Consider the following 57671-nt stretch of genomic DNA (forward strand, 5'->3'; position numbering starts at 1 on the left):
TTTTGGTTTTAAGCTGCATCTGGTCGTCAATGAGTTTGGTCAACTCTTAAATGTATCTCTGACTCCTGGTAATGTCGATGACCGTCAACCAGTACCCGATTTACTGAGTGGTCTGTTTGGCAAAATATTTGCCGATAGAGGTTATGTTTCACAAAAACTTGCTTCTCAACTTTTACAAGACTTCGGAATTGAATTTTTTGCCAAACCCCGTCGCAATATGAAGAATAAGCTAATGCGTCTTCATGACAAGCTTTTGTCCCGTAAACGCTCAATTATTGAGACGATTAATGACCAACTCAAAAATATTTCTCAAATTGAGCATTCCAGACATCGATAGCGAAGCGGTAGCCGGTACCCCGGCGTCAGCCCTGTTAATTTTTGCGTTAACGTTCTTTGCGGATTAATCGCTTATTGTCATCAACCTAAGAAACCTAGCCTTCAACTGGAGTGGCTTTTACCTCCTTATCTTTAACCCGAACTCAGGTTAATTTATCCCTTGCGTCAACTCAGCCAGCATCCTAAATTGTGTCCTCTCGTAGTAAAATCCCTGAAGCTACCCAAAAGCAGGTACGTCAACGAGCCAAGTACCTATGTGAGTATTGCCATGCCTCTGAACAATGGCAGTATGTACAGTTCACCGTAGATCATGTTATACCCTTGTCATTAGGTGGAACAGATAATTTGGAAAATCTGGCGTTGGCTTGCTTTCACTGCAATCGCAGAAAGACAAATCGGCTGACAGCAACTGACCCTCTATCTGGAGAAGAAGTTTCATTATTTAATCCACGACAGTGTAACTGGAGTGAGCATTTTATTTGGTCTGCCGATGGACTATTAATTGTGGGTTTGACAGCTACAGGACGAGCGACAGTCACCGCATTAACTTTGAACCGGGAACGGGTGATCAATATTCGTGAAGCTGATAAAGAAATAGGTCGGCATCCACCAATGGATGATCCTATGCAAACAACATTTGAGCAAGGCGGATAGGAAATAGCTTCACAGATGCTTTCGTTTCTGCTTGTTATACTACAGATGAGGGTAATGTGCATCACATTGTAGGTAAAATTACCTTGCAATCTGGCTGGTGGATCGCCATCCATGTATTAAGTTCAATCTCAATTTATTGTTGGTGAACTCGATGTTCACGAAGGTGTAACCTCATAAATGTGATGCTCAACCCTCTTTTAATTTTGATTAAAACTTAATTTGTTTATTACTTTATTTGAACAAAAGTAGTAAATGAAATTGAAAAAAGGTAAATAAATGTCAGTTAATCAAGGTGAGTCTTCTGACGACAGCTATGAAATTGATGAAGACATAGAGCAACAACTAAATAGGTGGTGGCGGGAAGCAAACGATTTAGAGAATGATTATTGGTATAGGCAAAAACAATTACAAGGTAAAAATACAAGAAATAAACAAGGAAAGGAGAAATTATTAGAGAAATACTATTTACCTCAATGTAACTCTTTCAGAGAAATATCAAAGTTAATAAATATTGATTTAGCAGATTTACGATTATTAGTTTTTTCGCCTAAGCAAGATGCAGCCACAAAGCACCATTATATTCTTTTTTATATTCCGAAAAAAACAGGTGGAGAAAGAATAATTTCTGCTCCAAGTCAGAATTTAAAGAATGTACAGTATTGGATTCTAAAAAATATTTTAAAAAAGCTTGAGCCTTCTCTTCATGATGCTGCTCACGGTTTTCGTAACAGCGAAATAATAAAAGAAAAACATACAATAAATATAAAATTCTTCATAACACAAATTTTAAAGGCAAAATATATCAGTATCTTCTATAAATTTAGGTTGATATTGAAATTGATAATCTATGCAATTGCTTTGCCTGAACTAATTCAGTATCCAAAATTTGGTAAACGCCGCTCAATTGTAACGAATGCAGAGCCTCATGTAGGGGCAGATGTAATTATTAATGTAGATATTAAAGACTTTTTCCATTCTATCTCTTATAAACGTGTAAAAGGTCTTTTTAGGTCTTTTGGATATTCAGAATCAGCATCAACAATCTTTGCTTTACTGTGTACTGTCACTTTTGTGAACCATCGTAGTTATCTACCGCAGGGTGCGCCAACTAGCCCTATGATTACGAATCTAATATGTCGCCGTCTCGATCGAAGATTGACTCACATGGCTGAAAGTTTTGGATTTCGTTATACGCGCTATGCTGATGACTTAACCTTTTCTTCTTCTGATGAGAGTGTATGCAATATAGGAAAAGTTTTAAGGCATACAGAGGGGATTGTAAAGCATGAAGGGTTTGAAATTAATAGAGATAAAACCCAAATTATGCGTAAATCTAATAGATTAGAGGTTACTGGGATTGTAGTCAACAGCAAACCTAGTATTTCGAGAGAGAAGTTGAAACGTTTTCGTGCAACTCTTTATCAAATTGAGAAAGATGGTTTAGAAGGTAAGTTCTGGGGTAACTCAACAGATGTTATGTCTTCAATTCAAGGTTTTGCAAATTTTGTTTACATGGTTGACCCCCAAAAAGGAGCTAAATTTCGAGACCAGATACGTATTATAAAAGAAAAATATAAATGTTGATTACTAAAGTTAAATAAAAATTTAAAAAATTTTTATTATGCTATGGTGTATCAATGAATTTGTCTTTTCGTGGGTAAAGTGGAATTAATTTATCATGCTCTTGGGTCATACTAACTCTAACGGCTAGTATTCTTGCCAACGTGTAAATATCAGGATCATCAAGGTCTATTGTGAAAGACTGCACAAGACTTTTTAGAACCTTTGAAGTACCAATATGTTTGAGTGCTGCTATAGCTTCTTGTTGGACTGCTGCATCTGGATGGCTTAGAGCTTGAATTAAAGCTGTAATCGATTTAGAACATCGAATTTTTCCCAAAGCTGCTGCTGCTCGTCCTCTAACATCACTATTTGGATCAACAAGCGATCTAATTAAGAATTTAACCGCTTCAGGACTACCTATTTCTCCCAATGCTGTTGCTGCCCTACATCTTATGCTGTTGTCTAAAGGATCTAGCTTGCTGATTATGTCTGAAAATAATAGTACAGGGTCAGATTTTTTTAAATTAGAAAAATAAATTTTTTTAAAAATTAGCCTAATGATATGTATGTTCCACTGTATTTTTCCGAGAATTGCAGCAGCAAACATTTTGAAATAGTTATCTGGAGACGTTAAGGCTGAAATTAAGGCTTTTGTAGCTTTCGGATCGCCAATTCTTTCTAAAGCTAATACTGCTTGTTCTCTAACTGAAATATCTTTATCTTGGATTTTACTCGCCAATGCCATGACTGCTGTAGGATGAGATATTCGACCTAATGCGATCGCCACATATTTTCTAACTGTAACATCCGGATCATCTAAAGCAAGAATTAATGCTTTAACTGCATGAGGATGGCGAATTTTACCCAAGGCAACAGCAATCCATCGTCTAACATAACTGTCAGAATCATTAAGACTATCAATTAAGCTCTCAACTACTTCTATATTTTTATAGTGCTTCAATTCTTGAACAGACCATTTAATTTTTCCAAGTGCTGCTGCAACCCACTTTTTATCTTCATGCTTTTTTTGTTTAAGAGCATGAATTAAACACTCAATCACCTCTGGAGTGCTGATTTCTGCTAAAGCTGCAAAAGCTTCTCTTCTGACATCATTATCTGAATGATTGAGATAGCCAATTAAAATTTTTACACATTGAGAATTGCCAATTTCTCCAAGAGCAGTGACAGCACGCCATCGGATATCCCTATCCTGGTCTTCGATAAATTGAGTAAGTAACTCAATTGCCTGGGGTATATCCGTCTTACCCAGAGCCATTATCACTTCTCTTTTAATACTAAACGAATTATTGACAACTTGTTTTAATGTTTCAACCGCTTGTAAACTGTTGATTTTTATTAAAGATATAGCAGCTTCCACTCTGACTTCATCATCTAAATCATGAATGGCTTTATTCAATATATTTATTGCTTTTGCATTACCAATCTGCCCTAAAGAAATAATGGCTTTTTTCCTGACTTTAAGACACCGTAAATCAATTTCTTCAATTGCCTGGTTAATTATTTCCTGAGTATCAGTTTTCCTTAACTCTTGAATTATTTTTTGAGTTAATACATTGTATATTTCATCATCATAATAATGTTGATTATCTAGAAAAATTCCTAGTGAATCATTTCTGATTTCTAATATTGTTGATAACCATTGTTTAAATTTATCTTCTAGTGGTTCTAATACTTGCGTTAAGCAATCAACTACATCATTATCACCAATCTCTCCAAATAAAACTATAGTTTCTTTCATAAAAATACTATGTAAAAAACTAGAGCATTCTAGTAACAAATTAATAATGTTAAAATTATGGATTCTATAGAAATCATTTATATAATATTCTCTATATTCGTAATTAATACAACATTGTATAACATAATCTTGAAATTTTGATATAAATATTTGAAAACTTAATTTATTTATATATTTGAGGTGTTTTTTAAGTATTTTTATGATTAATTTGGGACTTTGATTCATTTTAAAAGATGTAAAAATTGCTTTTATTACATTATGATTATTTTCATTTATTGCTTGTATAACACAAGCTTTAATTACTGTTTCTTCTTCAAGACATCCTAAACTTAAAGCAGTCCAAACCCTGACATAAATATCCTTATCATTAATGGTTTTCATAAAAGCTTCTACAACTTGTGAACTAGCTGTTTTTCCTAAGATTTTTACTGCTTCACATCTGATCTCTGAAGAACTGTGCTTTAATGTTATATTTAATAATTTATCTTGCATTATGTTGTTCGTATAAGCAATTCTTTCGACAACTACAGTAATAAAGACTATATATGGACGAGATTGCCATAATTCATAAATTTCTTCAATAATTTTTTGCATGAAGGGATAAGATTGCTCCTTGCATTCGGCAATACATTCACCTGATAGCAGTAGAAGACTATGAAAAATATCGTCTTTTTCTAGAGAGATAGCTTTGAGTAGAGGAATTGGATTATCTAATAATCCTGCTAATAGGCTTAATGTCTCATGCCATTCATATTTATACAAGTTTGTTTTTACTAGAGAAATACCTCTATTAATGTCTGTTTCCATTAAATGCTTTAAGTGCAAAGCTGTGAAATATTCTTGGAATGTTCGATGCAAAAACAAATATTTTTTGTTATCCCCGCTCAAATTTTGCAATATGCCATCTTGTTGAGATAGTTCTGCTATGAGTTGAGAAGTATTTTTATTTATAAAATCTGTTGATATAGAGGGATTTTTGAGATATTTTTCAATTTTGCTGCGAAGGTCTTGTATAGTAAATATATCTTTCCTCTCACAGCTAAATTGATAGGCAATTTCTCCTAATAAATCTTGTTTGGCTGCTATCCAACTACTATCAGGTATTTGCCTACTGTTATCACTACACCAATTTCCCAGCATATAATCCACTACCATTTCATATACTTGGCAACGTCGTGTAGGAAGCTTGACACTTTTTTCTTGGTACAAACTACAGATCAACGATAACAGCAGTGGATTTTGGGCTAAACTGCGAATTTGAGGTTTTTTGTACAACTCCCGCATCAGTTCTGACACAGTATTGCTATTGTTAAACCATTTTTTGAGATACTGCCCCGTCTTTTGCAGGTCAAACGGAACAATTTCCACTTCTTTGACCCCATTTATAAACGTCCCACTGTGGTAGCCTACTATTCGGGAAGTGCCAATAATTTGACAAGGATAATTGTTAGCAAAACGATTTAGTTTCTGTGACAGATAAATATGCTGTTCTACTAAAACTTCATCTAGTCCATCTAATAGCAAGAGACATTGCCCCAGTTTCAACTTTTGCTGCAATAGCACCAAGTTCATTGGTGCTGTATTGGGATAATCGCGCTGTATAATTCGAGAAATACTGTCAAAAACTTCTTCATCTTTAGGAGTATCGGCTAAATCTACAAGCCTTAAATATAGTGGAAATACAATATTTTCTATATTCTGCCCATTTTCTATTTCCTGACGTGCTTGCTCGGCATTAGATATTGTTTCCATCCGCAATAGTGTAGACTTACCCATCCCTGGATTAGCCAACACCATGATAGTTTTATGCTGCTCTTTAAAAACCTGCCAGTCTACTTGTTCTTGCTGGGCTTCTTTGCTTTTGTTTTTGGGCTTATAAAAAGATTGAAGATTATGGTCTAATTCTGCATATATATAAGTGCCTTCCACTTCATTTTGATAGTGGCGTTCCAAGGTTACTTCGACAGGAATATATTGGTCTTTGATAGAAATGGGTTGTTGTTTGTGAGATAGAGTAATGAATTTGAGGGAATTTTCTATCTCCTCTAGAAACTGCCGGACATTTTGCCTTTGAACTTCTGGGCTAGGTGTCTGATTCTGATTTGCAAACCATTCATTATCAAGATTAAGGGTGTTGGCTATTCTGAGTGCTTTTAACGTTTTTTGGAAAAATTGTTTAATAGCCTCAGTATCAGTACCTTGGGAAGTGACATCGCAAAAATAGCTATCCTGTGCATGATTAATATAGTTGATGTACTTAGCTATGTGTAAATTTATTTTGTCGTTTCCTTCACAGGCTTTGCGAATGGCTTCAATTTCATCATCGCTTAAATTCTTTCCTGCAATTTCTTGAATAATAAATTTTAATTCATCTGGGTTAGGCATTAATAATTCCTTATTGCTATTCCACTATTATTGGTTATAAGTAATTGATTATAAAAAATTCTTGAGATTAAATTCGTTAAATTTATAGAGACGTTTATGTAATAGCAATGTTACTGCTGTACAAACGTCTCCACAAGAATCAAATATTATTTAATTAACGTTGAATAACATCCCCAATATGAATACCCTCAGCTTTTTGTATATTAGTAATAAATTTACCGTGTTGATGTATTACATCAGCAATTTTGTAAATAGTCTGTGTCGCTTCAGGCTTCACTTCTTCCCATCCTTTATCGGGTAAACCTTTACCACCGCGAAGCTTGGCAATTACGAAATCTCCTCCAGTCATATCATTTTGAGGGACTTGCTCCTTGTTATATAACTGACGCGCAGTTTCAGGTACTGCTTTGCCAAGATGATTCATGATGTTAGAAACTCTTACTTCTGTATCACCTGGTTTGTTTCCCGCACCTTGTAAAGCTTCCAGAAAATGATAGGTGTAAATACTAATTGTTTCATCTTTTACCCAGTAAGATTTTTGCTCACCTTCAGAGGAAGTGAAAACTACTCTGCCTTTACCTTGTTTCAACTCATCAATTAAACCTTTGGATGGTGCAACTCGGATAAAATCATCAAACTCTTCTTCAAGTTCTAAATCTGCATCTTTAGAAGTTGCCATTCCTGCTGCGTGACAACTATCAATTACAACTAATAAACGTTCAGATTGAATTTGGCGTAATGCGGATGTAAAATCTTCTGCTGATAATGCTGAACTGGCGATTTTAGTGGGTTTAATGTCATGCTGCAATAAATAATATTGTTTTGTGGTTTTATCTACCCAGCCATGTCCTGAATAATAAACAAATACCGTAGCACCAGGGTCAGATTCTGCTTTTTCTTTTAACCACTTTAATCCATCCAAAATACCTGCCTTGGTTGCATCTTTGTTATTCAGTACCCGAATATGAGCCTGTTCATGGTCATCAGGATAACCACATAGATCAGGATCAATTAAGGCAGCATAGATTGCCTGGGTATCTTTGACAGTCACAGGTAAAGATAATTTACTATAAGCAGACTCACCAACACCAATTAATAACGCATAACCGTGAGTGAATTTCTCAGTCATTTCTATCTTGTCCTATCAATAAAGTGGCTAATACAAAATAATCTGGTTATTCTTCGTACCGACTAATACGGAATATTACGTAGTTGTAAGGTAGTTGAGAATTGTCTGCTTTATGGACAATGGCTCCTACCTCTGGTTTGTAAATCCATTTGTTCCAGTCAATGACTGTTTCATCAGCAACTTGCACAGCAATATAATTACCTTCAGCTAAACGACAACCCATTGCGGAATCTTCAAAATCTAGTCCCAGGTAAAATTTTTGTACAGCGACATTTTCATTGCGTTGAGCGAGTAATTTTACAACTCCTAAAGTAATTTCTGTAAAAGGTGCGATCGCTGGTTGAGTAGTGGTTAAAAGTTTGAGTCCACTTTGAAAAGGTGAAGATTCTAATGCTGCTAATATTGTCTTGTCTTCCTCATTTTTCACGTTTACTGTTGAGCATTCAAAGGCTATTCCCTGTGAACCCACATTTAAACCAATAAATACGGGGTAGCCAGCAATACCAGCAGATTGTCCCTCTTGCACCCGATAGGTTTGACTGAAGCTGACTGATTCTTGGGTATTAGCGAGTTGATTTCTCACAGCAAAAGTAATTAAGACATTATGTGTCCCTCCACCGGGATACTTTTCAATGTGGAGGCGGTCTAAGCGAATATTGATGCGGTTGTTTTTAAGGCTATTGTCGGGTTGGATTGCACTAGGATGTTGGATGGCTTGGGGTTGTATTGAACCTGAGTTATAAGGCGCGATGTAACCAAACTTGTGTGTTGCATACATCCAGGGTTGGTCTTGCACTAAGTTTAAAAACTCTAAAATCCCTTTATCAAAACTTTCTAAATTAGAATCCCCCACAACAATGCTTTGCACATCAGGGTCTTTCATTTGTTGCAGTTTTGCAGCTATCCATTCAGGATCTTCAGATTCACTAATAGCCTTAATGTCCTCAAATACACTACTCAGCATCTTGCTTTCCCATTAAGAAATATAAACTTTGATAGCATAAGTTTTGTAGCAGCGTATTTCTACGGTTAGCTAACTGCTTAATTTTAGACCCTAAAATGATGAATACGGTAAAATAGCTCAATTTTTTTGATTTTTTTCAGATTTTGTTTTAGCTAGATAATTAAACATCAGGTGGTTTAAGATTAGACACTGGGTGTGTGAAAAGCATGATTTTCATAAATCTTTTTATATACAATCCATCACAACTACTTATAATCATTTATCCAACTGCAACAAAGTATTGACTAAATCAGTAGCAGTGACCACATAAATATCACCAGCATTATTACCAGGAATATCGACATCACCCTTTGTAAAGCAAAGCAGTCCAGTCACTTGCTGAGTACCTTTTAAATACCGGACTTCTGTAGCTTGACCTTTTACCTTGCTGATTAAATCACCTTCCTCAAAATCATAGGTATTTCTGCCATAACGCTTTCGTAGATAACCTCTTTCATAAACTTTAGTACCACCATGTGACTTGACATCAATCACGTACCAATTGCCTTTGGGAGAGTGCAATACTACATCTGCATCTCCCCATCTCCTAATTCGTAGGTTGTATTCTACTTGCCATCCTTGACGTTGCAACGGGAACAATAATGCAGCTACTTGGGTTTCAGCTTTAGCACCGTTTTGAGCATCACCAGCACGTTTCATGAGGTGTTGCCCATTGCAGTATAGGTAGTAAGAAGTTGTGAATCCCCCTAAAAACAAGACTATTCCCACGGAAGAATTACTGAAGATACTTACTAAAAATAGTGTGCCAACAAAAACACCCCCTGCCAGAGCATAGCGCAAGATGGCAGACTGCTGTCTGTGCTTACCCAATTTACGGATATATTCTCCGGGCTGTCTTTTTTTTGGTGGCAACATCTAGAAGATTGCTTTCAGTATTTATTCCTATTTTTTGCTACCATGCCATAATAATCAACAATAAAAGAACCTAAGAGGGTCATAGTTGGGGTAATCGCGTTAGCTACTAGGATATTGACGAATAGGGGAAGAAATTTTAAAAATCCTCTTAATTGTTTATAGTACAAATATATTGGGATGTTTTCAATGAATTCTAACTTCCATTTCTATCGAAATAACCCAGAAATTAAAGCTATTATTAAAGATTTTCTTAACAGAATTGCTAATAACCAACATGGGGAAAAGGATATTAAATTCTTAGAACAACTACTTAATCTTAATCCCCAAGTTGAAATTGCATGGCAAATGAGGGAGAATATTGTCAATATTCAGGAAGGGAAGGACATACACATAGGTAATCGCATTTATAGCGAGTGGAATCAGGAAATGATAGAAGCCTTAGTTAAAGCCATTCAAACAGTAAATCATCAAAATAATTTAGATTTTAATAGTAGTGACATATCAGAAAATATTTTTATTGATATATCAGTAATTACACAAAATAATGAGAAAAACTATAATACAAATAAAGAGCCAAGAGTGAATTATAAAGTTACAAAAATAAATGATGTTATTAAAATCAAAGGCTCTATAGAGCCAATTGAAGATGATTATGTTCTATCCAGTTCATTTAGTTGGGATTATCCCGACCTTGATGTTAAGATACTAAATAACAGCAAAAATACCATATTTATTACAGCAGCACTTTTAGAAATAGAAGAAAATAGATTAGATCCTTATCCTGTTTTGATAACTAAACCTTATCAAGCTCGTTATGAAGCATTCCAGTTATATCTGAAAAATCTAGGATGGGGCGATGTACAAAATTTAAAAGCTCGTTTTCATTTAATCCCACTCTCACTTGAAAATGGGAAAGATAGAATAGAACCAAACTTTACTGAACCGTATCCTCATGAAGTTGTAGTAGAAAGTTTTCGGCAGCGTGATCGTTCCATTGATATTAGTACAGCATTTTGGGATGCTGGAGTTGATATACATAAACTAAAATCACTTAACTACCATAGAGATTTAGATAAAAAAGCTCCTTTATACTTTGGTTCTTTTAAAGCAGGATCAGCTTATGTTTGTGGAGATTGTTTATACTTTGGTCATTTCAAAACAGGAGTAGCTTATGTTTGCGGAGAGCTTAATTTTCAAGCATATAATATTGAAGGTCTGTTAGAAGAAAAGACTCTCAAATTCTCAACTATAGTCAAGTTGTTTGATGATCTTGTTTACTGCTTGTCCCCTGCGCTACCAACTGTTAGATATGGAACAGAGTTTCAAGTTGAAGGTGAGAAATACGAACGGAGAGTGGAAATTTCTCATACTTTAAAACCAGGTGAAGCTGATCGTTTTACCATCACAATAGGTATGGATAGGTCTTCCCGTCACAGATTTAAAGTGAAATTAATTTGTATCAATGGTGCAGAAGTTTTATCACCCATGATAGAAATGCTTACTGTGATACCTAACGATCCTTACTATTCTTCTAAAACATTTCAAGAGAAAGAACGCCTAACTTCCCAATACATTTAGAGCAAAATTTTGCGGACTGTGAAAAGAACGAATGCGACAAGCATCTTCAGCAAAAGTACAATCAAGTGTCCAATGAGCCTCGTTTTCAATGCCCCAGTGTTTTCGGATAGCCCGACCGATAAGTTGAGCATCACTATGTAAAGAGGTGAGATAAAACTGAACTTCGCGGGTAGTTTTATTCCAAAGATGACGCACGCGGACGACCATAACCGGCGTTTGCAATCCTGCCCAGCATTTGGGTTGATAAAGCGTACCAATTGCCGTCACGGGTACAGTCCAAACTTCACGAATTTCTCGGCGATGATGTCCTTTCTCAATGCGTTTGTCATAACTTCCGGTTCGCCCATTTTTTCGGGAGATAGAAAAAAGCCTACTCAGGAGTAAAAGATTGACCAGCAAGTTGAGTGTAAATAGTAGTCGGGAACCCAAGCGAAACAAGAATACGGTTCTGTAATGGTGAAAGAGCAGTTAAATGGGCATAAACTTCATTTTTCACCTCAATCAACAGCAGCGTAATTTCTTTAAATGCCGCAAGAACAAGTTCAGCAGTGGGACGTGCAGTTTCTCGTTTAGGATTGCCAACATAAAGTCCAGCAAGCTTTTCTTGATTTTTCTCCAGATGGCGACGAACCTGAAATTCTAAAAGGGTCAACACTCGCAAACCAATTGAAAGTAATCGAATCAAACCAGTAACATGGTCTTCACGTTGTAAATAAATCGGAGTTAAAGAGAGAGGAAAGCCTTTAAGGCGAGAAAATCCTCGTTCTGTTAAGTACTCATCTCTATAAGCCCGAACTGCTTGCTTCAAGGTCAGTTGAGCTTCAGTTTTATTAGTGACATAGACACGCCAGCCTAACAGTTGAACTTGTTGTCGTAGTTTAAAAACAAAATTTTAAAAATTTATCGCCATAGCAATCCTATTTGATTTAAAAAAATAGGCAAGCTTAGATACCCAACTTATTTGAGAGGTTGGGTATCATGCTACTCATTAATGATTGAGTAATTCTGTATCCCATAGCGTATAAAAAATTAAAACTGGTATTGCCTACTATTTTTATTTAAAAATGACATTCATGTGTTTTACAGACACATGGATGTCATTAATTATTAGCAATATTAATTTTTATAAAGATAGTATTTTCAAATAAAATAACTATGTATTCTTGAGATCAAAGATAAGATTTCACCTAAAGAAAATAATCCACAGAAAATCTTACAAACTGAAAAATGTTAATAGCTTTATTTAAAAAACATTTATCTTTCTTGTCATTCAAAATAAATTACAAACTCTAATTAGCATTTTTGTGATGATGTATTTCTAAGAAAAAGGAGCTTTAATGCTGACTTATACTGACTTAAAGTTACGATTGCTAGAATTAAATATACCAGACAATACTCAAAAGATAGTGGAGCAAATCCGCTCATCAGAACCATTGAGAAGAGTAAGTAGTGCAGGCAGAAACGTCATCGGTTTCCATTCTAGCCAGAAGATGTGCAGAACTATACAATTTGAGTCTCATACAGTTGAACTTGTAGCTATCGAGCTTTTCTATGAGTACGACAACGACGTTCTTGAATATTGGGATCAGGCATTTCAATTTACATTGAAATACGAATCTAAGAATGGAAAGAATAATACCTCTGCACATATACCAGATTTTTTTGTTATCCGTCAGAATTCGCTTGGTTTTGAAGAGTGGAAACCAGAAAAAACTTTGGAGAAGTTAGCTGTAAATCAGCCAAACCGTTATCTTCAGGGAGAAGATGGTCTCTGGCATAGTCCTCCTGCTGAAGAGTATGCAAAGAAATTAGGATTTTACTATCGCCTTCGTTCAGATGCTGAGATTAACTGGATTAAGTACCGTAACATTAAATATCTCAAAGGATATCTTGATAAGAACTATACGGTAAGTCCAGAAATTGCTGCTAATTTAGTTTCAATTGTCACTTCCAATCCAGGCATCAGCTTGGCTCAAGTACGTGAGGAAGCAAAAGAAGCGACTATTGATGATATTAATGCCCTCATTGCAGCTAATCAACTATACATTGACCTAAGTGCTGCACCTTTAATGGAGCAAAAAAGAGTAAATATTTTTCGTGATCAATTAACAGCAGAAGCTTACACTGTTGTAGTTAAATCTTATACTCCGACAGTAGCAGATCAACTAAAAATTGTTGATGTTGATGTTGGATCATCCCTTCTTTGGGATGGTAAAGCCTTAACAATTACAGCAATAGGAGATACCAAAATTTGGTTGAGTGGAGAAGATGATCCTATAGGACTAACCCATACTGGATTCCATAAGCTAGTGGAACTTGGGGAGATAACTGCTGTGCAAACCCAAGAAGCATCAAGTATTAAGTCACAGGGATGGGAACAGTTTCTAAAAGCTAGTCCCGAAGTCTTAGAAGTTGCCAATCATCGCTACCAAGCGATCGCACCTTACCTGCATGGAAAACCTACACAATCATCAGACCAGGTTTATTCTGAGCGTACCATTCGATACTGGAAAGCTAAATTCCGAGATACTCAACAAAAATACGGCAGTGGCTTCATTGGTCTGATAGATAATAGACAAGCTAAAGGAAATCGTACTGCTAGATATTCAGAGCAAGCAAGAGAATTCATCTACAAGATAATCGAAGAACACTACGAAACGTTTACACAAAAGAATGTGTGGTCAGTTTACCAAACACTGATTGACGAGTGGGAAGAAGCAGGGATGATTGAACCTATTCCCAGCCATACAACTTTTTATGAAATGGTGAAACATCGTTCGGGTTATGTACAAACAAAGAAACGACAAGGTTCTCGTGCTGCTAACCAAAAAACACCACCCTTGCAGTTAAATCTCCAGACACCTCGACATGGCGATCGCCCTTTGGAAATTGTACATATTGACCATACCTTACTCGATATCGAAATGGTATGTGCATCAACAGGTATGAATCTTGGCAGACCTTGGGTAACAGCGATGATTGATGCCTTTAGTAGAAGAATTATTGGAGTTTATACCACTTTCGATGCGCCTAGTTACCGCTCTTGTATGATGGTACTGCGAATATGTGTACAACGTCTTGGACGCTTTCCTGAGACTATTGTAGTTGATAACGGTAAAGAATTTAAAAGCATTTATTTTGATACACTTTTAGCTCGGTTTGAAACCAATAAGAAGCACCGACCAGCAGATATGCCGAAATTTAGCTCTATTATTGAGCGTTGGTTCGGTACAAACAATACACAATTCATCAACAACTTAAAAGGTAATACTCAGATTACAAAACACGTTCGTCTAGTTAAGAAAGCAAATAATCCAAAAAATTTGGCTGTTTGGACACTTGATGAATTTTATGACTACTTTGCTAACGGATATTGTTACGGAGTATATGAGCAAAGGAAACATCCTGCTCTAGAAGGACTTTCTCCAGGTGAAGCCTTTGCTCTTGGACTTGCTCATAGTGGCTCTCGTCCCCATCAAAAGATTCTTTATGATGAGCAGTTCAGAATTTTGACTTTACCTTCAACATCTAAAGGGACAGCAAAAGTTCAAGCTAGCACGGGAGTAAGGATTAATGGTCAAGATTACTGGTCTATAGATGATTCATTTATTCGTCCAGATATTGAAGGCAAACAAGTACCAATACGCTATGACCCATTCGATTATGGCACTGCTTATGCCTATGTTCAGAGACAGTGGATACGCTGTCTTTCCAAGCACTACAACAAATTTCAAGGTCACTCAGAGCGAGAGGTAATGATTGCTAATACAATTGCCGCACGGAAAAGACAGCTTCACAAAAAAGGTATTGCATCTGGGGTAGAGAGTATTGCGACACTGCTGAAAAATGCAGAATCACATGAGGAATTGCTGCTTCAGCGTCAGCGCGATTTAGCAGTAAAAGATGTCCGTGACTTAATCGAAAGTAGATCAGTTTTACCCAATACTTCTCAAAAAACTAATATCTCACAGGCTATACATAGCTTGCCAGATGCAGATTCTACTGACAGCGAAGTGAAAACAACAGACGATGATGTTGTTGATTTGAATGAGATTAAACCCTATGACGATGAGGAATTGTGGTAATGAGCAACCAAAGAGCATTTCCTTTAGAACTTTTACAACAACCATCCTCAGAAAAATTGACATACTTCAAAGGGATTACCGTACCTCACAAAAATTTGAAGGAAGTGTTGAATGTACTAAAAACTAATATCCTTGAACCTGCTGACACCTCATTGTTTCTTGTATTTGGTTCAACGGGTATTGGTAAAACAACTCTCCGTTTGCGTTTGGAGAAACTCATTCTTGAAGAATTTCTGGAGGAGTTACGCCAAAATCCTGGACTAATTGCTGTAGCTGGTGTAGAAGTTAATTCTCCAGCACAAGGTAAATTTAATCAATCAGATTACTACATCCGAGTTTTAGAAAGCTTAAATGAAGTCTTAATTAGCTACAAAGTTGATTATGCGATTTCTGATGACCCGTCTGGTGACTTAAAGCCCGTTCCTAAGACTAAACAGAACAATGCCGCAGCATTACGTCGCTCAATGGAAAAGGCGTTTACTCATCGGCAGTTAAAAGCTTTTATGGTGGATGAGGCTCAACACCTCTTTGCTATGGCTGGTGGACATCAGTTACTGAACCAGATGAATTGGATTAAGTCTATTGCCAATCTCACAAAGACAGTACACGTTTTGTTTGGTACTTATGAGTTACTTAACTGTTTTACAGTAAATGGACAAGTTGGTAGGCGTAGTCAGGACATTCATCTTGCCCGCTATCACAGGGAGTTTCCACAGGATTTAGCTGAGTACAGCAGAGTAATCCAGACTTTTCAGCGTTACTGTCCCCTTCCAAAAGAACCACAGCTTGAAAATCATTGTGAATATTTTATTGATTACTCTGTTGGTTGCATCGGAATTCTTAAGAACTGGTTTGTTCGTGCGCTACGTATTTCTCTAGAAGAAGATGCCAAGACTTTAATACTTCAGCATTTCCAAAAGACAGAACTATCTCCAGCCCGACGTAAGCAAATCCGTCAGGAGGCAGAATCAGGGGAAAAACGTTTGGAAGAACTTCTCAAAGATGATGAAGAAATTTATAACTCTAATTCCAACAAAAAGAGATCCACTCAATCTCGTAACCAACGCTTAGGTGAACGCAAACCGCAAAGAGATCCAGTAGGAATAGATTCGTATGAAAATTAACTTGAATTTGCTTGATGAATTGTTGGATTTAGAAAAACCAATTATCCCTCCTCGTAGCCGTTTGTTTTCCTTAGAACCAATAGGTTTAGGAACACCTTATGTAGAAAGCTTGACGAGTTATGTGGTTAGACTAGCGGAAACTCATTCCATTACCACAAGCAAGTTGGTTACAAGTGAGATTGTTCCCATACTTAGGCAAGAGGATAGTTCCTACACCTCCAAAAAGAATTCTTATATTTTCAGCAGTATTGGAAGCTCTCAAGCAAGAGGTGCGTTGAACGGAACGGGTGTAATGTCAAGTAATTTAGTTCAAGCACTGACAACCCTAACGTTACGTAGTGACTTATGTTTCCTGACAATGCTTCCTTGGGCTGAAGTTATTGCTTCACAAAAGGCCTTATCTAGACACATAAAAGCTTGGTGTCATATTTGTTATAATGAGTGGCAAGAACAAGAGCAGGTAGTATACGAGCCTTTAATCTGGACATTGGATGTCATTAAAGTTTGTCCACGTCATCATCAACGCCTACAGACTCAGTGTCCTCATTGCCATAAACAATTGCTCGCATTAGAAGAAAAAACCCGCTTGGGCTACTGCTCAAAATGCCAGGGCTGGCTTGGTGTTGTTTCAAGAATAGATTCCGACATTCAATGTTTATCAGAAAATGAGTTGTCTTGGCAAATATGGGTAGCAGAAAACATTGGAAAGATAATTGCAACTGCACCTCATTTAGAATCTTTTCCAAGTAGAGAAGTAATTGGAAAAATAATTTATGAATATGTTAACCAAGCCACCAAAGGCAACTACGCAGACTTTGCAAGCTTTATCGGTAAGTCTAGAACTAATGTGAGTGAATGGTGTTCAGGTAGGAAGATTCCTAAACTTATTACAACTCTACAAATTTGCGAATTTTTGGGTATACCTCTACTAGATTTTTTTAGAGGAATAATCCATCCTATTAATCACCCTACCATAAACAAACAATATCAAAAACAGAAACTACAAAAATTAGATTTAGCTCAACAATTAGGATGTGACGACGGCAAAATATACAGGCATTTTCCAGATTTCTATCATATTATTTCAGCACGATATTTACGTTATCGTCAGGCGCATCGTCAGGAATTGGCTCAAAAAATAAGAGAAGATGTTCGACAAGCAGCACTTAAACTCCATGCAGAAGGCAAAAACCCTCATGGTAAAAGTGTTGGAAAACTCCTCAGTAAGCCAGGAATCATGTTGAATAAAGAAGCTCAAGTTGCCTTACGTCAAATTCGCCTTGAATTGGGCTATGAAAAATAGGCAAATAAAATGCTCAAAATCCACAAATTTTGAGAAAAAGTCTTCTTAAATAAGAAATTCAACAGATTTTGTCCAATTTAAATATGTTGCATCAAAGAACCAATGATTTATGGGATTTAGAAAAACCCATTATTACGGAACGTAGTCACCTCAATCACCTGAAACCAATTTGTGTTGGAACAACAATGGTGGAAAGCTTAACAGGATACATTGCTAGATTGGCAGATTCCCACAACGTATTTCCAGGAATTCTCATATCAAGAGAAATTGCCCCATTTCTCAAGGAAATTTTTCTTAAAGACAGCAGCAGCAGAGGTTTACGCGCCTTATTCCATCGTGCCACAGCTTTAAATGGTACAGGAGTTATGGCACTAGATTTTGTAAATTCACTTGAAAAACTAACATCTCAAAGCAATTTGTGCTTTCTTACCTTGCTTTCTTGGGCTGAAATAATTCCCCCTAGAGGCTTGTTTAATTCCTACAAGACATGGTGTTCTGCTTGTTATGAAGACTGGTACTTATCAGGGGAAGTTATATACGAGCCTTTAATTTGGAACATCAGTAATTTTAGGGTGTGTCCCTACCATCATCAACGTCTTCAGAATATATGTCCTCATTGCCAAGAAGTAATACCCCTGCTCACTTGGAGATCACGACCAGGGTACTGCTCAAATTGTGGTGGATGGTTAGGTAGAAATGACAGTAAAACCTCTACAGATGAATTTTATCGGCAAGGATTTTTATCCAAAGAAGAGTTGGAGTGGCAAACGTGGGTAGCAGAGGTGCTTGGAGAATTAATTGCTGCTATCCCATATCTAAAAACTCCACTACCAAAAGAAAACATTGCAAAATCCCTTGGTATAGCGATAGATATGGTTTCTGAGGGAAATTTAGCGGCTTTTGCCAGTCTACTTGGACTACCAAAAAATACAGTATGGATGTGGAAAAATGGTAAAGCTGTACCCCAAATTGATTTACTGCTAAGAATCTGCTACTTTCTAAGAGTCACTTTATTAAATTTCCTCACATCAGAAGATATTGCCAGTTGTATCAAGATAACAATAAAGCCACCTTACCAGCGATCGCGTAAACCAAGAATATCCCCAAAGTCGTTCGCCCTGGAGCAGGTACAGGATGCTTTACTAGCCGTAGTTAGAAGTGGCGAAATACCGCCACCAGCAATGAGAGAAGTAGCTTTGCAGCTTGGATATGATAGGAGGACAATCCTACAACATTTTCCAGATTTGTGTCATACTATTTCTGCTAAATACATTAGTTACCGCAAATCATTACGTCTGGAAAATATAGAACTGTCTTGCAAGGAAGTGCAACAGATTGTTGTTAGGCTGTGTAATGAAGGAATCTATCCGACAGAAAACCTTGTATCTCAGTCTATGACCAAGCCTGGATATTTGAGATATAAGGAAGTCCGTGCTACATTGCAGCAAGCACAGACAAATTTCTCTGGGTAGGCAGATTCATCACTCAGAATGGTCAAGACCAGGTTTAATTGAATGTCAAATTTTTAAACCATAACTTTGCCGGGGAAGTTTTAAACCATAAGGTTGCCGTTGCGGCAATATTATGCTTTAAATCACATGAACAGCGACATTCAATTTGTGAATGTACAATGGACGTAACTGGATTCGAACCAGTGACCTCTACGATGTCAACGTAGCGCTCTAACCAACTGAGCTATACGTCCTTACCACACGATTTATGAGTATAGCATATTCTTCTTATAAAGCCAATATTCTTTCAAAAAATCTCTACTGCTGAAGTCTGTTCTTGGCTTGTGATATTAGCGTTTGTGCTTCTGCGTAGGCTGTTGTCCCAGACTTCACTGTACTTAGCTGGTTGATAATTCCCTGAATTTGCGCTTGAAACTGCTGTTGGTCGGAAGGAGGAGCAGCAATTAACCTCTGAATTTCCTCATTCGCCTGTTTCAGTAATAATTGTGACTCTATCTCAGCTTGTAGTCGAGTCTCGATAATGCCTAAATTAGTTTGATAAGTCGCTAGCAACTTCTGAGCTTCTAAATAACCGGGTTCTTCTACCCGAATGGTTTGCAATTGCTCAATAGCGGTTGACCATAATTTAGCAATTTGCTTCCATTGCATATCTGTATGGGGTGGATTTTGGGCTGATTTAGCGGCTGCAAGGGCAAATTGTTTTGCACCCTCAATTAATTTGCTACTGCGGGGGTCAACAATACCCTGAATTTTGCTTTGGTAGCTGACTAATAACTTTTGGGCTTCTACATAACGGGGATTTTCTAAAGGAACTTGATTAATGCGGTTAATAGCCTGTTGCCATAATTCCGATGCAACTTTTGGCTGAGTTGGCTTGGCTTGTTCGGCTGCTAGGTCAAATTCTTGGGCGGCTGTGATGAAGTTACCAATACGGGCGTTTTCAAAATCTCGTTTGAAAGCGTTAAGTTTAGTTCGTGCTGTTTTTGCTGCTAGGGTTTGTTGAGGAATTTGTTCTAATTGGTCTATTCCTTCTTGCCAAATTGCGATCGCTTTTTCTCTATCTTTAGTATTATTAGCCTGTTCATATTGCTGCTTGGCCGCTTTTAGGGTTTCTTCGGCTTGGGAGAGTGGGACTAAAGCGTTTTTGTCTTGAAACACAATCGCTTCTATCCTTCCTACCCGTTGACGCGCTGTTTCAAACTCATCTACAGTAAACCGCCAGGTACAGCCAAATAAATTACAGTACGCCTGGGGATAATACCCTAAAAACCAAACTGGTAAATTATCTAAATTTTGTTTTGCAGCTTTGACTTTTTCACCACCGCGTTCAATATCTGCTGGGCTAGTAGCTTTATTAATTAATTGGTCTGCTTGTTCCAGGTTGTGAATTGCTCCCCGATAGTGATAATCCATGTTGATATAACTAGGCAATAGCAGGATGGGTACAGTTTTCGCTACAGGCCAGCGAATCATCGGATAAGGCAAATTCACTACCCAAAGTACCCCAGCCGAAGCACTCACAAAAATTGCTACCCACTTGATTTTGCTAAAAATACCAGGTGGTTGATTAACTTGTACAGCTTGTTTGAGAATTTTCTCGCTGAATTGTGGATATATGTCCACAACTGTTTCACGCAGTTCATCTAAACCAACTGGAGAGCCTTTTTCTGTCCGCAGTTGTTCTAACCGGTTAATAACTATTTCTTGTTCGATTTTACTCACTTGGTCATTACCAGTGCATTTCTGTATTTCCGCTAGCAGTAGTTTCCAGGCTTTTTTGTTAAGGCGATACATAGATTAAAGCTGTAACTTATAAATCTAGTATTCCCATAGCTCATCAGAAAAATTACCAAAATTTACCACAGTCAAACAATCAGACTCATCAATAAAGATAATTAAATCTCTAAAAACAATTGCTAAAATCTATAAGTCTGATAAGAAAAACTTGATAATACAAATGTCAACTGCTTTAATTACCGGTGCATCAGGTGGTATTGGTAAAGCCTTTGCCCAAGAATTAGCTGCACGTCAAACTAATCTAGTTCTTGTAGCTCGTTCAGAAGCAAAGCTACACCAGCTTGCTCAAGAACTACAAGAGAAATATAAAATCCAAGTAGATGTAATAGTTAAAGACCTCACAGAAGCAGATGCTGCGGCGGCGGTATTTAATATTACTAAATCTAAGGGATTAACTATTGATTTGTTAATCAACAATGCTGGTTTTGGAGATTACGGTGATTTTGCGGAAAGGGATGGGGAACGCCAAGTTAAGATGGTACAGTTAAATGTTTTAGCTTTGGTAGATTTAACCCATAAATTTCTACCATTGATGCGACAACGCCGTTCAGGAAGCATTATTAATGTATCTTCAATAGCCGCATTCCAACCGATACCATACCTTTCTGTATATGCTGCAAGTAAGGCTTTTGTGTTGAGTTTTAGTGAAGCGTTGTGGGCAGAAAATCGTGACTATGGCATTCGTGTCTTAGTTGTTTGTCCTGGACCAACGGAAACCAGCTTTTTTACTGAGGCTAGATTCCCTATGGCTTTTACTAGTAAAACCAATAAAATTTCTACCCCTGAAGAGGTAGTAAACGATGCTTTAAATGCTTTGGGAAAGGGAGTTTCAACGGTAATTAGTGGCAATCTACTAAGTAAAATAATTACGAATATGCCGCGATTTTTACCGAGAGAAACCCTTGTACATATTTTAGAAAAACAGTTTAAAGCTTAAGTGACGAACAGTGGATATCTTTCCAAGAGATGTTGGTAAAATATCCACTGTCAACGCTGTAGAAAGTATTCACAATGTTAAATAGTTATACAGTCAACGTTGTGTAAATTGTGATATAGATAAAACAAAGTAAGATGGGGTAGTTCATTTGACTGTTGGTTCTGGTTGGGGTGAGTTGTCTACTTGAGTTGGGTCTTGGGTTAAAGGTGTCCAGTAACTGGCAATTAGGGCAACCATCAGCCACCAGAGGGTATTGACTTCAGGACGAAACCAGATGGTGTCTACTGTACCGTGAGCCAGCATCCCTAATAGAGTTGCAAATGCCCCAATTAACCAAAAGCCTTCTAAATTACCGGATTGTCGCAATCTGCGTAACTGTAAAAGTGCAGTATTGGAAATGACAATTATTAACCAGAGAAAACAGCCAAGACCAACAAAACCCGTTTCTACAGCCACCTCTAGGAAAATGGAATAGGCACTCAACGCACTATAACGAGGACGCTGGTAAAGAGGATAGATTTTATTAAAAGAGTTGTGACCTGGGCCAATACCGATAATTGGCCGATCGCGAATCATCTCAAATACAGCATCCCAAACATTGCGGCGAAAATTATTACTGCTATCTTGGCGATCGGCAAAGATGCTAAAAACCCGTAATCGGACTGGTTCAACAAATATCACTGCTACAATCAATAACCCAATCACGCCTCCTAAGAGTATGGGTAGTGACCAAGTGCGCCAAAAATCTGGTAGTTGTACACTCCACCAGTAAACTAACAAAACGATCGCCGCGAATACTGCTACCAATAGCCCAATCCAACCACCACGACTAAAAGTTAAAATTAGGCAAGTAGTATTAACAATCAACATTGTTAATGCTAAAGATTTTTTAACCCAACCTTGCCAAGCAAAAATAGCTACCAGGCTAAAAACTACAGCCGGGACTAGATAACCAGCTAACAAGTTAGGATTACCCAAATAACTATAAACCCTAGTAGTCTTAGATAAAGAAGATGTTGGGTCAACCCAAGTAGCTAGTTGTACTGCACCAAAACGCCATTGCCTTAAACCATATACACTGACAATCAATGACACGTGTAAGTAGATGGTGATGATCCAAGACCGCAAACGAGGCGATCGCAGTACCCTAGCACACAAGGCAAATAGCAATAAATACAGCGTTAATGTGATTAAATCATTTAAAGCTGCTCTTGGTACGGGTGATAATGCCGTTGCGACTATGGCAACCCCCCAATAAAGCAACACCAGCAAATGAATAGGAGTAGCAAGGGAAGTTCTGATTGAGGCTGGTTCATCAGTTAAGGTCAACAATAGCCAAAATCCCACACAAGCTAAGAGCAATACTCCTATCAGGGTACTAGAGACAAAAGGGGCAAGAGCATATATTAAACTCAGTAAAGCCGTAGCAATTACATCTCCCCACTGAAGTAAAACACTAGTTTGCCGCCAAGAAAACAACAATCCCACTAGAAACTTATGTAAATAACTAGAAGAAAGATATTGTTTAAGCGGTAAATACGATAAAGTAAACCGTTGCCAGACTAAATTCATAAAACCCACTTTGATCAATTAGCAAGCCCTTTTAGCACGTGGACTTGATCATATAGCGGCTCATTATAAAGTAATAATCCAGATAGCAAATTGGTAATTGGTAATTCGGTTGTTAATAATAGCTACCATAACAGTCCTCTCTAGGGCAGGGAGCATCAAGAAATATTACTCGTTTTTGGGGAATTATTTAATTGCAGTGGTAGAGTCAGTACATAACGATGCCCTGATTGTGCTGAACCTTGAATAGCAATTTGTCCACCATGTAATTCTGCCAATTGACAGCTAAGTAACAGACCTAAGCTTTCTCGTGACAAATTACCTTCTCCTGGAGTTAAGTCTTCTTCAGGATCTACAGCCGAAATATTTGGGCGATCGCCATTTAGATTTTGCAACTTTTCTAGTGTGATTGGCAAACTCCCTGTTTCCTCATGACTATCGAGATGGATACTATAAGGGGCGGTTTCGCCAGCCAACTCCATCAGAGTCAATGAATTGAGGCGGAAGTAAGGGTCAACCTCAGTAATCCCATCTCCTAACCAGGGATGGGAAGCCCATACCGTGATATTGAGTACATTTTCTTTGTAAGAAACGTGAATACGAATAATGCTACCGGTCGCAGAAAGTTGAATCACGCTAAAAATTAGGTGATATAGTATTTGCCGAGCTTTATCTTTGTCCAAAGGCCAAATTCGGCCACGTCCTGGTTCTATTGACAAGCGAATATCTTGCTCACGGCGATTAGCTGCTTCTTCCAAAGTATTAATCGCCTGCTGACAAAGCATTTCCACATCTACAGGCACTACATTGATGCTAGTAGCATTCTTATCTATTGCTGCTAGTTCGGTAATTTCATTAACTAAAGAAAGTAAGTACCGACCACTATGTTGGATGATATCTAGATATTCTCTTTGTTTAGTGGTTAAAGGCCCGTAAATCTCCCTTCCTAAAACACTGGTCATCCCTAATACGGATGTCAGAGGTGTGCGTAGTTCCTGAGTCAGTTGTGCTAGAAGTTCTAGTTTAATTTGCTTAGTTTCCTGAGCTTCTTTGTCTAAATTAGGTGAAGTGACTTTGGTGACTTTGTGAACTTCCTCATTGAGTAACAAAGGAGTAGAGTTATTCAAACTCAATTTGTCGGCTTTTTCTAACATCAGGAGACGATTTCGCTCAAATTCGCTCATACTCCAACGAGCTATAATTTGTAAAAATTCAATGTCTCGATTCGTAAAATTACGTGGTACTAGATCCATGACCGCCAACGCGCCTAAGCAGTTACCTGTAGCATCAATTAGCGGCGCACCTAAGTAAGCACGGATGCCATAATCTTGTACTAACTTGCTCCCGACTAGTGAGGTATCTGTCAGTTTTTGCGTATCGTTAATTACCAGAGTTTGAAGACTTTCTACAACCTGAGTACAAAAAGACTCGCCCCGCAACAACTGGCGACTTTGTGCCAAATGATTCATTAAGCCTAGCCTAGATAAGCCCACAGCCGATTTGAACCAATGGGATTCTTGATCTATGAATCCTAAAACAGAAATTGGTGCTTCCAAAAAGTGAGCAGCTGTTTGAGTCGCCTCTTCAAAAACGGGGATTGTTTCTGGGTGACGCAAACCTAATTCTGACAATACTGTGAGACGTTGCTGTTCTCTTGTTTCTTGAGAAGCCCAACCATCTTTAAGGACAAATAATTTCTTATCCGGCTCTACCATTGCCATCTCTACCTTAATAATTGCTCGATACTGTAATTTATATAACCACTGTGACTGGGTTATGATTTACTATTCTTAAGCATTCCCCAATTTGGCTGCTGACAAACAAGCTGTAAACAAAAATTTTGTACATTTTCTGTAAATAGGGTACGTAATTGTATAGCGTTAGTTTATTGTTCGTCCAGGGTATCCTAACTTTAGGAATACAGATGTCAGCAGCATCAGTAATCTAGTCAGTATTTTCATAATCAATATTGCGATAATAGCAAACTCGGTTGCATTATCCTGTATCTAAGGCAAACTGAAATAAATGCCGCCTAATTCCTGAACTATGGCTCATAAGTATAACTCTGTAATCAGCAAAATTCCTGATTTTTATTTTTCTGAAAATAATTAGCCCAGCGACCAAAATTTATTATATGAATACATGGCAAACTTAAAAATATTGATAATTATTTTTGAATTAAAATAAACTATGATTTGCATCTAAACTAGCTATTTAAGTCATTATTTAAATCAATCAAAAATGGGTATAGAAATAATATTGCTGAAGTTATTGGGGCTTTCAGAACTTTTGATTAGCGGCAGTAACAACTTATAATTTTATTTGGATACATTATTTTAAATTTTTTAATAAAAAATAATTGGGGTTGATATATAATTTCGATCAAGTTTCCGTTACATTTATATATGTAAATAAAGTCTAGCAAATTAAATCAGAGGATAAGTAACAATGACCAATATAAAAATTCCTTTTGTAGACCTGAAGTTACAACACGAGCTAATACAAAATGATATCAAACAGGCAATTGAGACTGTATTGGAGCGAGGGGATTTTATTTTAGGAAAAGCATTAGCAGAATTTGAAATAGCATTTGCTCAAGCTTCAGGCGCAGAATATGGAGTAGGTGTAGCATCGGGAACTGATGCGATCGCGTTAGGTTTGCAAGCGTGTAATATTGGGGCTGGGGACGAGGTAATTTTACCAGTCAATACCTTTGTAGCTACCCTGATTGGAGTTTTACAGGCGGGAGCAAAACCCATTTTTGTAGATTGCGATCGCCAAACTGCTTTAATTGATTTAGAAGCCGCAGCCAAAGCTATTACACCACGGACTAAAGCCATTATCCCAGTTCATTTATATGGGCAAATGGTATCACCCAGGCAGCTATTAGATTTTGCTGATACCTACAAAGTTTTAATCTTTGAAGATGCAGCCCAAGCACATCTAGCACACAGAGAAGGATATCAAGCTGGTAGTGTGGGGACAGCAGCAGCTTTTAGTTTTTATCCCAGCAAGAATTTAGGTGCTATGGGAGACGGAGGAATGATAGTCACCCACGATGCAGAAATAGCCCAAAAAGCTGGCCGGTTAAGAAATTATGGCTCATCCCAAAAGTATGTTCACATTGAAATGGGTACAAATAGCCGTTTGGATACATTGCAAGCAGCTATTTTATTAAAAAAATTACCACACTTGTCTCAATGGAACAGCGATCGCCTCAGCATAGCCCAACAATATGATCTAGAACTAGCACCCTTAGCCTCTGCTGGTATTATTCCCATGCAAAACCAAAGTGGTGACGGTCATATTTATCACCTTTATGTGATTAAAATTGATGATAATTGCCCCATAGACCGTCAGCAACTCCAAACAGAACTAACAAAAGCAGGCATTCAAACTGGTATTCACTACCCAATTCCTTGTCATCTCCAACCAGCTTTTACCAACCTCGGCTATAAAAACGGAGACTTTCCCCAAGCGGAAAAACTAGCCCAGCAAATACTATCCTTACCGATGTACCCTGGTTTGAGCCATAGCCAAGCCAGAGAGGTTGTAGCTGCTATCACCAGTGTAATTAGTGAAGTAGCAACCAAGCCTGCACCTACTACTGAAGTAGTGTAGTATATTAAAAGTTACAATATTTTTCTTTACGCCTCCGTGCCTCTGTGGTAAAAGAAGCAATCCTTAACCACAGAGACACTGAGAAACTATTAACTGAATTGCTGAAAATTATGGCACTTCAACAACAAATAAAAAACACAAACACAACCCAATTACTAGGTATCGGAATTTTCAGCCTTTTAGTGCTGCTGTACGCGCCCATCTTACTCCACTGGGTAGACGGTTGGCTACACAAAACTATTAGCATCGAACACGAATATTTTAGCCACGGTCTTATCGGTCTACCATTTGCAGGTTATCTGAGTTGGAAACACCGAAAACAGTGGCAACGCCTACCCAATAAAACCCATCCTTTGGGTATAGCTTTATTAGTTATTGGCGGAGTGTTTTATTTAAGTGGTGTGACAGAGTGGGTAAATCTTTCCTTACCCATAATACTGGCAGCAGTATGCCTTTGGTTTAAGGGTTTTCCAGGATTAAGACTACAGGGATTTTCCCTAATATTAGTATTTCTAGCAACTCCCACCGCAGTACCTTACCTGATTGCGCCTTACACCTTCCCTCTGCAAAGTTTTATTGCAGGGACAGCAGGTTTTATCCTCAATCAGTTTGGTATGCAAGTAGTTGTTGATGGCATCAACATTTATGTAGGGGGCAGAATTGTTGAAGTTGCTCCCTATTGTGCAGGGTTAAAAATGCTATTTACCACTATTTACGTCAGTTTAATGTTGCTCTATTGGACAGGTGCTTTATCTTCTCGTCGGGTAACAGTTTGGTTTTTATCCCTTGCCGTGATTATCAGCGTTATTGCCAACATCATTCGTAACACCTTACTGAGCTTCTTTCATGGCAGTGGTCAGGATGCCGCTTTTAAATGGTTACACGATAGTTGGGGCGGCGACCTATATTCTGCCCTCATGTTACTTTCCTTAGTACCTCTATTGAATTGGCTAGATCAATATTTGTCAGCACCGCCAGAAACAGAACTAGAAGCCGAAGGATTAATGAGTAATGAGTAATGAGTGCTGAGTGCTGAGTAATGAGTGCTGAGTAATGAGTGCTGAGTAATGAGTGCTGAGTGCTGAGTAATGAGTGCTGAGTGCTGAGTAATGAGTGCTGAGTAATGAGTAATGAGTAATGAGGGGAATTGGGAATTGGGAATTAATTATTTTCTTTATCCAGTCCCCAGTCCCCAGTCCCCAATCCCCAGTCCCCAGTCCCCAGTCCCCAGTCCCCAGTCCCCAGTCCCCAGTCCCCAGTCCCCAGTCCCCAGTCCCTCTTGACACTAACCATTAATTTTACTGAACCTACAGTGTCATTTTTTCAGGTAAAATTTTGCGTAAATATAGCAAATTTTACCGATGATTCCCTTATCTAAATTTTCTAAATACAAGTATTTAACTTATCTAACAGTTCTGTTACCGTTGCTAGTGCTACTAGTAACAGGAGCAGTTCCGGGATACTTAACAGGAAAATGGCAATGGAAACAACCACCACCTGTTACCAATCTCAAGTTATTAAAAGATATACGTAGCAAGGGTTTAACTTTGCCAGGGTGGAAAACCCTTGAACAAGTAGAACAAGAAATTGGCACAAATAAATGGTCATTGCAACTTATTCAGCAAGAAAGCTCACAAAAAAAAGCTATCTTGCTCTTATTGCCGCAAAATGGCCCAATGGATCAACCGGAAATCGAATGGACAGATATTAGCGGATGGGGAAAGTCTCGTTGGGGAAAATGGGATATAGCGCAAGAACGTTCGGCTGAGTTCATTGTCAAACAATTACCCAATCAGATTAATACCCAAACCAAAGTAGAAGCAAAATTCTTTCGCGCCTCCACAAATCAAGAAACCTTTGCTGTCTTACAATGGTACGCTTTACCAAATAGTGGATATTCATCACCGTTTCGCTGGTTTGTAGCTGATCAACTTGCACAATGGCAGAAAAATCGTGCGCCTTGGGTTGCTGTCAGTATTATTGTGCCTATAGAACCTTTAGGCCAGGTGGAAACTACTTGGCCATTAGCACAGTCTATTGGTGAAACAGTACAATCCACATTAATGACAGAAGTTTTTAACGCGAATCAATGAGTGTCATGACTTCTGGCAATATATTCTAAAGTCAGCAATGTTAATATTTACGAGTTCTTATATGCGTGTATTGAGCGGCCTGTGTTGTGTAAGTTTTCAATTAGGGCTTTTATTAAATACTTTTCAACCTGTTTTAGCTCAAACTTTACCAGCTGAAGGTGAATTACCAGTCAAATTTCCTTCACCTCCACCAGAAACTGAGGTTGCACCAGCTAGCACGAATAACGAAATTTCTCCTCAATTTAACCGATACTTGTTGGGGCCAGGGGATAGCATTAACGTCACCTTTGAACGTCCACCTGGCCCTTATCGCTTGGGGTCAGGAGACGTAATTAGTGTAATTGTGCAACGCTTTCCAGATTTAAGCTTTCAAGCTGGAATTAACCCAGAAGGTAACATCATAGTTCCGCTCCTAGAAACAGTGCCACTGCAAGGTTTAACTTTACAAGAAGCCCAAGCAAAAATTCGCTCTTTGCTGAATAAATATGTCATTGATCCCGTCGTCGTTTTATCTTTGACAGGGCAGCGTCAAGATTTGAGTTTTCAAGCTCAAATTAGTCCAGAAGGCACTATTGTAGTACCACAAGTTGGTATAGTTTCTATCCAAGGTTTAAGTTTGGAAGAAGCAAAAGAAAAAATTGGTTTGAGTTTGAGCCGTATTTTAGTAAATCCAATGTTAGTGGTGTCTCTAGCCAGTCCTCGTCCTGTACAGGTAACTATCAGTGGGGAAGTATTTCGACCAGGTATTTATAATATTTCCGCCGCTTTACCCCGTGTGGCTGATGCTTTGCTGATAGCTGGTGGTTCTAGCATTGGTGCTGACTTGAGACAGGTAAAAGTACGTCGTCGGTTAATGGATGGTTCTACCATTGCCCAAAATATTGACCTGTATGGGACACTGCAAAATGACGGCTCACTACCTAGCTTACGTCTACAAGATGGCGATGCTATTATTGTGCCACGGCGTGAAATTGGCACAGATGACGGTTATGACCGGACTTTAGTCTCTCGTTCCTCCTTAGCTATACCGCAAATTAGAGTCCGAGTCTTAAATTATGCAGCTGGGGGAATCGTGACGCAAGCACTGCCGAACGGTAGCACCTTTGTAGATGCCTTGGGTGGAATCAATCTTGATACTGCTAACCTGCGGGATATTGCTTTAGTGCGGTTTGACCCAGAACGAGGGAAAGCTGTAACTCAATCGTTAGATGCAAAGAAAGCTATGAATGGTGATGTCGCGCAAAACGTGCCACTGCAAGATAATGATGTGATTGTAGTTGGTCGCAACCTAATTGGCAGAATAACCAACTTTCTTAGTACAATTACTCAGCCATTTTTCAATGTGCGTTCCTTCCTGAATTTCTTTGAAAACTTTGGCGGCAGAAATTAAAATATTTGTTTTTGAGGTATATGGCTTGTAAAGGATAAATCAAGAATGTAGCAAAATGAAACACGGGGGTGACTAATGAATCGTCAATCATGAATAATAACAGTAACTATAATGACAACTAGCGATCGCCGATTCTATCCACCCTCGTCTGTTTACCGATGCTTCTGTTATGACCCCACCAATTGTTAAGCGTTACGTCATTGCTTTTGAAAAATACAAATGGATTGGACTAGCCAGCTTTGCTTTAATTGTGGCGGGGTCAACAGTCGTCGCCATCCAACCCGATCCGCCACCCACCTATGTAGCAGATAGCTCATTAACCTACTCTCGCCCACCAGTCTCTTTCTCTGCTACTGGTAGTGAAATTCAACAACAAGGTCAAGAACTCAATGAGGAAGTATTGCTCTCAGACCAGTTGATTGAACGTGTGGGAACAAAAATGAATGTCTCACCAAAAACCATCGGTGAAAGCGTCGCACTGAAGCTACCCAGGAGAAATGCCCGGACTGGACAATTAGAATCTAATATTATTGAACTCAAGTATCGAGACAGCAACCCCAAACGCGCCCAGGAAGTGTTGGTGGAATTGATGCAAGCGATGGTGAAGTTGAGTAGTGATATTAATACGGGGCGTTTAAGAGCAATTATTGAAAAAATTAATGAACGGATACCGGATGCTAAGTCAGAACTACAAGCAGCCGAACAGAGGCTAGAGATTTACGATCGCCGGGAGCGTCCTGCTATATTGGCAGCTGAAAACGGTAGTCTGCTGAGTGCAGTCACCAATAGCCAAAATCAACAGCGTTTAATTCAACAAACTGTTGCGGGGATTGATGCCCAAATTCGCAGTTTACAAGATAAGTTAGGCTTAAACGTCGGTCAAGCTTATGTTTCCTCTGCCTTAAGTGCCGACCCAATTCTGGGCGATTTACGCGCACGCCTGTATCAAACTGAATCACAGATGACTTTACTGCAAAAGGATCTGCGACCAGAACATCCCACTATGATTCAGTTACAGCGTCAAAAACAAGCCAGTGAAGAATTGCTGCAACAACGAGCAGCAGAGGTGATAGGTGGTGATGGTACAGCCGCACCTCTGGCGGGGAGTGTAACGGGTATTCGCGCCCAAAGCAACCTCGACCCAGCAAGACAACAGCTAGCAAACCAGATGGTAGCTTTACAAACCCAACGGGAAACCTTAGAACAACAGTTATTACAGCAAAGACGTGAAGAACTGCAACTACGTCAGGAGTATTCCCAAATACCTAATAAACAACTAGAGCGATCGCGCCTAGAACAAGAAGTGGGACTCAAAAAAGCAGTTTTTGACCAAATGCAAGCCAAGCTAACTGATGCCAAAACGGCTGAGGCAGAAACAGTTAGTAGTTTTAGTGTAGCCAGACTACCTTCTGTGATTGCTGATGCGAAAAAACCTAAGAGTGTACCCTTGACGTTAGGTGTCGGTGGGTTCTTAGGATTTTTGGTTGGTGGTGGGGTAATCTTCTTATTGGGTTCTCTAGAAGGCACTTTCAGAACCAGAGAGGATATCCGCGACAGTCTAAAACAGCGCGAAGTAGCCTTACTGGGCGAATTACCGTTGATGCCTGTGGATGATTTACCACCAGAAGGAATACCTGTGGTTCTATCTTCCGAATCCCTGTATTTAGAGTTTTATGAGAAGTTCCGCAGTAACTTGCGCCGGATTGGAGGCAGAAACTTAAAGGTAGTATTAATTACGAGTACAAGTAGTCAGGAAGGTAAAACCACCAGTGCTTACAACTTAGGTATAGCGGCGGCGCGTGCTGGCAAAAGAACTTTGATCATTAGACATCTCCGAAAACAGTCAAAGCCTTTGTTTGGCTAGGCTGTAGCCACTAAATGCAATCATCTTAAATTAGCTATTCTGTACGATGAAATAAGACTTTGAGATATTTGCTGTTGATAATTAGGCAAAAATATCTAGTTATATGCGATAATTTTAACCTGATGATATAGCTGATATTTCTAATGGTAATATTAGCCCTCGAATCCGTAACCTTACTAGCCCACAAATCGTCAAAATTACTTGCTTATATTTGCGGGTATTTAACCTAAATCTCTCTTGGACAACTCGAAAGATTTTGACTGACCGTATTCGATGTTCAACAAAGATTCGTTTAGATGAAAATATTTTGTTCTGTTCTTTCTGTTCAGTTGTTAGTTCTTGATTTCTTGGTTTCTTAATTGGAGTTGTAATTAAATCTTCTCCAAGATATGCCTTATCTCCTTTAAATCTTTGTTTGGCATCAAACTCTGAACGATATTCTCGGAACAAAGTTATATCGCTTTTTGGACCAGGTTCACCTGCCACAACATCAACGATATCACTAGCATCAGGTAAAATAATCATTTGAGTTTTAAATGTATGATTACTCTTCTTACCTGAAAAATATTTCTTTTGTTCATCATTGTCTCTAGGTCTTTCTCTGACTTGTTCATAGCTATCTACTATTAATTCATATTCTGTGAGCATTTCTTTTACTACTTCATAGTCAGAAGCGTTTTTTTTTTACTTGTTCAAGCAAACTTGATGGCAGTAATTCTCGCAAGTTAGGCAACCAATAGTTAAACGTATCGTTGGCTGTAGACTCACTTACTTCAAACTGAATACCTAGAAGTTGAAAGGTTGTCAGATGTCGGAGATACACTAAAGTTAAAATGATTTGTTCAGAAATAGATAATTTTGGTTTCCGACCTCCTCCACCAGCAATAATTCTCACTTTCTTAGATTCCAGTAAAGCTTTTTTTTCATGATATAATCTTTCCCCATTTATGATTAATTGTTGTAACTGTTCATATTCCAGACCTATTAACCTTTGGGTTTGTTTAGGATTCTCTTCAATGTAATTCAGTATATTGCTCATGCTTCTGTGTCAAAATAACGCTTTAATGTTCTTTTATCACAGAATAATACTATTTTGGAGATGTCTATTGAAACAGATTTGCGATCGCCTTCACGCTGTTTATCTTTGAAAGTCAACCCAGACCCTGATGCTACCCTAGAACCCCTGCGTTATTACGGCAGCCTGAGCGAATGTATTCGTTTAGTCCCTGAAGTTGAGAATCTATACATTATTCCCAGTCCTGGCCCTGTGCGCCAATCTGCGGCTGTTTTAGAATCAAGCGAAATGCGGCGACTCATGGAAGATGTCAGAGAACGTTATGATCTAGTAATTCTAGATACAAATCCTCTCAGCCTATCTAATGATCCTCTATTAATTCAACCCTACAGTGATGGCATAGTATTGGTAGCAAGACCAAACTATACCCAAGAAAATATGTTAGGTGAGGCTATTGATCAATTATTAGAAGCTGAACTGGGACTGGTAGGAGTGATTATCAACGGTGCTGATATCAGTATTGCCTTACCTCCATCAGATGAATCTTCATCTGGGGAAGAAGTAGGAATCACAGATGAAGCAACAGAAATTTCTGTAGGTGCTAATCACAATTATTAAACAGATATCCCATTTGTAGGGTTGCTTAGGGCTACAGTGCTTAACGCACCATCAACCCTCAAATCTTGGATGATTCTCCCCGCTTGGGGTGAGTGGCGTTTGACGTAAGGAAACCCAATATGGATCATGGTTTTAGGTTAATCTACCAGTAGGCTTACGCCCCGCAGGAAAGGCTGCACCTAATCCATGAATAATCTTCATCTCATCTCTGAGTATAAAAATTTTGATGGTAAACTCGGTTTTTACTCTCATTACTCCTCAGTCTGTAATAGCGAAATGCGTTTTGCTGTCTATCAGCCACCACAAGTTAACCAAAAACAAGTACCAGTTCTCTATTTTCTCTCTGGTTTGACTTGCACTGAAGAAAATTTCATAGTTAAAGCTGGGGCGCAACGCTATGCGGCTGAGTACGGTTTGATGTTGGTTGCACCGGATACTAGCCCCCGTAATACTGGTATTAGGGGTGAGGATGACGACTGGGATTTTGGTACAGGTGCGGGTTTTTATGTGGATGCGACTGAAGCACCTTGGAAATCTCACTATCAAATGTATAGTTATGTCGTGGAAGAATTACCGGGTGTAATTGCTGCTAATTTTCCCGTGCAAGCCGAGAATCAGGGGATTTTCGGTCATTCAATGGGTGGACATGGGGCGTTAGTATGTGCTATGCGAAATCCCAATTTATATAAATCTGTATCAGCCTTTGCACCGATTGTTGCACCTATGGGTTGTCCTTGGGGACAGAAAGCTTTTAATGGTTATCTAGGTAGCAATCAAGCCAGTTGGCGTGCTTATGATGCTAGTGAATTGGTGCAGCAAGTTGGTTATCATAGTTCAATTTTGATTGATCAAGGTACTGCTGATCAATTTCTCACGGGGCAATTACTCACGGAAGTATTTGCACAGGCTTGTAAAAGTGTTAACCAGCCTCTAAACTTACGGTATCAAGTAGGCTATGACCACAGTTATTATTTCATTGCTAGTTTTGTAGAGGATCATATTCGCCATCATGCGATCGCTTTTGGTTTAATTCCAAATTAAGGAAAAGAGCAAATCATGAGTCTGGTTTGGCAAGCTGATTTTTATCGTAGTCCTCACAAAGATACCGCAGGACATACTTTATGGGAGTTGTTGATTTGTGATGCAACTCGCAGTTTTGAGTATACAGCTACTTGTTCCCAGTCAGAAGCTAACGCAAGTTGGTTAACTGCCCAAATTGAGCAAGCGGCTGGTGAAAAATTACCAGATGTTATCCAGGTGTTTCGTCCTCAGTCTTTGAGTTTACTTGAAGTAGCTGGGCGGAATTTAGGGATCAACATCAAGCCTCACCGCCAAACCTTGGCTTTGAAACAATGGTTGCAAGAGAAGCAATATCCCCTAGCTATAGATAAGCCACCCCCTTTACCATTACCGGAAAACCTCTGGGGGGAAGAGTGGCGGTTTGCGACAATTCCGGCGGGTGATATTGTCGATTTGTTTAGCGATCGCCCCATGCCGATTTTGTCTGTGCCAGAATCTCTACAACCGATTAATTTGGGTTTAGCATCAACAGTGGCTATTCCTGGTGTGGTAATTTTTGGTGGCAGGCGATCGCTTCGTCTAGCACAATGGATACAATCAGCCCATCCTGTATCACTCAACTATATTGCCGGTGCGCCAGATGGTTTAGTTTTAGAAGCTGGTTTAGTAGATAGATGGATTTTGGTTACTTTTGATGATCCAGAAGTAGCGGCGGCGGCGAAAGTTTATGAACAGCGCAAACAGCACAGCCGAGGACTGCATTTTTTAATAGTACAACCTGATGATTCTGGAATGACCTACAGTGGTTTTTGGTTGTTACAAGCAGAAGTTTCTATCTCTAGTCAGGATTAGTTTAAGTTGCAATCTGCGGCTACTTATTCAATCGGTTTCAAAAGTAATGATTGGCGTTTCAATCCCTTATAGGGAGTTAGTGAAATTGCAATTGTCTTAAAGCGTAATCTTCCCTGTTATCTTCATGTGTTTCAATCCCTAATAGGGAGTTAGTGAAATTGCAATGCAAGCGGATCTCCGGTAAAAGTTGGATTCAAGTGTCTATCTGTTTCAATCCCTAATAGGGAGTTAGTGAAATTGCAATTATCCTTTTATATTACTACTGTGCTTTGAACCAAGTTAAGTTTCAATCCCTAATAGGGAGTTAGTGAAATTGCAATGTCCAATGGTTCAGCGATTTTTCTAGATAAGCTAGTTTCAATCCCTAATAGGGAGTTAGTGAAATTGCAATCTTTTATTCATATTTAGTTGTAGATGAGAAAGGTGTTTCAATCCCTAATAGGGAGTTAGTGAAATTGCAATAAAAAGCCATCTATGCGCTCATTCTCAATCTCTCTTGCTGTTTCAATCCCTAATAGGGAGTTAGTGAAATTGCAATAAATTACATGAGGCAAAACAAAGAGGATACCCAAATGTTTCAATCCCTAATAGGGAGTTAGTGAAATTGCAATTTGATACCCAATCAATTAATAACTCAGACACTTCTACTCGTTTCAATCCCTAATAGGGAGTTAGTGAAATTGCAATATAGCAAAGCTATCCACAACGATACAATATCGGCGTTTCAATCCCTAATAGGGAGTTAGTGAAATTGCAATAATTGCTTAAACTGTCCGATTGCTGAATCTGATAAAGTTTCAATCCCTAATAGGGAGTTAGTGAAATTGCAATTGTAGAGGATAAAGGTCTTGCAAACAAATGCAAGTTTCAATCCCTAATAGGGAGTTAGTGAAATTGCAATCACCCCTAGTGATTGCGTTATTCAATAGTCTAAGTTTTGTAGTTTCAATCCCTAATAGGGAGTTAGTGAAATTGCAATTTGTTAATCCAAGCTTTACGGAATGATTTCGCATCTGTTTCAATCCCTAATAGGGAGTTAGTGAAATTGCAATAACTAGGGGTATTTTTTTTAGAAATAATAATCTACTGTTTCAATCCCTAATAGGGAGTTAGTGAAATTGCAATTCAAAAATGCTTCTTTTCATTCAGTGATCCACTTTAGTTTCAATCCCTAATAGGGAGTTAGTGAAATTGCAATCCTAAATAAGCCTTCCCAACACTAGGACAATATGTTTCAATCCCTAATAGGGAGTTAGTGAAATTGCAATAATGATAGCAATAGAATTGTTCATTGCAGACTCGTTTCAATCCCTAATAGGGAGTTAGTGAAATTGCAATTAATGGGTTTGAGCAGCGATCGCTTGTTTGTTTTCCAGTTTCAATCCCTAATAGGGAGTTAGTGAAATTGCAATTTCACCTTCACGAGATCCGGTGTAACCATCGTCCGTGTTTCAATCCCTAATAGGGAGTTAGTGAAATTGCAATTCATGTTTGCTCATGGTTTTAATCAAATCAATAGCCACGTTTCAATCCCTAATAGGGAGTTAGTGAAATTGCAATTTTTAAAATTCACTTAACTCCAACCAAAATGGAAATCAGGTTTCAATCCCTAATAGGGAGTTAGTGAAATTGCAATTCTGTTGGTTTGGAATCTCCCTTTTGGAAGTCTGTTTCAATCCCTAATAGGGAGTTAGTGAAATTGCAATTCCCTTTCCTCTTGCTGTCCTGGGAGAAATGGCAGGTTTCAATCCCTAATAGGGAGTTAGTGAAATTGCAATTCCAGCCGGGAAAATGAAGCGGTCGATAGTTCCCGTTTCAATCCCTAATAGGGAGTTAGTGAAATTGCAATTTGGAGGCAGAAATAAACTAGCAACATTAGTTGATAGGTTTCAATCCCTAATAGGGAGTTAGTGAAATTGCAATGTTAATAGTTCTTCTTGACCATCCCCTATCAACTTGTTTCAATCCCTAATAGGGAGTTAGTGAAATTGCAATTCGATAAGTGTTGTCGTCCCATTGGAAAGGGTGCGTTTCAATCCCTAATAGGGAGTTAGTGAAATTGCAATCTCTGCTAACCGATTCAGAAAAAAATCAATATCAGTTTCAATCCCTAATAGGGAGTTAGTGAAATTGCAATAGCGACGACCTGAAACACTCTCTGTATTTAGTTTTCAAGGTTCGGTTGCGCGAATTTGGTAATTGTAGCATAGAAAATTGTGATTGAGTAGTATGCAAATGTCTAAAACCCTTACTGCATAAAGTGCGCGGCTATTTTTGCCAAGAAATTTTTCAAAAGTATTACACAGATGGACTTTCAGCCTTAGTTGCGAAAACCTGATTTGGAACACCTACCCATTCGCGCATTCAGACCAGAAAATTCCCCAGTCCCCATTCCCAAGTTCCTAGCCCTTGGCTTCTACCCGTGCTTGCGTCACCATTGCGATCAAAGTATGATGAGCATCTTCTGAATCTGCTAAAACATGATCAAACTGGATGCGAATAGGGAGACTTTCGCCATTGGTTTGTGCGGTTAAGTCCATACCTTGAGCATCAATTGCTAGCATTTGCGCTGCGGTTGCTTGGGATGCTCCGCCAAAAAATTTTGCGTAAAGCAGCACAGCGTTAGCATGATCCTCGTTCATGTGGTTGCAGATGCGCGAACTAATCTCAGGAGAAAACTGATCTGACATAGTGAAATAAAGAACTAGAAATCAAACAACTGAATAAATTCTAAGATAAGGTAAGGCAAATTTGTACAGATAGAGTGCAGAGTGAGTAGTAAACACCCCGCTACCGCGAAGAGAACTCAGCACTATTTTCCAGACAAGCAAGCTAATTTGCAAAATAAAAAATACAATAAATTATATTTGTCAACTAGTTATTATCTTTATTTGCGGAAATATGACCGCTTAAACTGTAAGCAAAGTATTCAGCTAATTTATGGCAGCGAAGATCCGATGAGCGAAACTAGTCAACGTCGAATAGTTATTGGGGATGTGCATGGCTACTATGAAGGATTAATGAGATTATTAGAAGCGATCGCTCCTGCTTCGGATGACCAAGTATATTTTTTGGGAGATTTAATTGATCGTGGCCCCCAGAGTTCACAGGTAGTGGATTTAGTTAGGCAAAACAATTACCAATGTCTACTAGGCAACCACGAGCAGATGTTAGTAAATATTCTGACTAGTGAAAATGTCCCTCTAGCCTTAATGCAAGCATGGTTACATAGTGGTGGACAAGCAACTATAGCCAGCTACCCAGATACGACTATTTCGCCAGAACACTTAGATTGGTTCAAGAGTTTACCTACCTATATTGACTTAGGGGATATATGGCTAACTCATGCTGGAGTTGACCCTAAAAAGTTGCTTAAGGAACAAACCGCCGAGCAGCTTTGCTGGATCAGAGGAGAATTTCACAGCATAGAACAGCCATACTTTACTGATAAGCTGATTGTTATTGGTCATACCATTACCTTTACTTTCCCTGGTGTAAACCCTGGACAATTAGCTCAAGGCAGGGGATGGTTAGATATAGATACTGGAGCTTACCACCCTCGTAGCGGGTGGTTGACTGGATTTGATATAAATAATAATTTAATTTATCAAGCTAACGTTTTTAATAACGATCTGCGTATTCTACCCCTATCAGAAGTAGTAGTTGAGGTTGAGCCATCTAAAATAATCGCCCGCCGCAGTCAGCAGCGAGCGTGAAAGTTTAACAGCTACAAAACTGAACGGATATTAGCACGATAAGCCGCAGCGTCCAATCCGTCACGTCCATTACTAGGTTGACGATTGATGGCGGTTTGCAAGGCATTAATGCGATCGCTAGTTGCTGGGTGCGTGCTTAAAACTGTCGGCACAGAACCGCTATTTTTCAGCAATTTTCTCATAAAACTTACCATACCCGATGGAGCATAGCCAGCACGTGTTAAGGCTCTTAACCCACGCCTGTCAGCATCAAATTCATCTTGGCGACTGCGGGGACGGTTGAGTGCTAGTTCTACACCAATTCCCACGGCGTTATTGCGATCTAAACCCGCAGCTGTAGCCACACCACTAGCTAGTGCTTTTTGCTGCATTTGTTTGACTAAATGTTTACCACCAATATGACCCCATTCATGAGCCATCACACTGGCGAGTTCCGCTTCATTGTCTGCGGCTTTCATTAAACCTGTGTTGACATAAATAAAACCCCCCGTAGTTGCAAAGGCATTGATAGCATTATCTTCGACCACCTGGAATGTTGCGGGAAGATTTGGGCGATCGCTATTTGCTACTATGCGCCTACCAATTTGTTCTACATAGCGATTAATTTCAGGATTACGGTTAAGTTTAATTTCCCTGCGTAATTCCTGATTCATTTGTGCGCCTAGCTCTACTTCCTGGCGATCGGATATATTTGAGAGCTGAAGTATTTGCGCTCCCCGGAATAACAGTGGTAATAAATCTATAGCCCTTCCAGGTAAAGGTGTACTTAGGCACAGACTCACAGCGACTGCTACCGAAATTAACGGATAAAACCAGCGTCGCCGCCATAGATGATAATTTGCTACCAAGCCTTTCCTGTTATTCATAATTCAGTTAGAAGATATTTTCGGGACACATCTAGTATTTAGGACGTATAGATGCCTTTCTAAGTTGCATTCGTGACTCAGGGATTGATACTGGGGGAGAAGTTATTCAATTTTGAATTGATATGCCCAATTCCCCTTGTAATCAAACTTGTTGCTAAAATCAATTACTTGAATCTGAGGAAGGAAAAATTTCTTATGGCTATTTTAGATTCCAAAGGTCGCTTGTTCGGCAAAATCAATATACTCGACTTATTTGCTGGTTTAGTTATTCTGTTAGTAATATTTGGGATTTTCGTCTTTCCGGGTACTAGTGGTTCTGTAGCTCAAATTGGGGCTAAAAAAACGCCTATAGAGGTAGATTTAGTCGTGCGTGGCTTGAATGTGCGCGATCCTCAGCAGTTATCTGAGCAAGGTTTTAAAACAGGCGGTAAAACTAAAGTCATTATTCGCAATCAGCCTTACGGTGAGATTGGGATTAAATCTGTGAAAGTGCTACCTAGAACTTTAACAGTTGGTCAACCAGATGGTTCGGTCAAGGAATTACCAGACCCCAGAACAAATAATTTTAGTACAGATATGCTCTTGACTTTAGAAGATCAAGCAGAAGTTACTAAAGATGGCCCCGTTTTAGGTAACAGCAAGGTGAAAATTGGTATGCCTTTCGAGTTAGAAGGCTTTAATTACAACTTTAATGCCTCTGTTATCGATGTGCGATTAAAGAAGTAAGCTAACCCCAGCCCTTTAGGGCGGGGCTTTTCAGCAGCCCTGAACTATCCGTACTGAGACTACAGCACAGATAACCCGAACCTCCAGGCAGTCTTACAGACTGCCCCAATAAAGAAATCATTTTTTTGACACACATTCCTATTCAATTCGCGTCAAATTAAATAATTTAGGTTACAAGCTCAGAAGGGTAAAGAAAGTTCAGCCTCAAAAAAAAATCCCACAAACTGATGCAATCTTTGAGCAATTAGACATAGTAAATAAAGATGCTTCGGAAGATAAGAGTGTTTTACGTCTAAGTATGGACGGAAAAGCCCGCGTTAAAATGATTATCATTCTTGAGAGAACCCGTCTCTTGTTTTTCTTGGAATAATTTATTCTTTGGAAGTCCCTTGCATTTTTCGGTCTAGTTCCGCAATTAAGCTTAACCCCGCATAGGATGATAATGTATAGCTAGATACTTAAACAAAAGTAAAATTCTCTGCACTCAAGCTAGCTGCACCAATTCCCTGCAATATCGCTAAATCGGAACCATTCAAAGCAATCAAGGAGTTTTCTTCCTGCTGAGTAATGCTCAAATTACCAAAGCCAATACCTAAACCAGCAATACCAAGGACATCTTCACCTAAAGTAAAGTCAGTTATGATATTCGCGGAGTCGGGAATTTCAGCAGTAGCAATCCAGAATTGGTCTGCACCTGCTCCACCAGTAATGATATTATCACCACCAGAGAGTGCAAAGAATTTGTCGTCACCTGCACCACCGATAAGGCGATCGCCACTTCCGAGAATGAAAGTATCGTCACCTCTACCACCGTAAATCCGGTTACTACCCGAACTACTGATAGAAGCGTCGATAACATCACTTTCATCACCACCGAAAATCAACCCACCGCTACCGCTAACTTCAATAACGTCTTCTCCAATAGTGCCAAAAATAGGTTCTGATGTTGGTTCTATTAATGAATCCACAATGGTAAAAGTACCGCTATTAGCATTGGAATCTACCTCATACCCTTCCCCTGCTTCAACAGTAAAAGTCGCGGTTTCTTCTCCTTCAATTTCCCCATCATTTAAAACAGGTAAACTTATTTGAGCATTTTGCTCGGTGATGGTAAAATTAAACTCACTGTAATTACTAGTATTACCAACTGTAGGAATCACACCTTGTGTAAATGCAGGTATGATATCAACTACTAATTCTTCATTAGACCGACCATTAGCTAAATCCACATAGGTAAAATCATCTTCTGATGAATACCACATATTCGCATTAAAGCCGAGAGTTCCTCCCCTATGACCTACAACTACTCCTAAGTCGGGAGTTTCAAAACTCATCATTCCTAAACCATAAGAAAATCCTCTACCAGTATCTACCAAGGTAAACATTTGAGCTAGACTTTCTTTTGAAAGTAACTCTCCTGCGTATAAAGCTCGTGCAAATTGGGTTAAATCTTGTGTATTAGAAACTATTGCACCGCTAGTCCACGTCCAAGAAGGATTAGCAATAGAAACATCATCTAAAATACCATCAAAATTAAAATCTAAATAACCCTTAACATAACCTCCTGGAATTTCTTCTTCTTCTGCAAAGAAGGTATTTTCTAGTTGCAAAGGTTCAAAAATTTGCGATCGCATTTCGGCAGCTATATTGTTACCAGTAGCAGCTTCAATAACCATTCCTGCCAAAATATAGTTAGTATTGGAATATTGCCAGGATTCTCCTGGTGCAAAGAATTGTTCTACATTATTAATTAAATTGATTATCTCTTCGGGTTGCCAATTTCGTAAAAAGATATTGGGGTTAGTTACTGCCTGCTGTAGTAAGATACCATTGTATTCGGCAATACCACTGCTATGATTGAGTAATTGTCTAATAGTAATCTTATCGGAGTCAGGAATATTGGCTGTTACTTCTTGGGATAACCAATCAGTGAGAGTATCTTCAAGAGTCAGTTTTCCTGCTTCTACTAACTTCAGGATGGTAGTTGCAGTAAAAGTTTTGGTAACACTACCAATTTGAAAGCGATCATCAGACTCCAATGGTGTATTATCCTCTATAGTGGCGACCCCCGCAGCTTCAGACCAGTTTCCTAAAGGAGAGGTAATAGCTATAGTTGCTCCTGGTACTTGTGGTGTAACTTTCTCGGATAAAGCGGTTTCTAATAGCGATCGCGTTTCGTTATTAAGATTAATTTCACCGCCTTGTGTTTGAATTAAACTGAGATTAAATTCCGATAAGTTAGGAGTACTAACAGTTACAGTTGTTCCTAATGTTGGCGGTGGTTCGCTCAGGTTAAAGTTAAGTAAAGAAACTGTTTCTTGGGATTCAATCAATAATTTGGGTTCGGTACTAAAAGTAACTATTGGTTTGATTTGGGAATTTTCATCTGCTATATCCACAATGGTAAGGCTACTGGATTGAACAAACTTCAACACAGCCAGAGTTTCATCGCCTATTTGAATCAAGGTATCCATACCACTTTGAGTCAAAGTTAACTGGTCGAAACTTAGACCACCACTTAAACCAACCTTTTGTCCCAAGCTGACTTGGAAGTTGTTGATAGTGTCAACACCAGCACCTTGAGCGACAACGACGGTATCTTGACCACCATTCAAGAAAATGAGGTCATTACCAAGACCACCGTTAATCAGGTTTTGACCAGAACCACTGTAGATGATGTCATCACCAGCACCACCTAGTAAGGTGTTATTGCCAGCACCAGCATAGAGGATATCGTTACCGTCACCTCCATCTAGTAGGTTGTCACCAGCACCACCAGTTAAGTAGTCATTACCAGCACCACCCAATAAGGTGTCATTACCATCACCACCAAACAGTGCGTCGTTACCGTCGCCACCATCTAAGTAGTCATCGCCAGCACCACCAAATAGGTAGTCATTACCCAGACCACCAAAGATTCGGTCGTTACCAGCATTAGCAAAGAGGCTATCATTGCCGGTTGTACCAACTAGGATGTTGTCACCAGTATCTCCAACAGGATTAGTTGGCACATCGCTGATAGTCAATGTAACACCACTAGCATCGGGGTTGACTTCATACAATTCTCCATCCACCAAATTGAAGGTGATGTTTTCAATCCCTTCATTGGGACCATCATCAAACACCTGTAAGCTCAAGGAAGCTGTGGGTTCAGTCAAGGTGACAAAGAACCCGCCACCAGTACCATCACGTTCTGGGAAACCAGCAATTCCTTCCCAAGTGACAGCAGGTGTACCATCTTCATTAAAGATGACAAATTCACCCAATGCGCCTCTAGTGGGGCTAAGGACATACAAGGTTAAACCATCCGCAGGGATTTCTCCATCTACACTGAAGTTAACTGTTAGGGTATCACCTTCATACAGTAAGGTCTGCTCAGTGGAGATGCTCACGACTGGGCCGATACCTCCAGGAACACCATCTACGTAGGTGACTTCTGCTGTAGCTGCTGCTGAGTCTACTGTGTAGGCTTCACTGGCTAGCAGTTGATAGGTGTAGGTGGTGTCTGCTTCCTCTACGATGTCATCGAAGACGGGAATGGTAACAGTAGCGTTAGCTTGAGTTAAGCGGAACTCATAAGCTTGGGTGTCACGGTTGAAGCGTAAGTATTCTACACCCTCTGATTCCACTACTTGCCGGAATTGCAATCCTTGTTCGACTGCTGAGGTACGGAAGTCTCCACCAACGCTGACTACTAAACCTTCTTCTGGAATAATGCCTTGAGCGTTAAATATCAGCAATAAGCCTGGACCATCTGGTTCACTTACTACTGGACTGGCTGTGAATCCTACTACTGGTAGTGTTGGCATAATTGCTGGTGGGTTAACTGTGATATTAACTGTCGCTGGATCTGAATTTACCTTGCTGTCGTTAGCTAAATAGGTAAAGCTATCTGTACCAATAAATCCTGTATTGGGTGTGTAAGCAAATGAACCATCAGCATTGAAACTGAGAGTACCGTTGCTGCGTGCTTGCACTACTGCTGCTGTCAGTGGGTCGACTGAGCATCTGTGTTATTACTTAATACACCATTAAACTGTGCCAGATGCTATGCTTCTGGCAGGCAATGGATTTCATGTACATAGCTAGATGAATAAAGTAGGTGATTCATTATTGTGGTTTATTCTCGATAATTAGAATCACACTCTAAACAATAGCACAACCGTAATTAATCGGATATATAAATTATAAAGTTTCTGTAAAGTCTATTTAACTCAATATATTTTCGTAGAGGTAAATAGTTTGTGCAAATTTTGCACGAATGGGGGACTGGGGATTTCTCACGCATAGTGTAGGTTTCAGGGGAAGAGGAGTGTGGGGAGTGTGGGGGGGTAAGACTTCTTCCCCATCCTCCCACACCTCCCACATCCCTTGGATTACTCCCTACTTCCATCCGTGAGAGGTTATTGTCCATTGCCATTTTTGTTGCTGTGCATTCCATTTTACAGCAACAATTTCTGTAGGAGGGTTGAGGCGATCGCCTGTTTGTTCAAATTGAATCAGTCCTGTAACTCCCCTTACCTTTTTTTGCTGATGTTTGAAATATTGATTCATGTGTACCATCAAAGATTGGCTATCTTCACTGTGGTATTCTTCTATTACTTTCAAAATAATTAATACTGAATCAAAAGCTGTTGCACTGCGCCAATTTAAATTCTCCTCACCCCATAATTGAGTGCCTAGTTTACAAAAATATTGAGCAATTATATTTGCACTATTGCACCCATTTTCTTGGCTGTGCCAATGCCAAGGAATACAAGCTAGAATTTGTAGCTTATCTTGATTAATGTTTTGGTACTGGCTTTGCTCATGAATCCAATGTAAAACATTATCTTGGTAAAAAGTTGCTGTTCCAGCTATCAAGCAGTTATTGAGATTTAATCTACTAATTAGCCCAGCATTATTGAGAGAATTGGCTTCAATACCACCATCAGGGATGATAATGATCATATCAACACCTGCGCGTTTAATATTTTCTATATATGTTTGGACTTGATAATAAGACTCACTAATGTAACTACATTCTTCTAAAAAAAGGAATTTTTCTTGATATGGTTCTAGATGTTTTTTAATACTATTTCTATAAGACTGACTATAACTACTATTTTTGTTATAAATAATGGCAATTTTTGATTTAGCTTTACCAGCATTTTTTTGTATCAAATAATTAGCTAATTTTTGAGCATTAATTTGGTCTGGAGTCGTTAATCTAAAAAAAGACACAACAGATAAATCTGAGAGTTCATTAGATGTACTACTAGAATTGACTAATACTAAACCCTTATGGGTATAAAAATGTAAGGCATTCTTAGTCATTTCACTTGAATAATGACCAACAATAGCCATCAAGTTTAATTCCTGCGCTAATTTGGCTAATTTTTCGGCTGTCTGATTATAGGGAGCATATAAATTATTGGGGTCATTAACAATTAAAATTTGTAATACAATTTGACTAGATATGAGGCTAGAAAATACATGAGGTTGGATATCATCTAAATCTATCTCTTTATCTAAGGCAATATTTTTAAAACTAGGCCAATTAACTTGTAATTGTATTTGGGAAATTCCTCGTAACATTTCGGCGGCTATTTTACCTTGATTATGATAAAATGGCACAACTATAGCTAAACTATAAATTTTAATATTCTTTTCCTTAAGAATCTTTTTTCTATATTCAATTAGAGAATTATTGATATAAATTAAAACTTCTGGATTGCCACTCGCATAGAGTTCTATTTCTTTATTCCATGCCATTAAAAAATATTGTAATGCTTGGTAGTAAAGCCCCAATTGATAAAATTTTGTTGCTTCCGTTTGAAATTTAACAATTTCTTGATTAGGAGGATAAAGGAAAGATTGTCTGCCAAAACTGCCTTGAAAATTATCACTGTTAAGTTGAGGCGTAGGGTGCAATTTATAAACTTGATTTGGCTCAAGCAAAAAATTTAAAATCTTCACCCAGTTACCCGCAATTTCTTCTTGATCAACCCCCATCAACTCGGCTATCTTCGGATAAATATTATTAGTCAATCTATCTCTAATTTTTTGATCAGATAAATTGACCATATTGCCTATTTGTTGCCGAGAGTAACCTAATAAAGAATAACAAATAATTATTGTTTCTAGTTCATTAAGATTCTTTCTATTTGTTAGACTATTTAAATTTTGTAATAATAGTTCAATATTAATATCTAGTTTTTCTCTAACATTCCGTAGATTTTCAAACATATGCAGATATCATGATATTTTTTCAAATCATAGTCTGATTCTCAGGAAAACTTCAGCTATGGATGTGGAAATAATTCCGACAAATGTGGTGAAAACTTGCAGATAAATGCTTAACCTGTCATGTTGAGCGAAGCGAAACATCTCAAAGTTCTACATTTCATTGAGAATGACACATCTCATTTTCGGACGGGAGCAATGCGATTTTGTGTAGCCACACTTTTCTAGATTGAGGAGAATTTGGGGAAGATAATGTAACAACAGATGAAGTAATGTACTTCACCAAGGAATCATAGTCTAATATTTTACGGTAGGCTTTACTGAAATATAGCATTTCCTAATCACATGAGGTATATCATAGCCCCCTCCTTGCTTGCGGGGAGGGGGTTGGGGGTGGGGTTCTTGTACCTCACTATAGTGATAACCGCTATATCATAACGAAATTAATACCAACCTGATGGTGTAAACTACTACAAAGTTTGATTTACATCAGTTTTCGCTAAGACTATAAATTTTACTTAGTTCTGGAGATTTTTAAAAGGGTTGAGCAAAAGTATGATTTCTCAAAATTATAATGCAATAGATTTTGTCAACGAACTGATCAGAAAAATCAGAATCAAAGAAAAACAGCTAGAAATTGCCAAGGAATCTCAGATGCACTATGTAGCTGAAGCAATAGAGACTCAACTATTAGATTTAAGAAACCAATTATCACAGTCGCCAACAGAAGAGCCTGAATTTCACGCATTGATGAGTTTATTAGAAGATTTTTAGTCACAAACTTTTTGTCATGTCGGAAATAATGCCTCTGGGTGCAATGTAAAAGACAACACATCTGACTGAAAGTAAAAGACTCTCTAGGGTGAGGGAAGCGAGGCGACTCTCAACCCTTACCTGCTTAATTTTTGAAGTAATTCATCTTTGATCCGATTAAGAATTGAAGTTTCGTCAAGGGTTGACAAAATCCGATTAATGACAGCTTTAGGCCCATCTGGCCCCCATGTTGCCCCATTCACTAAATACACTTTGGTAACTTGTCCAATACCATAGGAAGAGACACCTGCTACCCCAGCTTGGGTAAGAGCTACCGAGATATAGGGGCCAAGGGCAATACCGCCTGTGGCTGATGCAGAGATACCTAATAAAGTTTTTAGCCCACTTAAGCCTAAGTTTGCCAATAATTCACTGACACCGATACCACCCATACTGATAGCGATTTTTTGCAGTAATTGCACAGCACCGGCTTCGGTCATGGGGATGCCATAAAGTTTAGACAAACCTAAAATTAGAGCAATATCGATAACTATACTACTCAGTACGTCTACTACTGTAACTGGATTGAGAGCGATCGCCACAGCTTTAGTCATGACAGCCTTCCAAATCAACTGATTGGCGTTCTGTTCCCGAATCATCAACTTACGCTGCACCAATTGCTCATTCACTGTGTCGGCATACAGCATAGTGTTCAACGCCACTAAAGCTTTACCTTCACGTTGCAAAATCTCTAAAATTTTCAGCTTCAACTCTTCAACCTGAGCCGCACCTGCACGCAATTGTACACCCCTACTCCCATCAGCACGATATACCGCCGTTTTAACTAGTGGAGATGCTGCGGACATGACAATTTCCAAGGGGGTGAGTAATTCCCGTACCCGTTCATCCCGGATTTTCTGGTAGATTGTCAGGCGATCGGTTTCTGGATATTGGTCTACTTTATTAAATACCAAGATGATGGGTTTACCTGCTTCCCGCAATTGAGATAAAGCTTCATGCTCAACCTTGGTCATATCACCCGCAATCACAAACAGAATCAAATCCGCCTGTTTAGCTATTTTTTCTGCTAAAACTGTACGAGTCTCCCCATCGATTTCGTCTAAACCTGGGGTGTCAATTAATTCTACCTGGGATTTACCAACACCAGGTAAAGTTACCCTTAAAGCCCGTTCTGTTGCTCCAATGGCTTCTTCGCTAATACTCCAATTCACACTTTGAGCCGCACGGGTGACACCATGCAAAGGGCCAGTTTCAAACACCGATTGACCCACCAAAGCATTTAACAAGGAAGATTTACCCCGTCCCACCATGCCAAAAGCGGCAATCTGGACTACCATACTGTCTAATTTACCCAGCATAGTTTCCAAATCAGCGATTTCTGACTCTAAACCCGCTTTTTCTTGGGGTCTAAGGTCAAGACTAGCTACTAAGTTACGTAGTGCCGTTTGCGCTTGCTTATAGTTCAGTTCCGCTTGAATGTCTTCAAAGCTAAAAATGGCACTATCTAGTTCTTCCTCCCAGTTGGGTGAGTCGCTTTGATGCGGTTCGGGCAATATGGAATTCACGTCGCTGTACTCCAAATTCACAATTAACAATCACCTTTCCCTTTGATCCTAGTTTAAGAAGACAGCGCAATGATATTAACCGAACCGTACCTAGCTAACTTGGCAAAGTATCCTTTAAAGTAGAGAATAAGATAACGTCGCCCTTAATATTTTCTTTGTGAATAACGTCCGTACTGTCTCTGATACAAAGCGAACTTTCTACTCTCTGCATACCCGACCGATTAACACAATTTATCGTCGAGTGGTAGAGGAATTAATGGTAGAAATGCACCTACTGTTAGTAAATGTAGATTTTAGCTACAATCCTATTTATGCCTTGGGCGTTGTCACTACCTTTGACCGCTTCATGGAAGGCTATACACCCGAACGGGATAAAGAATCGATTTTTAATGCTATATGTCAGGCTGTAGAGCAAGACCCACAACACTATAAGCAGGAAGCTGAAAAGTTAAAAGCTATAGTCCAAAACTTATCAGCTAATGATTTAGTGGCGTGGCTTAATCAAACTAATCATTTACAGCAAGACGCTGACTTGCAAGCACAACTGCAAGCGATCGCGAACAATTCTAACTTTAAATACAGTCGGTTATTTGCGATCGGTTTGTTTTCTTTGCTGGAAATTTCAGATCCTGAACTAGTTAAAGACGAAAAGAAACGGAATGAAGCACTTAAAACAATTGCTGAAGGCTTACATCTGTCCGATGAAAAACTAAGTAAGGATTTAGACTTATACCGTTCTAACTTAGACAAGATGACACAAGCACTGATTGTGATGGCTGATATGCTATCAGCCGATCGCAAAAAGCGTGAACAACGTCAACAACAATTGAGTACCCCAGTAACTCCCCCAACTTCTAATGAGTAGTCAATAGTCAATAGTCATTAGTCACTTTCATTGGTCATTAGTTAAACACCTTTAGTGTGATCAACTTTTGACTATGGACTGTGAACTATAGACTTTTGACTACAACTTTAGATTCTAGATTTTAGACTAAATTTCCCAAGCTGAGATCGTTCTTTCAAAATCCCCAATTGGTTGACTGTTTTTTCTAGAAAATACCTAATAACTTGTAAATAAAGCTGTTGATGAGAGTCAGGGCAAATGCACCTAATACAGCACTCCAAATACCGAAGCGCAGGCGAAAACCCTCTACTAACCAAGCAGCAATACTAAAACAAATCACGGCAATCATAAATGTGAAAACACCCGATAAAAAGTTAAACGTGAGTATATCGGGTACAACAAATATCAAGCGTAAAATTGGTCTGACTATTGCCGTGACAATACCTAAAATAGCTGCGGAAATAACCGCTTTTTGTGGAGTGTCAACTTCAACACCTAAAGGCAACTTACTGATAATTAACAAGCTGATAGATGTGACTACCCAAACAATTAACAGTGTCACAATTTGATTCATTGCCGTCAACCCCTGAAACGTAAATGGTGCTTGGCGATAAATTATTTAGTCTATTTAGTCTATCGATAGAGAAAGTTCACATCGGCAGATTATTTGTAAGTTACCAGACTTTTTTCTCTATTCAGAATTTATTTCGGATATCTTTAGGTTTCGGGGAATTAGGCATTGGAGACAAATCAAGCCAAAATTTAATCACTGTACAAGAACCCCACCCCCAACCCCCTCCCCGCAAGCAAGGAGGGGGCTATTATATACCTTATGTGATTAAGAAACGCTATATTTACCTTGTCACCTATCACCTGTCACCTGTCACCTGTCACCTATCACCTATCACCTATCACCTATCACCTGTCACCTATCACCTGTCACCTGTCACCTGTCACCTGTCACCTGTCACCTGTCACTTGTCACCTATTCCCTAATTAGCATTCTCAGGTGTTGCAGCAGGCACTTGAGGTGCTGGTACATTGGGAACTACTGGTGAAATATCTTGCCCCGTGGGTGGTTGATTGGGGTTTGTTGGTATAGAAAATTGATTAGGGCTTGTCGGTAAGTTGGGGTTAGTTTCTGGGATTGGTACTGTACCAGGGGCAACTGGGAAATTAGGATTTGTAGGGAAATAAGGTGGAATGGTGCTAGGTGGGGATGAATTAGGTATAATCCCCAAGGATACGCGATCGCCTCCCACTTGTCGTAACACATCTAATGTTTCAATGACATCATTGTAAGTTGCTGTGCGTGAAGCATTCAAAATCAAAACACCGTTAGGGTTAGCTTGCAAAAACTCCCTTAACTTTTGTTCTAATTCTGCTCTTTGTACTATTTGTTGTTCTATATAAATATTCCCGATAGCATCAATCGTCACAATTTGGCTACCACCTGCTGAATTTATCCCAGTAGCCGTAGCTGTGCTGGCTTGCGGTAACTCAACATTTATCGCCTGTTGTCTGGTAAATTGCAAAGCTGCTAATAGAAAAAATGTCAAGATGCAAAAAATAACATCAATTAAGGGAATAATCTGAACTTGAGCTTCTTCAATTTGAGTATGTAGATTAACTTTCATATTTTTTATGTTGGGGATTGGGGAAACAAGGGACACAAGGAAGTAAAAAGGTAAAAGAAAAGAATCTTCTTACTTTTGACTTTTTCTTGCCCTATGCCCTTTACATCATTCAACTTTGATTTGGTGGTTCTGGTGGTTGAGGAAACCTGCTGGTACTTGGTTTATTGGGTGGAGTGAAACTATCTCGTGAAGTTTCTGAGACAAGTGCTGAGGTCTTGTTGCTAAAATGCGATGGAAACTGGCGGTAGAATAATTCCAATTCATTCCCCGCTTTACGAAAAACCTTGACTTGATTGACTACAAAACTTTGAAATAATCTGTAAAATACCAAACTAACGATCGCTACAATTAGACCTGCTGCTGTACTAATTAAGGATTGGCCAATACCTCTAGTAGCTGTTGCACCGCCCCCTGCGGCAATATCGCCGATGTTAATTGACTTCAAAGAATCGATTAAACCCAAAACTGTACCCAATAGTCCCAACAGAGGCGCAAGGGCAATCACAGCTTCTAAAAGCTTTTCACCACGCCGCATCCCTGCTATTTCATCTTCTGCGCTAGATTCTAGTGCTAGGCGAAAGGTTTCTGTATCACTTTTTTGTAAATTTAAGGGAGCATAGAGAAAACGCCCGATGGGTTGGTCTGTTGCCCTTTGAGCAATATCCGCCGCTACTTCCCAATTATCTTGGGCTGCATCCAGTACACGCTCAACTATTTCCTTTTCTTGCGTCAAAATTCGCGCCCAGAACCAAAGCCTTTCAAAAATCACACTCAAAGCTAAAATCGACAGAGCCAGTAAAGGCCACATGGCTGGCCCGCCTTCTTGAAACAAATTTAAAATATCCACTGTTTAAATTTCCTCCCTCCATTCCTGAAACAACTATTCCAAAGCATTTTAATTTTAGAGATTAATGCACAATTACTATACTTTTGTACAGAATCGCCGGGTACGTATTTGGCAAGATAACGATTAGCATATTCCCAACTCAACTAGGACGGTTATTCCCACCGGGAGTTTATAGCATAATTTGTCAAAATTAAAGTTAACTGGAGGGCTAAACCATGAACTTCTCAATCCAATCTCTGTATAATTGGTATCGCGGTTTGCTACGTAACCCTAAATACCGTTGGTGGGTAATTTTAGGTACGATTGTTTATATTCTCAGCCCCATCGATATTGCACCGGATTTCTTGCCAGTTATTGGTCAACTGGATGATGTTTTGGTTTTGACTATACTAGTTACTGAGGTATCTGGGCTAGTGATTGACGGTTGGAAAGCTCGTAAGGGTGAAACGAATACTTCCACAGATTCTAACCCAACTGACAACACCGTTGATGTTGATGCTGTGTCTATTAAGTAAATCTAAATACGAAGCTGAATTTAACCCCTACTTTGGTTATGCGAATCGCATCTGTAATTCCCAAAGTAGGGGATATTTTTATTTTGAATTTTGTAGGCGCAAGCCTTGCCGTTCGCGTAGCGTCTCCTACAGGAGAAGGCTATTTTGAATTTTGAATTGCTCCCCTGCCTCTTCGTCAGGGTATCAAAAAGCACACAATTGACATGGGGTAGCAATACACGCTACATGATGATTCAACAAGTTAAAGTTTTTTAGATGAAAAATTTGATTAATTACCAGTTGCATCAGCATGGGGAGAGGTGATCATGGATGTTAGTTTAATTGTTTCCAACATCCTGAATCCGCCAGTCTTATTTTTCTTTCTGGGGATGATTGCTGTTTTTGTCAAGTCCGATTTAGAAATTCCAGCACCAGTACCCAAGCTTTTTTCGCTGTATTTGCTGCTGGCGATCGGTTTTAAAGGGGGAGTAGAACTAATCAAAAGTGGCATCACTCAGGAAGTAGTTTTAACGCTAGTTGCAGCGATTTTGATGGCTTGTTTTGTGCCAGTTTACTCCTTTTTTATTCTCAAGTTGAGGCTAGATACTTATGATGCGGCTGCGATCGCAGCAACCTATGGTTCTATTAGTGCTGTCACTTTCATTACTGCTAGTGCCTTCTTAAGTGAGCTAGGCATTAATTATGATGGCTACATGGTTGCAGCTCTAGCCCTCATGGAGTCTCCAGCGATTATTGTTGGTCTCCTGCTGGTAAATATATTTACCGCCGATGGGAAGCAGGATTTTTCTTGGAAGGAAGTTTTACAAGAGGCGTTTCTTAATAGTTCAGTTTTTCTCTTAGTCGGTAGTCTCCTGATTGGTGTCTTAACTGGAGAACATGGTTGGCACGTATTAGAACCCTTTACTCAAGGCTTGTTTTATGGTGTTCTCACCTTCTTTTTGCTCGACATGGGAATAGTCGCGGCTAAAAGAATTAAAGACTTGCAAAAAACTGGATTTTTTCTGATTTCATTTGCCATACTAATTCCAATACTCAATGCCAGCATTGGCTTGCTGATTGCGAAAATCATCGGGATGTCCCAAGGTGATGCACTCTTGTTTGCTGTGTTATGTGCTAGTGCCTCTTATATTGCCGTCCCAGCTGCCATGCGGATGACTGTTCCAGAAGCGAACCCTAGCCTGTACGTTTCTACCGCTCTGGCAGTAACATTCCCCTTCAATATTATTGTGGGAATTCCGTTATATTTCTACGCAATCAACCTGTTCTGGAGGTAATAATATGCACATAGTCAAAAAAATAGAAATTATTGCCAACTCCTTTGAGCTAGGCAAAATTTTAGATAGTTTAGATAAGTCTGGTGTACATGGTCACATTGTAATTCGTAATGTTGAGGGGAAAGGATTACGAGGTACAACAGAGGATTTAGACATGACAATGCTTGATAACGTCTATATCATCGCCTTTTGTACCCCAGAGCTAATCAAGCCTGCGATCGAAAATCTTAGACCACTACTCAATAAATTTGGGGGTACTTGTTACGTCTCAGATGTGATGGAAATTCGCTCTGTTAAATGTGTGGCTTCGCTATAAGTTCAAAATGAGGCAGCTAATAGACATCTCCAGAAATTAAAGATGCGTTTTCCAGAAACCTTGTAGAGACGTTCCATGGAACGTCTCTACATTCTTTTTTGGAGATGTCTAATGAGTGAGATTCTCTTCTGCTACCTCTGATGCTTCTAACTATTCAAAGCTTTAATAAACCGTTGTAAACTCTTAAATACACTAGGCTTTTTCCCTGGTGCAGCAGTGCTATCTGTAGATGTTTGCGGTTGTCCTTTGGCGACAATTAAATCTATTTCATCACCGGATGGCTTGTTTGGTAATTCGGCAATTTTTGACCATGTGCTGCTATTTTCTACCCAAATTTCCCACAGTCCAGGGTAGCAACGGAATACAGCAGTTTCATCATCTACGGGACGCAGGTAATAGCAAGATTCAATGGTGCTGATGAAACGTTTGCGGGTTTGTCTAGCGGCGTAACCAATCCCTACAACCCCGGAATCCTCTAGGCGGGGGTTTAACATCACGAAGGGGCGATCGCTAATTATTTCACAAATTTTTTCCAGTTGCGGCACTTCTATAGATGTAGGGGCGATAAATAAGAAAATCTCATCCTCTGGCTGAATTTTGGACTCGATGGAAGCAACCCTACCTGTACCAATATCCAAAATTTTAAACGGAGTATCTGCCCAATCACGCCGGGCTAAACCCGCCGCACCAGCATCAGCAAAAAAGATTTTCAAGCGAGATTCATATTCTGTAAAGACAGGTAAAAATTGTTCTGCGACGGGCATAAACTTGAGTTCTGGAAACAGTAACTCTACTTGGATGCGGCTATAACCGTCTGCTAAAGCGGCTTTGGTAGCTTCACGCGCTTGGGCGATCGCATCTTCTAAAGTATTTGGCAATTCCGGCATAATCTGTATATGGCTATTTCGTATGTACTCCTATTGTTTCAGGATTGGCTGTGATTTTCACCCCTCAATTCCAGAGAGAATTATATTCGGGTTCTCAAAAACTGGTATCTCGGTGTTGGGTTTCCTTACGTCAAACGCCATTCGCCCCAAGCTGGGAGACATCTCCAAGGCGGTGGCTTCCCAACCTACGGATCAGGTGAGAAATCCGGGATAACTGATAACTGATTTAAGTTGAGGATAAGGAAAACGTAGTGAAGTTTTATCTTGTGTGAAAGCGTACTTGTAATCATGTAGTATTTTAATTTAAGTACCTATGTAAACCGAACTATACAGCTAAAAAAATCCGAATGTATCCCAACTCACAAAATCCTTTCGTCGTCGGAACTCCTGTTGCGCCTGAAAAATTTATAGGTAGAAGGTCACTCATCCAAACAGCCTTCGATCAAATTAATAATCGCAGTCACTTAGCAGTATGGGGTGGACTGGGAACAGGGAAAACCTCTTTGCTAGCAAAAATAGCTTCTCCTGACACTTGGAGACAGAATGGACAAGATCCATCTTCAGCAGTCATAGTTCGCTTTAGTTGTGAAGCAATAGAGCCTTATTTTACTCCCACTGGTTTCTGGACAAAAACACTTAGCTTAATTAAAGATCATCTGCAAACTGAGCCAGAAATACAGGAGCAGATTAACACTTTGTTAGAGGAAGATAGAGCATCCAGAGATAGCCTACGTCAAATATTAGGGGAACTGGGCAAAAAACAGAAGTTATTGGTATTGCTCATAGATGACTACGATATAGCTCTTGATCAACATCAGGAATACTCTGATGAAAATATGCAAAAGTTCTTGGGTGAATGTCGAAATTTGGCGGTTCATTCGGAAGGAAAGCGCAATCTCTCTATTATTGTCACTTCTAAAAAACGCCTAAATGACCTCAGTCCCCGTCTCAATCCCAATCAATCACCGTGGTATAACCATTATTTATTCCGACAAATAAAACCATTTGACAATACAGAAATTGAAGAACTACTCAAGCCATTTAATAAACCTATTACACCAGAATTACGGCAAGCATTAGGAGAAATTGCTGGGGGACATCCTACCCTCCTACAAAATGCTGGGTTTTCGTTATATCAAGAGTTGAAGAATAATAATGAGCCGCAAAAAGAAGAATTTATCAAGGAGTTTGAACAGAATACTCAACCATTTTTTGATAGTCTTTGGCAAAGATGTAATAACAAAGAACAAAATTTATTGATGCTGATGGCACTATCAAAATTAAGAGGTCATTTGCATTCAAAAAGACGATATGATTTAAAAGATGTTGACTTGATTTTGACTCAAAACGATAGGATTTTAACTTCCCTAGAGGAACAAGGTGTCATTAAACGTGTAGTCGCTAATGGCAACAACACTTCTAATTTTACTTCCTCA

42 protein-coding genes, 1 tRNA gene, 6 pseudogenes and 1 CRISPR repeat array (2 of these 50 only partly in view) are annotated in these 57671 nt (G+C 39.0%); of the genes and pseudogenes, 27 read left to right on the forward strand and 22 right to left on the reverse strand.

Translation table 11 applies throughout. The annotated features are described in order from the left end of the window. From L6494_RS09920 to L6494_RS09930, 3 genes and pseudogenes are all read left to right on the forward strand, one after another. A pseudogene (locus L6494_RS09920) lies at nucleotides 1-472 on the forward strand (IS982 family transposase); it begins 437 nt to the left of the window's first position. Nucleotides 473-525: 53 nt separating this feature from the next. Beyond that, nucleotides 526-990: an HNH endonuclease gene (locus L6494_RS09925; RefSeq protein ID WP_237994316.1), complete on the forward strand. Its 465-nt coding sequence runs from the start codon at nucleotides 526-528 to the stop codon at nucleotides 988-990. Between the two features lie 276 nt (nucleotides 991-1266). Continuing rightward, nucleotides 1267-2574, forward strand: coding sequence for a reverse transcriptase family protein (locus tag L6494_RS09930; RefSeq protein WP_237994319.1), 1308 nt, complete (start codon nucleotides 1267-1269; stop codon nucleotides 2572-2574). Nucleotides 2575-2614: 40 nt separating this feature from the next. Here the strand turns inward: L6494_RS09930 and L6494_RS09935 are convergent, their stop codons facing one another. From L6494_RS09935 to L6494_RS09950, 4 genes are all read right to left on the reverse strand, one after another. Next, a complete protein-coding gene (locus L6494_RS09935; RefSeq protein WP_237994321.1) occupies nucleotides 2615-6697 on the reverse strand; it encodes a HEAT repeat domain-containing protein in 4083 nt (1360 codons plus the stop codon). A gap of 154 nt (nucleotides 6698-6851) precedes the next feature. After that, on the reverse strand, nucleotides 6852-7826 hold the full coding sequence (locus tag L6494_RS09940; RefSeq protein ID WP_237994323.1) for a caspase family protein: 975 nt from the start codon (nucleotides 7824-7826) through the stop codon (nucleotides 6852-6854). A gap of 46 nt (nucleotides 7827-7872) precedes the next feature. Continuing rightward, nucleotides 7873-8790 (reverse strand): hypothetical protein, encoded by a 918-nt coding sequence (locus tag L6494_RS09945; RefSeq protein ID WP_237994325.1) that lies wholly within the window; start codon nucleotides 8788-8790, stop codon nucleotides 7873-7875. A 255-nt stretch (nucleotides 8791-9045) separates the two neighbouring features. Further along, entirely contained in the window at nucleotides 9046-9705 is a 660-nt protein-coding gene (locus tag L6494_RS09950; RefSeq protein WP_237994328.1) for an NERD domain-containing protein, read from the reverse strand. A gap of 186 nt (nucleotides 9706-9891) precedes the next feature. On the opposite strand from L6494_RS09950, the gene L6494_RS09955 reads away from it, so the two are divergent. Beyond that, nucleotides 9892-11283: a hypothetical protein gene (locus L6494_RS09955; RefSeq protein ID WP_237994330.1), complete on the forward strand. Its 1392-nt coding sequence runs from the start codon at nucleotides 9892-9894 to the stop codon at nucleotides 11281-11283. On the opposite strand, the pseudogene L6494_RS09960 reads toward L6494_RS09955, so the two are convergent. Continuing rightward, nucleotides 11281-11607 (reverse strand): annotated as a pseudogene (locus L6494_RS09960) (ISAs1 family transposase); the annotation flags it as partial. The gene L6494_RS09955 and the pseudogene L6494_RS09960 sit on opposite strands and share 3 nt — an antisense overlap. Before the next feature lie 46 nt (nucleotides 11608-11653). Continuing rightward, nucleotides 11654-12160 (reverse strand): annotated as a pseudogene (locus tag L6494_RS09965) (IS1634 family transposase); the annotation flags it as partial. 460 nt (nucleotides 12161-12620) lie between these two features. On the opposite strand from L6494_RS09965, the gene L6494_RS09970 reads away from it, so the two are divergent. From L6494_RS09970 to L6494_RS09985, 4 genes are all read left to right on the forward strand, one after another. Beyond that, on the forward strand, nucleotides 12621-15368 hold the full coding sequence (locus L6494_RS09970) for a Mu transposase C-terminal domain-containing protein (protein WP_237994334.1): 2748 nt from the start codon (nucleotides 12621-12623) through the stop codon (nucleotides 15366-15368). Then, entirely contained in the window at nucleotides 15368-16492 is a 1125-nt protein-coding gene (locus L6494_RS09975) for an ATP-binding protein (RefSeq protein WP_237994337.1), read from the forward strand. Before L6494_RS09970 ends, L6494_RS09975 begins: the two co-directional genes overlap by 1 nt. Then, entirely contained in the window at nucleotides 16482-17795 is a 1314-nt protein-coding gene (locus L6494_RS09980) for a TniQ family protein (protein WP_237994340.1), read from the forward strand. The genes L6494_RS09975 and L6494_RS09980 overlap by 11 nt, the downstream gene beginning before the upstream one ends. Before the next feature lie 83 nt (nucleotides 17796-17878). Beyond that, on the forward strand, nucleotides 17879-19267 hold the full coding sequence (locus tag L6494_RS09985) for a TniQ family protein (protein ID WP_237994342.1): 1389 nt from the start codon (nucleotides 17879-17881) through the stop codon (nucleotides 19265-19267). Between the two features lie 159 nt (nucleotides 19268-19426). Here the strand turns inward: L6494_RS09985 and L6494_RS09990 are convergent. Together L6494_RS09990 and L6494_RS09995 are read right to left on the reverse strand one after the other, a co-directional pair. Continuing rightward, nucleotides 19427-19500 (reverse strand) — tRNA-Val (locus L6494_RS09990). A 64-nt stretch (nucleotides 19501-19564) separates the two neighbouring features. Continuing rightward, entirely contained in the window at nucleotides 19565-21061 is a 1497-nt protein-coding gene (locus tag L6494_RS09995) for a hypothetical protein (RefSeq protein ID WP_237994344.1), read from the reverse strand. Between the two features lie 163 nt (nucleotides 21062-21224). Here L6494_RS09995 and L6494_RS10000 point away from each other — a divergent pair, with 163 nt between their 5' ends. After that, nucleotides 21225-22001: an SDR family NAD(P)-dependent oxidoreductase gene (locus L6494_RS10000; RefSeq protein WP_237994346.1), complete on the forward strand. Its 777-nt coding sequence runs from the start codon at nucleotides 21225-21227 to the stop codon at nucleotides 21999-22001. 144 nt (nucleotides 22002-22145) lie between these two features. On the opposite strand, the gene L6494_RS10005 is transcribed toward L6494_RS10000, so the two are convergent. Then, nucleotides 22146-23573, reverse strand: coding sequence for an IctB family putative bicarbonate transporter (locus tag L6494_RS10005; protein WP_237994348.1), 1428 nt, complete (start codon nucleotides 23571-23573; stop codon nucleotides 22146-22148). Between the two features lie 155 nt (nucleotides 23574-23728). Further along, complete coding sequence (locus L6494_RS10010) at nucleotides 23729-25285, reverse strand: GAF domain-containing sensor histidine kinase (RefSeq protein WP_237994350.1); 1557 nt, start codon at nucleotides 25283-25285, stop codon at nucleotides 23729-23731. Between the two features lie 733 nt (nucleotides 25286-26018). Between L6494_RS10010 and L6494_RS10015 the strand changes: the two genes are divergently transcribed. Both L6494_RS10015 and crtB read left to right on the forward strand, forming a co-directional pair. Further along, nucleotides 26019-27191 carry a DegT/DnrJ/EryC1/StrS family aminotransferase gene (locus tag L6494_RS10015; RefSeq protein ID WP_237994352.1) on the forward strand — a complete coding sequence of 391 codons (1173 nt, stop codon included), beginning with the start codon at nucleotides 26019-26021 and terminating at the stop codon, nucleotides 27189-27191. 110 nt (nucleotides 27192-27301) lie between these two features. Continuing rightward, entirely contained in the window at nucleotides 27302-28210 is a 909-nt protein-coding gene (gene crtB, locus L6494_RS10020) for a cyanoexosortase B (RefSeq protein ID WP_237994354.1), read from the forward strand. On the opposite strand, the gene L6494_RS10025 is transcribed toward crtB, so the two are convergent. Next, on the reverse strand, nucleotides 28193-28477 hold the full coding sequence (locus L6494_RS10025) for a hypothetical protein (RefSeq protein WP_237994356.1): 285 nt from the start codon (nucleotides 28475-28477) through the stop codon (nucleotides 28193-28195). The genes crtB and L6494_RS10025 overlap by 18 nt on opposite strands. A gap of 75 nt (nucleotides 28478-28552) precedes the next feature. Between L6494_RS10025 and L6494_RS10030 the strand changes: the two genes are divergently transcribed. The 3 genes and pseudogenes from L6494_RS10030 to L6494_RS10040 all read left to right on the forward strand — a co-directional run. Continuing rightward, nucleotides 28553-29284 (forward strand): cyanoexosortase B system-associated protein, encoded by a 732-nt coding sequence (locus L6494_RS10030; protein WP_237994358.1) that lies wholly within the window; start codon nucleotides 28553-28555, stop codon nucleotides 29282-29284. A gap of 37 nt (nucleotides 29285-29321) precedes the next feature. Continuing rightward, complete coding sequence (locus L6494_RS10035; protein WP_237994360.1) at nucleotides 29322-30674, forward strand: polysaccharide biosynthesis/export family protein; 1353 nt, start codon at nucleotides 29322-29324, stop codon at nucleotides 30672-30674. A gap of 169 nt (nucleotides 30675-30843) precedes the next feature. After that, nucleotides 30844-32523: pseudogene (locus tag L6494_RS10040) on the forward strand (GumC family protein); the annotation flags it as partial. Between the two features lie 129 nt (nucleotides 32524-32652). On the opposite strand, the gene L6494_RS10045 reads toward L6494_RS10040, so the two are convergent. Next, on the reverse strand, nucleotides 32653-33186 hold the full coding sequence (locus tag L6494_RS10045) for an HARBI1 family protein (protein ID WP_237989127.1): 534 nt from the start codon (nucleotides 33184-33186) through the stop codon (nucleotides 32653-32655). A 19-nt stretch (nucleotides 33187-33205) separates the two neighbouring features. Next, nucleotides 33206-33577, reverse strand: coding sequence for a helix-turn-helix domain-containing protein (locus L6494_RS10050; protein ID WP_237989128.1), 372 nt, complete (start codon nucleotides 33575-33577; stop codon nucleotides 33206-33208). A 66-nt stretch (nucleotides 33578-33643) separates the two neighbouring features. On the opposite strand from L6494_RS10050, the pseudogene L6494_RS10055 reads away from it, so the two are divergent. The 3 genes and pseudogenes from L6494_RS10055 to L6494_RS10065 form a co-directional block, all read left to right on the forward strand. Then, nucleotides 33644-34171: pseudogene (locus tag L6494_RS10055) on the forward strand (tyrosine-protein kinase family protein); the annotation flags it as partial. 186 nt (nucleotides 34172-34357) lie between these two features. Further along, nucleotides 34358-35212, forward strand: a complete 855-nt coding sequence (fghA, locus tag L6494_RS10060) for an S-formylglutathione hydrolase (RefSeq protein ID WP_237994362.1) — start codon at nucleotides 34358-34360, stop codon at nucleotides 35210-35212. Nucleotides 35213-35227: 15 nt separating this feature from the next. Further along, entirely contained in the window at nucleotides 35228-36043 is an 816-nt protein-coding gene (locus L6494_RS10065; protein WP_442946990.1) for a Tab2/Atab2 family RNA-binding protein, read from the forward strand. A gap of 55 nt (nucleotides 36044-36098) precedes the next feature. After that, a CRISPR array of direct repeats spans nucleotides 36099-38180; the repeat unit is 37 nt; unit sequence GTTTCAATCCCTAATAGGGAGTTAGTGAAATTGCAAT. 265 nt (nucleotides 38181-38445) lie between these two features. Here the strand turns inward: L6494_RS10065 and L6494_RS10070 are convergent. Next, nucleotides 38446-38733: a DUF2470 domain-containing protein gene (locus L6494_RS10070; RefSeq protein ID WP_237994364.1), complete on the reverse strand. Its 288-nt coding sequence runs from the start codon at nucleotides 38731-38733 to the stop codon at nucleotides 38446-38448. A 267-nt stretch (nucleotides 38734-39000) separates the two neighbouring features. On the opposite strand from L6494_RS10070, the gene L6494_RS10075 reads away from it, so the two are divergent. Further along, nucleotides 39001-39759: a metallophosphoesterase family protein gene (locus L6494_RS10075; RefSeq protein WP_237994366.1), complete on the forward strand. Its 759-nt coding sequence runs from the start codon at nucleotides 39001-39003 to the stop codon at nucleotides 39757-39759. A gap of 11 nt (nucleotides 39760-39770) precedes the next feature. Here the strand turns inward: L6494_RS10075 and L6494_RS10080 are convergent, their stop codons facing one another. Then, nucleotides 39771-40625: a M48 family metallopeptidase gene (locus L6494_RS10080; protein WP_237994368.1), complete on the reverse strand. Its 855-nt coding sequence runs from the start codon at nucleotides 40623-40625 to the stop codon at nucleotides 39771-39773. Between the two features lie 195 nt (nucleotides 40626-40820). On the opposite strand from L6494_RS10080, the gene L6494_RS10085 reads away from it, so the two are divergent. Together L6494_RS10085 and L6494_RS10090 are read left to right on the forward strand one after the other, a co-directional pair. Next, complete coding sequence (locus tag L6494_RS10085) at nucleotides 40821-41351, forward strand: DUF4330 domain-containing protein (protein ID WP_237994370.1); 531 nt, start codon at nucleotides 40821-40823, stop codon at nucleotides 41349-41351. A 142-nt stretch (nucleotides 41352-41493) separates the two neighbouring features. Further along, nucleotides 41494-41676, forward strand: a pseudogene (locus L6494_RS10090) (ISAzo13-like element transposase-related protein); the annotation flags it as partial. A 133-nt stretch (nucleotides 41677-41809) separates the two neighbouring features. Here L6494_RS10090 and L6494_RS10095 read toward each other — a convergent pair. Then, entirely contained in the window at nucleotides 41810-45328 is a 3519-nt protein-coding gene (locus tag L6494_RS10095) for a serine hydrolase (RefSeq protein ID WP_237994372.1), read from the reverse strand. A 406-nt stretch (nucleotides 45329-45734) separates the two neighbouring features. After that, nucleotides 45735-47579: an ABC transporter substrate-binding protein gene (locus tag L6494_RS10100; protein WP_237994374.1), complete on the reverse strand. Its 1845-nt coding sequence runs from the start codon at nucleotides 47577-47579 to the stop codon at nucleotides 45735-45737. A 552-nt stretch (nucleotides 47580-48131) separates the two neighbouring features. Here L6494_RS10100 and L6494_RS10105 point away from each other — a divergent pair. After that, on the forward strand, nucleotides 48132-48350 hold the full coding sequence (locus tag L6494_RS10105) for a hypothetical protein (RefSeq protein WP_237994377.1): 219 nt from the start codon (nucleotides 48132-48134) through the stop codon (nucleotides 48348-48350). Between the two features lie 116 nt (nucleotides 48351-48466). On the opposite strand, the gene L6494_RS10110 is transcribed toward L6494_RS10105, so the two are convergent. Continuing rightward, the gene (locus tag L6494_RS10110) at nucleotides 48467-49915 is read right to left on the reverse strand and encodes a GTP-binding protein (protein ID WP_237994379.1); all 1449 of its coding nucleotides are present in this window, start codon (nucleotides 49913-49915) and stop codon (nucleotides 48467-48469) included. 157 nt (nucleotides 49916-50072) lie between these two features. Here L6494_RS10110 and psb29 point away from each other — a divergent pair, with 157 nt between their 5' ends. Then, complete coding sequence (gene psb29, locus L6494_RS10115; protein ID WP_237994381.1) at nucleotides 50073-50780, forward strand: photosystem II biogenesis protein Psp29; 708 nt, start codon at nucleotides 50073-50075, stop codon at nucleotides 50778-50780. Between the two features lie 184 nt (nucleotides 50781-50964). On the opposite strand, the gene L6494_RS10120 is transcribed toward psb29, so the two are convergent. Then, entirely contained in the window at nucleotides 50965-51333 is a 369-nt protein-coding gene (locus tag L6494_RS10120; protein WP_237994383.1) for a phage holin family protein, read from the reverse strand. A 23-nt stretch (nucleotides 51334-51356) separates the two neighbouring features. On the opposite strand from L6494_RS10120, the gene L6494_RS10125 reads away from it, so the two are divergent. Further along, on the forward strand, nucleotides 51357-51755 hold the full coding sequence (locus tag L6494_RS10125; protein WP_237994386.1) for a hypothetical protein: 399 nt from the start codon (nucleotides 51357-51359) through the stop codon (nucleotides 51753-51755). Here L6494_RS10125 and L6494_RS10130 read toward each other — a convergent pair. Next, nucleotides 51752-52396 (reverse strand): ExbD/TolR family protein, encoded by a 645-nt coding sequence (locus L6494_RS10130; RefSeq protein WP_237994389.1) that lies wholly within the window; start codon nucleotides 52394-52396, stop codon nucleotides 51752-51754. The genes L6494_RS10125 and L6494_RS10130 overlap by 4 nt on opposite strands. Nucleotides 52397-52505: 109 nt before the next feature. After that, the gene (locus L6494_RS10135) at nucleotides 52506-53243 is read right to left on the reverse strand and encodes a MotA/TolQ/ExbB proton channel family protein (RefSeq protein WP_237994393.1); all 738 of its coding nucleotides are present in this window, start codon (nucleotides 53241-53243) and stop codon (nucleotides 52506-52508) included. Nucleotides 53244-53458: 215 nt separating this feature from the next. Here L6494_RS10135 and L6494_RS10140 point away from each other — a divergent pair, with 215 nt between their 5' ends. The 3 genes from L6494_RS10140 to L6494_RS10150 all read left to right on the forward strand — a co-directional run bounded on the left by L6494_RS10140 (nucleotide 53459) and on the right by L6494_RS10150 (nucleotide 55348). Continuing rightward, on the forward strand, nucleotides 53459-53758 hold the full coding sequence (locus tag L6494_RS10140; protein WP_237994395.1) for a YkvA family protein: 300 nt from the start codon (nucleotides 53459-53461) through the stop codon (nucleotides 53756-53758). 305 nt (nucleotides 53759-54063) lie between these two features. Beyond that, nucleotides 54064-55032 carry a sodium-dependent bicarbonate transport family permease gene (locus tag L6494_RS10145; protein WP_237994397.1) on the forward strand — a complete coding sequence of 323 codons (969 nt, stop codon included), beginning with the start codon at nucleotides 54064-54066 and terminating at the stop codon, nucleotides 55030-55032. A 4-nt stretch (nucleotides 55033-55036) separates the two neighbouring features. Beyond that, nucleotides 55037-55348: a P-II family nitrogen regulator gene (locus L6494_RS10150; protein ID WP_237994400.1), complete on the forward strand. Its 312-nt coding sequence runs from the start codon at nucleotides 55037-55039 to the stop codon at nucleotides 55346-55348. A gap of 146 nt (nucleotides 55349-55494) precedes the next feature. Here the strand turns inward: L6494_RS10150 and L6494_RS10155 are convergent, their stop codons facing one another. Next, complete coding sequence (locus tag L6494_RS10155; RefSeq protein WP_237994402.1) at nucleotides 55495-56235, reverse strand: DUF1995 family protein; 741 nt, start codon at nucleotides 56233-56235, stop codon at nucleotides 55495-55497. Between the two features lie 347 nt (nucleotides 56236-56582). On the opposite strand from L6494_RS10155, the gene L6494_RS10160 reads away from it, so the two are divergent. Beyond that, on the forward strand, nucleotides 56583-57671 hold the 5' portion of the coding sequence (locus tag L6494_RS10160; RefSeq protein WP_237994405.1) for an AAA-like domain-containing protein. The gene runs 216 nt beyond the window's last position; 1089 of the gene's 1305 nt are visible here — the first part of the coding sequence; it begins with the start codon at nucleotides 56583-56585; its stop codon lies beyond the right edge, outside the window.

The organism is Nostoc sp. UHCC 0870, assembly GCF_022063185.1.
Classification (GTDB): domain Bacteria; phylum Cyanobacteriota; class Cyanobacteriia; order Cyanobacteriales; family Nostocaceae; genus Trichormus.

Excerpts from the sequence above, each read along its gene's own strand:
- L6494_RS10045 (WP_237989127.1), bottom strand. The coding sequence starts at position 33,186 with ATGCTCACAGAATATGAATTAATAGTAGATAGCTATGAACAAGTCAGA.
- L6494_RS10085 (WP_237994370.1), top strand. The coding sequence starts at position 40,821 with ATGGCTATTTTAGATTCCAAAGGTCGCTTGTTCGGCAAAATCAATATA.
- L6494_RS10145 (WP_237994397.1), top strand. The coding sequence starts at position 54,064 with ATGGATGTTAGTTTAATTGTTTCCAACATCCTGAATCCGCCAGTCTTA.
- L6494_RS10150 (WP_237994400.1), top strand. The coding sequence starts at position 55,037 with ATGCACATAGTCAAAAAAATAGAAATTATTGCCAACTCCTTTGAGCTA.
- L6494_RS09980 (WP_237994340.1), top strand. The coding sequence starts at position 16,482 with ATGAAAATTAACTTGAATTTGCTTGATGAATTGTTGGATTTAGAAAAA.
- L6494_RS10100 (WP_237994374.1), bottom strand. The coding sequence starts at position 47,579 with ATGTTTGAAAATCTACGGAATGTTAGAGAAAAACTAGATATTAATATT.
- L6494_RS10105 (WP_237994377.1), top strand. The coding sequence starts at position 48,132 with ATGATTTCTCAAAATTATAATGCAATAGATTTTGTCAACGAACTGATC.
- L6494_RS10015 (WP_237994352.1), top strand. The coding sequence starts at position 26,019 with ATGACCAATATAAAAATTCCTTTTGTAGACCTGAAGTTACAACACGAG.
- L6494_RS10125 (WP_237994386.1), top strand. The coding sequence starts at position 51,357 with ATGGTGCTTGGCGATAAATTATTTAGTCTATTTAGTCTATCGATAGAG.
- L6494_RS10065 (WP_442946990.1), top strand. The coding sequence starts at position 35,228 with ATGAGTCTGGTTTGGCAAGCTGATTTTTATCGTAGTCCTCACAAAGAT.
- L6494_RS10070 (WP_237994364.1), bottom strand. The coding sequence starts at position 38,733 with ATGTCAGATCAGTTTTCTCCTGAGATTAGTTCGCGCATCTGCAACCAC.
- L6494_RS10005 (WP_237994348.1), bottom strand. The coding sequence starts at position 23,573 with ATGAATTTAGTCTGGCAACGGTTTACTTTATCGTATTTACCGCTTAAA.
- L6494_RS10140 (WP_237994395.1), top strand. The coding sequence starts at position 53,459 with ATGAACTTCTCAATCCAATCTCTGTATAATTGGTATCGCGGTTTGCTA.
- L6494_RS10075 (WP_237994366.1), top strand. The coding sequence starts at position 39,001 with ATGAGCGAAACTAGTCAACGTCGAATAGTTATTGGGGATGTGCATGGC.
- L6494_RS10120 (WP_237994383.1), bottom strand. The coding sequence starts at position 51,333 with ATGAATCAAATTGTGACACTGTTAATTGTTTGGGTAGTCACATCTATC.
- L6494_RS10080 (WP_237994368.1), bottom strand. The coding sequence starts at position 40,625 with ATGAATAACAGGAAAGGCTTGGTAGCAAATTATCATCTATGGCGGCGA.
- L6494_RS10010 (WP_237994350.1), bottom strand. The coding sequence starts at position 25,285 with ATGGTAGAGCCGGATAAGAAATTATTTGTCCTTAAAGATGGTTGGGCT.
- L6494_RS09940 (WP_237994323.1), bottom strand. The coding sequence starts at position 7,826 with ATGACTGAGAAATTCACTCACGGTTATGCGTTATTAATTGGTGTTGGT.
- L6494_RS09950 (WP_237994328.1), bottom strand. The coding sequence starts at position 9,705 with ATGTTGCCACCAAAAAAAAGACAGCCCGGAGAATATATCCGTAAATTG.
- L6494_RS09995 (WP_237994344.1), bottom strand. The coding sequence starts at position 21,061 with ATGTATCGCCTTAACAAAAAAGCCTGGAAACTACTGCTAGCGGAAATA.
- L6494_RS09945 (WP_237994325.1), bottom strand. The coding sequence starts at position 8,790 with ATGCTGAGTAGTGTATTTGAGGACATTAAGGCTATTAGTGAATCTGAA.
- L6494_RS09935 (WP_237994321.1), bottom strand. The coding sequence starts at position 6,697 with ATGCCTAACCCAGATGAATTAAAATTTATTATTCAAGAAATTGCAGGA.
- L6494_RS09930 (WP_237994319.1), top strand. The coding sequence starts at position 1,267 with ATGTCAGTTAATCAAGGTGAGTCTTCTGACGACAGCTATGAAATTGAT.
- L6494_RS10050 (WP_237989128.1), bottom strand. The coding sequence starts at position 33,577 with ATGAGCAATATACTGAATTACATTGAAGAGAATCCTAAACAAACCCAA.
- L6494_RS09955 (WP_237994330.1), top strand. The coding sequence starts at position 9,892 with ATGAATTCTAACTTCCATTTCTATCGAAATAACCCAGAAATTAAAGCT.
- L6494_RS10035 (WP_237994360.1), top strand. The coding sequence starts at position 29,322 with ATGTTAATATTTACGAGTTCTTATATGCGTGTATTGAGCGGCCTGTGT.
- fghA (WP_237994362.1), top strand. The coding sequence starts at position 34,358 with ATGAATAATCTTCATCTCATCTCTGAGTATAAAAATTTTGATGGTAAA.
- L6494_RS10030 (WP_237994358.1), top strand. The coding sequence starts at position 28,553 with ATGATTCCCTTATCTAAATTTTCTAAATACAAGTATTTAACTTATCTA.
- L6494_RS09970 (WP_237994334.1), top strand. The coding sequence starts at position 12,621 with ATGCTGACTTATACTGACTTAAAGTTACGATTGCTAGAATTAAATATA.
- crtB (WP_237994354.1), top strand. The coding sequence starts at position 27,302 with ATGGCACTTCAACAACAAATAAAAAACACAAACACAACCCAATTACTA.
- L6494_RS09985 (WP_237994342.1), top strand. The coding sequence starts at position 17,879 with ATGTTGCATCAAAGAACCAATGATTTATGGGATTTAGAAAAACCCATT.
- L6494_RS10000 (WP_237994346.1), top strand. The coding sequence starts at position 21,225 with ATGTCAACTGCTTTAATTACCGGTGCATCAGGTGGTATTGGTAAAGCC.
- L6494_RS10155 (WP_237994402.1), bottom strand. The coding sequence starts at position 56,235 with ATGCCGGAATTGCCAAATACTTTAGAAGATGCGATCGCCCAAGCGCGT.
- L6494_RS10130 (WP_237994389.1), bottom strand. The coding sequence starts at position 52,396 with ATGAAAGTTAATCTACATACTCAAATTGAAGAAGCTCAAGTTCAGATT.
- L6494_RS09975 (WP_237994337.1), top strand. The coding sequence starts at position 15,368 with ATGAGCAACCAAAGAGCATTTCCTTTAGAACTTTTACAACAACCATCC.